Annotated in this window: 53 protein-coding genes (1 of these 53 running past the window's edge); 9 read left to right on the forward strand and 44 right to left on the reverse strand. The window is 71.1% G+C overall.

The features are described 5' to 3' along the window. The first annotated feature begins 10 nt into the window (after nt 1-10). Nucleotides 11-139, forward strand: a complete 129-nt coding sequence (locus MBA17_RS35210; RefSeq protein ID WP_238501995.1) for a cellulose binding domain-containing protein — start codon at nt 11-13, stop codon at nt 137-139. Between the two features lie 92 nt (nt 140-231). Further along, nucleotides 232-885 carry a deoxyribonuclease V gene (nfi, locus tag MBA17_RS35215; protein WP_455432920.1) on the forward strand — a complete coding sequence of 218 codons (654 nt, stop codon included), beginning with the start codon at nt 232-234 and terminating at the stop codon, nt 883-885. Nucleotides 886-969: 84 nt separating this feature from the next. Here nfi and MBA17_RS35220 read toward each other — a convergent pair whose 3' ends face one another. Together MBA17_RS35220 and murQ are read right to left on the reverse strand one after the other, a co-directional pair. After that, complete coding sequence (locus MBA17_RS35220) at nt 970-2,046, reverse strand: serine hydrolase domain-containing protein (RefSeq protein ID WP_238501754.1); 1,077 nt, start codon at nt 2,044-2,046, stop codon at nt 970-972. A 178-nt stretch (nt 2,047-2,224) separates the two neighbouring features. Further along, complete coding sequence (murQ, locus tag MBA17_RS35225) at nt 2,225-3,154, reverse strand: N-acetylmuramic acid 6-phosphate etherase (protein WP_238501755.1); 930 nt, start codon at nt 3,152-3,154, stop codon at nt 2,225-2,227. Nucleotides 3,155-3,222: 68 nt separating this feature from the next. Here murQ and MBA17_RS35230 point away from each other — a divergent pair, with 68 nt between their 5' ends. After that, entirely contained in the window at nt 3,223-4,338 is a 1,116-nt protein-coding gene (locus MBA17_RS35230; protein WP_238501756.1) for an exo-beta-N-acetylmuramidase NamZ family protein, read from the forward strand. Between the two features lie 2 nt (nt 4,339-4,340). On the opposite strand, the gene MBA17_RS35235 is transcribed toward MBA17_RS35230, so the two are convergent. From MBA17_RS35235 to MBA17_RS35260, 6 genes are read right to left on the reverse strand one after another with little or no spacing between them, the layout of a single operon-like run. After that, nucleotides 4,341-5,207, reverse strand: coding sequence for a GNAT family N-acetyltransferase (locus tag MBA17_RS35235; protein ID WP_238501757.1), 867 nt, complete (start codon nt 5,205-5,207; stop codon nt 4,341-4,343). Nucleotides 5,208-5,212: 5 nt separating this feature from the next. Continuing rightward, nucleotides 5,213-6,220: an ABC transporter ATP-binding protein gene (locus MBA17_RS35240; protein WP_238501758.1), complete on the reverse strand. Its 1,008-nt coding sequence runs from the start codon at nt 6,218-6,220 to the stop codon at nt 5,213-5,215. Beyond that, on the reverse strand, nt 6,217-7,230 hold the full coding sequence (locus tag MBA17_RS35245; protein WP_238501759.1) for an ABC transporter ATP-binding protein: 1,014 nt from the start codon (nt 7,228-7,230) through the stop codon (nt 6,217-6,219). The genes MBA17_RS35240 and MBA17_RS35245 overlap by 4 nt, the downstream gene beginning before the upstream one ends. Before the next feature lie 3 nt (nt 7,231-7,233). Further along, on the reverse strand, nt 7,234-8,139 hold the full coding sequence (locus MBA17_RS35250) for an ABC transporter permease (protein ID WP_238501760.1): 906 nt from the start codon (nt 8,137-8,139) through the stop codon (nt 7,234-7,236). Next, nucleotides 8,136-9,143, reverse strand: coding sequence for an ABC transporter permease (locus MBA17_RS35255; protein ID WP_238501761.1), 1,008 nt, complete (start codon nt 9,141-9,143; stop codon nt 8,136-8,138). The genes MBA17_RS35250 and MBA17_RS35255 overlap by 4 nt, the downstream gene beginning before the upstream one ends. Nucleotides 9,144-9,146: 3 nt before the next feature. After that, on the reverse strand, nt 9,147-10,958 hold the full coding sequence (locus MBA17_RS35260) for an ABC transporter substrate-binding protein (RefSeq protein WP_238501762.1): 1,812 nt from the start codon (nt 10,956-10,958) through the stop codon (nt 9,147-9,149). A 305-nt stretch (nt 10,959-11,263) separates the two neighbouring features. On the opposite strand from MBA17_RS35260, the gene MBA17_RS35265 reads away from it, so the two are divergent. Next, a complete protein-coding gene (locus MBA17_RS35265) occupies nt 11,264-12,319 on the forward strand; it encodes a nitrilase-related carbon-nitrogen hydrolase (RefSeq protein WP_238501763.1) in 1,056 nt (351 codons plus the stop codon). Nucleotides 12,320-12,355: 36 nt separating this feature from the next. Beyond that, on the forward strand, nt 12,356-12,811 hold the full coding sequence (locus MBA17_RS35270) for a DUF3598 family protein (protein ID WP_238501764.1): 456 nt from the start codon (nt 12,356-12,358) through the stop codon (nt 12,809-12,811). A gap of 12 nt (nt 12,812-12,823) precedes the next feature. On the opposite strand, the gene arfA is transcribed toward MBA17_RS35270, so the two are convergent. From arfA to MBA17_RS35295, 5 genes are read right to left on the reverse strand one after another with little or no spacing between them, the layout of a single operon-like run. Continuing rightward, nucleotides 12,824-14,317 carry an arabinosylfuranosidase ArfA gene (gene arfA, locus MBA17_RS35275; protein ID WP_238501765.1) on the reverse strand — a complete coding sequence of 498 codons (1,494 nt, stop codon included), beginning with the start codon at nt 14,315-14,317 and terminating at the stop codon, nt 12,824-12,826. An 11-nt stretch (nt 14,318-14,328) separates the two neighbouring features. Next, complete coding sequence (locus MBA17_RS35280; RefSeq protein WP_238501766.1) at nt 14,329-16,518, reverse strand: glycoside hydrolase family 43 protein; 2,190 nt, start codon at nt 16,516-16,518, stop codon at nt 14,329-14,331. 4 nt (nt 16,519-16,522) lie between these two features. Beyond that, nucleotides 16,523-17,350 carry a carbohydrate ABC transporter permease gene (locus MBA17_RS35285; protein ID WP_238501767.1) on the reverse strand — a complete coding sequence of 276 codons (828 nt, stop codon included), beginning with the start codon at nt 17,348-17,350 and terminating at the stop codon, nt 16,523-16,525. Beyond that, entirely contained in the window at nt 17,347-18,282 is a 936-nt protein-coding gene (locus MBA17_RS35290) for a carbohydrate ABC transporter permease (protein ID WP_238501997.1), read from the reverse strand. The genes MBA17_RS35285 and MBA17_RS35290 overlap by 4 nt, the downstream gene beginning before the upstream one ends. Next, nucleotides 18,282-19,616: an ABC transporter substrate-binding protein gene (locus MBA17_RS35295; RefSeq protein WP_238501768.1), complete on the reverse strand. Its 1,335-nt coding sequence runs from the start codon at nt 19,614-19,616 to the stop codon at nt 18,282-18,284. Before MBA17_RS35295 ends, MBA17_RS35290 begins: the two co-directional genes overlap by 1 nt. A gap of 154 nt (nt 19,617-19,770) precedes the next feature. On the opposite strand from MBA17_RS35295, the gene MBA17_RS35300 reads away from it, so the two are divergent. Next, complete coding sequence (locus MBA17_RS35300) at nt 19,771-20,775, forward strand: LacI family DNA-binding transcriptional regulator (protein WP_238501770.1); 1,005 nt, start codon at nt 19,771-19,773, stop codon at nt 20,773-20,775. A 121-nt stretch (nt 20,776-20,896) separates the two neighbouring features. Here MBA17_RS35300 and MBA17_RS35305 read toward each other — a convergent pair whose 3' ends face one another. Next, nucleotides 20,897-22,246 carry a cation:dicarboxylate symporter family transporter gene (locus MBA17_RS35305; protein WP_238501772.1) on the reverse strand — a complete coding sequence of 450 codons (1,350 nt, stop codon included), beginning with the start codon at nt 22,244-22,246 and terminating at the stop codon, nt 20,897-20,899. A gap of 105 nt (nt 22,247-22,351) precedes the next feature. Between MBA17_RS35305 and MBA17_RS35310 the strand changes: the two genes are divergently transcribed. Both MBA17_RS35310 and MBA17_RS35315 read left to right on the forward strand, forming a co-directional pair. Further along, nucleotides 22,352-24,013, forward strand: a complete 1,662-nt coding sequence (locus MBA17_RS35310) for a sensor histidine kinase (RefSeq protein WP_238501774.1) — start codon at nt 22,352-22,354, stop codon at nt 24,011-24,013. Beyond that, a complete protein-coding gene (locus tag MBA17_RS35315; RefSeq protein ID WP_238501776.1) occupies nt 24,010-24,690 on the forward strand; it encodes a response regulator in 681 nt (226 codons plus the stop codon). The genes MBA17_RS35310 and MBA17_RS35315 overlap by 4 nt, the downstream gene beginning before the upstream one ends. Nucleotides 24,691-24,969: 279 nt before the next feature. On the opposite strand, the gene MBA17_RS35320 is transcribed toward MBA17_RS35315, so the two are convergent. From MBA17_RS35320 to MBA17_RS35425, 22 genes are all read right to left on the reverse strand, one after another. Next, nucleotides 24,970-26,523 carry a glycoside hydrolase family 13 protein gene (locus MBA17_RS35320; RefSeq protein ID WP_238501778.1) on the reverse strand — a complete coding sequence of 518 codons (1,554 nt, stop codon included), beginning with the start codon at nt 26,521-26,523 and terminating at the stop codon, nt 24,970-24,972. 47 nt (nt 26,524-26,570) lie between these two features. After that, nucleotides 26,571-27,551 (reverse strand): carbohydrate ABC transporter permease, encoded by a 981-nt coding sequence (locus MBA17_RS35325; protein ID WP_238501780.1) that lies wholly within the window; start codon nt 27,549-27,551, stop codon nt 26,571-26,573. Then, on the reverse strand, nt 27,551-28,456 hold the full coding sequence (locus MBA17_RS35330) for a carbohydrate ABC transporter permease (protein ID WP_238501781.1): 906 nt from the start codon (nt 28,454-28,456) through the stop codon (nt 27,551-27,553). The genes MBA17_RS35325 and MBA17_RS35330 overlap by 1 nt, the downstream gene beginning before the upstream one ends. 78 nt (nt 28,457-28,534) lie before the next feature. Then, nucleotides 28,535-29,911 carry an ABC transporter substrate-binding protein gene (locus MBA17_RS35335; protein ID WP_238501782.1) on the reverse strand — a complete coding sequence of 459 codons (1,377 nt, stop codon included), beginning with the start codon at nt 29,909-29,911 and terminating at the stop codon, nt 28,535-28,537. 204 nt (nt 29,912-30,115) lie between these two features. Further along, entirely contained in the window at nt 30,116-31,141 is a 1,026-nt protein-coding gene (locus tag MBA17_RS35340; RefSeq protein WP_238501783.1) for a LacI family DNA-binding transcriptional regulator, read from the reverse strand. Nucleotides 31,142-31,390: 249 nt separating this feature from the next. Further along, complete coding sequence (locus MBA17_RS35345) at nt 31,391-32,539, reverse strand: MraY family glycosyltransferase (protein WP_238501784.1); 1,149 nt, start codon at nt 32,537-32,539, stop codon at nt 31,391-31,393. Between the two features lie 288 nt (nt 32,540-32,827). Continuing rightward, a complete protein-coding gene (locus MBA17_RS35350) occupies nt 32,828-33,178 on the reverse strand; it encodes an isoamylase early set domain-containing protein (protein ID WP_238501785.1) in 351 nt (116 codons plus the stop codon). A gap of 188 nt (nt 33,179-33,366) precedes the next feature. Then, nucleotides 33,367-34,320 (reverse strand): ABC transporter ATP-binding protein, encoded by a 954-nt coding sequence (locus MBA17_RS35355; protein ID WP_238501786.1) that lies wholly within the window; start codon nt 34,318-34,320, stop codon nt 33,367-33,369. Then, nucleotides 34,317-35,294, reverse strand: coding sequence for an ABC transporter ATP-binding protein (locus MBA17_RS35360; RefSeq protein ID WP_238501787.1), 978 nt, complete (start codon nt 35,292-35,294; stop codon nt 34,317-34,319). The genes MBA17_RS35355 and MBA17_RS35360 overlap by 4 nt, the downstream gene beginning before the upstream one ends. After that, nucleotides 35,291-36,175 (reverse strand): ABC transporter permease, encoded by an 885-nt coding sequence (locus MBA17_RS35365; protein ID WP_238501788.1) that lies wholly within the window; start codon nt 36,173-36,175, stop codon nt 35,291-35,293. The genes MBA17_RS35360 and MBA17_RS35365 overlap by 4 nt, the downstream gene beginning before the upstream one ends. Then, nucleotides 36,172-37,230: an ABC transporter permease gene (locus tag MBA17_RS35370; RefSeq protein WP_238501789.1), complete on the reverse strand. Its 1,059-nt coding sequence runs from the start codon at nt 37,228-37,230 to the stop codon at nt 36,172-36,174. Before MBA17_RS35370 ends, MBA17_RS35365 begins: the two co-directional genes overlap by 4 nt. A gap of 64 nt (nt 37,231-37,294) precedes the next feature. Continuing rightward, nucleotides 37,295-39,112 (reverse strand): ABC transporter substrate-binding protein, encoded by a 1,818-nt coding sequence (locus tag MBA17_RS35375; RefSeq protein ID WP_238501790.1) that lies wholly within the window; start codon nt 39,110-39,112, stop codon nt 37,295-37,297. A gap of 220 nt (nt 39,113-39,332) precedes the next feature. Further along, nucleotides 39,333-39,494, reverse strand: a complete 162-nt coding sequence (locus MBA17_RS35380; protein WP_238501791.1) for a hypothetical protein — start codon at nt 39,492-39,494, stop codon at nt 39,333-39,335. 81 nt (nt 39,495-39,575) lie between these two features. Beyond that, nucleotides 39,576-40,196, reverse strand: coding sequence for a copper resistance CopC family protein (locus MBA17_RS35385; protein ID WP_238501793.1), 621 nt, complete (start codon nt 40,194-40,196; stop codon nt 39,576-39,578). 253 nt (nt 40,197-40,449) lie between these two features. Beyond that, on the reverse strand, nt 40,450-41,814 hold the full coding sequence (locus tag MBA17_RS35390) for an NADH-quinone oxidoreductase subunit N (protein WP_238501795.1): 1,365 nt from the start codon (nt 41,812-41,814) through the stop codon (nt 40,450-40,452). A gap of 61 nt (nt 41,815-41,875) precedes the next feature. Beyond that, entirely contained in the window at nt 41,876-43,354 is a 1,479-nt protein-coding gene (locus tag MBA17_RS35395) for a complex I subunit 4 family protein (protein ID WP_238501797.1), read from the reverse strand. A gap of 2 nt (nt 43,355-43,356) precedes the next feature. Beyond that, entirely contained in the window at nt 43,357-45,333 is a 1,977-nt protein-coding gene (locus MBA17_RS35400; RefSeq protein WP_238501798.1) for a proton-conducting transporter transmembrane domain-containing protein, read from the reverse strand. After that, nucleotides 45,330-45,635, reverse strand: a complete 306-nt coding sequence (nuoK, locus tag MBA17_RS35405) for an NADH-quinone oxidoreductase subunit NuoK (protein WP_238501799.1) — start codon at nt 45,633-45,635, stop codon at nt 45,330-45,332. The genes MBA17_RS35400 and nuoK overlap by 4 nt, the downstream gene beginning before the upstream one ends. Then, nucleotides 45,632-46,162 carry an NADH-quinone oxidoreductase subunit J gene (locus MBA17_RS35410; protein WP_238501800.1) on the reverse strand — a complete coding sequence of 177 codons (531 nt, stop codon included), beginning with the start codon at nt 46,160-46,162 and terminating at the stop codon, nt 45,632-45,634. Before MBA17_RS35410 ends, nuoK begins: the two co-directional genes overlap by 4 nt. Then, nucleotides 46,159-47,067 carry a complex I subunit 1 family protein gene (locus MBA17_RS35415; protein ID WP_238501801.1) on the reverse strand — a complete coding sequence of 303 codons (909 nt, stop codon included), beginning with the start codon at nt 47,065-47,067 and terminating at the stop codon, nt 46,159-46,161. The genes MBA17_RS35410 and MBA17_RS35415 overlap by 4 nt, the downstream gene beginning before the upstream one ends. After that, complete coding sequence (locus MBA17_RS35420; protein WP_238501802.1) at nt 47,060-48,574, reverse strand: hypothetical protein; 1,515 nt, start codon at nt 48,572-48,574, stop codon at nt 47,060-47,062. The genes MBA17_RS35415 and MBA17_RS35420 overlap by 8 nt, the downstream gene beginning before the upstream one ends. Continuing rightward, entirely contained in the window at nt 48,565-48,912 is a 348-nt protein-coding gene (locus MBA17_RS35425; protein WP_238501803.1) for an NADH-quinone oxidoreductase subunit A, read from the reverse strand. The genes MBA17_RS35420 and MBA17_RS35425 overlap by 10 nt, the downstream gene beginning before the upstream one ends. A 107-nt stretch (nt 48,913-49,019) precedes the next feature. On the opposite strand from MBA17_RS35425, the gene MBA17_RS35430 reads away from it, so the two are divergent. Then, nucleotides 49,020-49,970 (forward strand): endonuclease/exonuclease/phosphatase family protein, encoded by a 951-nt coding sequence (locus MBA17_RS35430; RefSeq protein WP_238501804.1) that lies wholly within the window; start codon nt 49,020-49,022, stop codon nt 49,968-49,970. On the opposite strand, the gene MBA17_RS35435 is transcribed toward MBA17_RS35430, so the two are convergent. The 8 genes from MBA17_RS35435 to MBA17_RS35470 form a co-directional block, all read right to left on the reverse strand. Further along, a complete protein-coding gene (locus tag MBA17_RS35435; protein WP_238501805.1) occupies nt 49,971-50,585 on the reverse strand; it encodes a TetR/AcrR family transcriptional regulator in 615 nt (204 codons plus the stop codon). It abuts the gene before it with no gap. 8 nt (nt 50,586-50,593) lie between these two features. Next, nucleotides 50,594-51,307, reverse strand: coding sequence for a sulfotransferase family protein (locus MBA17_RS35440; protein WP_238501806.1), 714 nt, complete (start codon nt 51,305-51,307; stop codon nt 50,594-50,596). Between the two features lie 116 nt (nt 51,308-51,423). Next, the gene (locus MBA17_RS35445) at nt 51,424-51,960 is read right to left on the reverse strand and encodes a GNAT family N-acetyltransferase (protein ID WP_238501807.1); all 537 of its coding nucleotides are present in this window, start codon (nt 51,958-51,960) and stop codon (nt 51,424-51,426) included. A gap of 11 nt (nt 51,961-51,971) precedes the next feature. Then, entirely contained in the window at nt 51,972-53,921 is a 1,950-nt protein-coding gene (locus MBA17_RS35450) for an ATP-binding cassette domain-containing protein (RefSeq protein ID WP_238501809.1), read from the reverse strand. Continuing rightward, entirely contained in the window at nt 53,918-54,718 is an 801-nt protein-coding gene (locus MBA17_RS35455; RefSeq protein ID WP_238501810.1) for an ABC transporter permease subunit, read from the reverse strand. The genes MBA17_RS35450 and MBA17_RS35455 overlap by 4 nt, the downstream gene beginning before the upstream one ends. Before the next feature lie 8 nt (nt 54,719-54,726). Beyond that, nucleotides 54,727-55,671 carry an ABC transporter permease gene (locus tag MBA17_RS35460; protein WP_238501811.1) on the reverse strand — a complete coding sequence of 315 codons (945 nt, stop codon included), beginning with the start codon at nt 55,669-55,671 and terminating at the stop codon, nt 54,727-54,729. Between the two features lie 2 nt (nt 55,672-55,673). Beyond that, on the reverse strand, nt 55,674-57,215 hold the full coding sequence (locus MBA17_RS35465; protein WP_238501812.1) for an ABC transporter substrate-binding protein: 1,542 nt from the start codon (nt 57,213-57,215) through the stop codon (nt 55,674-55,676). A gap of 246 nt (nt 57,216-57,461) precedes the next feature. Further along, on the reverse strand, nt 57,462-57,671 hold the 3' portion of the coding sequence (locus MBA17_RS35470) for a TetR family transcriptional regulator (protein ID WP_238501813.1). Its footprint extends 369 nt past the window's final position; the window shows 210 of its 579 coding nt (coding positions 370-579); its start codon lies off the right edge, out of view — the gene reads right to left on this strand; the stop codon is at nt 57,462-57,464.

Consider the following 57,671-nt stretch of genomic DNA (forward strand, 5'->3'; position numbering starts at 1 on the left):
CGGCCAGACCGTGACCGCCCGCGGCCTCCCCTACAACTCCACCCTCGCCCCCGGCGCCACCACCGCCTTCGGCTACCAGGCCACCCGCCCCAGCGGCAACACCCAGACCCCCACCACCTACACCTGCACGACCAGCTGACACACGCCCTGGGGGTACGGCGACCGCCGTACCCCCTGGTGGGCGGGACCGCGCTCGGACGGGGCCGACGCCGGCTGCCGTAGGCTCCACTGGTGATCGCGTTTCCCGGCCCGCCCGCCACCGTCGCCGAAGCCGAGGCCGTCCAGGAGCGGTTGCGGCCACTGGCCGACCTGGACGACCCCGGGCCGGACGACGTGGAGTTCGTCGCCGGGCTCGACGTGGCCTACCGGAGCGACGACGAGCTGACGGCCGCCGTCGTGGTCCTCGACGCCCGCACCCTGGAGATCGCCGACCAGGCCGTCGTCACCGGGCACGCCATGTTCCCCTACGTGCCCGGCCTGTTCGCCTTCCGTGAGCTGCCGCCCCTCCTCGACGCCCTGGACAAGCTGACGGTCCGTCCCGAACTGCTCGTCTGCGACGGGTACGGCGTGGCGCACCCGCGCCGGTTCGGCCTCGCCTGCCACCTCGGCGTGCTGACCGACCTGCCCTGCGTCGGCGTCGGCAAGACCTCCTTCATCGGCCGCAACGACCCGCCCGCGCCCGCGAGGGGAGCGTGGGCGCCGATCCTCGACGGCGATGAGGTGATCGGCCGTGCCCTGCGCACCCGCGACGACGTCAAGCCGGTCTACGTGTCGCAGGGCCACCGCATGAGCCTGGACAACGCCTGCCGCCACATTCTGGATCTCACCCCGTCGTTCCGGCTGCCCGAGCCCATCAGACAGGCCGACCGGCTCTCCCGCCGCTGACCGGATGGTCAAGCGGCCGGTCCCCCACGAGACGGGCGACGTACCCCGGCGAGCCGATCCGGCGGCGCGGCGTGCGGGCCGGCGTCATCGGCCGGTGGCGAGTCCGAGGGCCTCCGCGGCGACGGCGTGGCGGAGATCGCGGATGCCGGGGCGGCCGCGCAGAGGATGGACGCTGCTGGTGAGGAGGACGACGGTGAGGCGGCCCGCGGGGTCGATCACCAGCGACGTCCCGGTGAATCCCGAGTGGCCGAAGGCGTCCGTCAGCGGCCCGGTGATGCCGGGGTCGCCGATCCGCACGCCGAGGCCGTGCCGGAAGACGGATCCCTTGACCTGGTGGTCGCGGGTCATCTCGGCGACGGTCTCCGGGCGCAGGATGGGGGCGCCGCCGGTGCGCAGCATCTCACCGAAGCGGGTCACGTCGCCGGCGGTGGCGAAGATCCCGGCGTGGCCGGCGACACCGCCCAGAGCGTACGCCGTCTCGTCGTGGACCTCGCCGCGGACACAGCCGGTCTCCGGGCGCTCGGGCTTGTCCTCGGTGGCGGCGATGCGGGGGCGCAGCTCGGCGGCGGGACGGTAGCCGGTGTCCGCCAGGCCGAGAGGGACGGTGATCCTCGCCCGGACCAGGGCGTCGAGCGGTGCGCCGCCCGCGATCTCCGCGACGCGGCCCACCGTCACCATGCCGACGTCGGAGTAGAGGTAGCGGTCGCCGACGGGATGCGCCGGCGGGGTGGAGAGGACCGTGTCCATCCTGGCCGCGTGCACGTCCGGACCGTCGCCGGGGATCTCGAGGTCGGGCCGGCGGCTGGGCGGCAGGCCGGCGGTGTGGGTGAGCAGGTGCCGCAGAGTGACCTCGGGGGCGCCGCCGTACGAGGGCGGGAGGCGGGCGGCGACCGGCTCGTCCAGGTCGAGACGGCCCTCCTCGACGAGGGAGAGGACGACGACGGTGGTGAAGAGCTTGGTGATCGACGCGAGATCGAAGATCGAATCATGCCGGGCGGGGGGACGCTCGGGCAGGAGTTCCGCCGCCTGGCCGGAGTAACGCTCCAGTTCTCCCGCCGCCACGGTGGCCACGGTGGTCCCTTCGACCGCGACCACGGCCACCGCCGCGGAGCACACGGCGGGCACCGCCGCCTCCAGGATCACCTTCAGCCGATCGGACATCCGAACCCTCCAACGTCAACCGCCAGGCCGGCGACCACCACCGCCACACCGCACAGCACAACACGGCCGGCACCGAACAGCGGAGCACCGTGTGGCCCCACGACCCCAGCGCGCTCGTACAACCGCCGCGCGCCGGGCCATCACTTCACACGCTCAAAACCCCGCCCGGGCGGTCGGGTCAGGCGCCGCGTGCTTCCTCTATCCCGGGCCCGGCTGCGAGGGCGTCGTCCAGGCGGTCGCCGTGGAGCGCCAGGAGGGCGCGGGCGGCGTCGGCGTCGAGGCCCTGCTCGACCATCAGGATGGCGGCCTTGACGTCCCAGCCGGCGGCTTCGACGGCGGGGCGGGCGACGGCGAGGTCGGCGCCGGTGATGTCGCTGACCATGCGGGCCGCGCGGTGGGCCAGCTTGCTGTTCATGGCGGACAGCTCGATCATCTGGTTGCCGTAGGTCCTCCCCAGCTTGATCATCGAGATGGTGGAGATCATGTTGAGGACGAGCTTCTGCGCGGTGCCCGCCTTGAGGCGGGTGGAGCCGGTGACCACCTCGGGGCCGACGATCACCTCGATGGGGTGCCGCGCCGCCGCGGACAGCGGGGAGTCCGCGTTGCACGAGATCGAGGCCGTGAGGGCACCTCGGCGCTCGGCTTCGGCGAGGGCGCCCAGCACGTACGCGGCACGGCCGCTGGCGGAGACGCCGACCACCGAGTCGAGCGGCCCCACCTCGCGCCCCGCCATCGCGGCGGCGCCCGCGGCGTCGTCGTCCTCGGCGCCCTCGACGGAGCGGGTGAGGGCGGGCACTCCGCCCGCGATGACGCCCTGCACGAGTTCGGGGTCGGTGCCGAAGGTCGGCGGGCACTCCGAGGCGTCGAGCACGGCGAGCCGTCCCGACGTCCCGGCGCCCACGTACAGGAGGCGCCCGCCCCGTTTCATCCGGTCGGCGATGGCGTCGATCGCCGCGGTGATGGCGGGGACCGCCACCGCCACGGCTTCCGGCACGGTGGCGTCGGCCGCGTTCATCAGCCGGGCGACCTCCTCGGTAGGAAGCCGATCGATCGCGCTGTAACGCGGATCGCTCTGCTCCGTTGACAGGCCGGCGAGTGGATCAGTCATGTCGTCCCATGTCGCTAACTTTCATCCAAGGGTTCCGTCATGCAAATTATCTTCTCATAATGGACCGTATGTCACGCACTGGAGTAAAGCTGCTTGCCGCCGATTCGCGTCTGGTCCCCGGCGAACGGCTCGGACTGATCACGAATCCCACCGGCGTACTGCCCGATCTGAGCCCGTCCGCGCCCGCCCTGCTGGCCGCCGGCGTGCCGCTGACCGCGTTGTTCGCCCCCGAACACGGTGTGCGCGGGGCCGTGCAGGCGGGGGTGAGCGGGCAGGACGAGACCGACCCCGCGACCGGGCTGCCCGTTTTCGACACCTACCAGAAGCGTGACGCCGAACTGGACGAACAGGTTGCCGCCGCCAAGGTCGACACACTGCTCTTCGACATCTGCGACGCCGGCACGCGCTTCTACACCTACATCTGGACCATGTACGACCTGATGGCCTCGGCCCGGCGGCTCGGCGTGCGCTTCGCCGTACTGGACCGGCCCAACCCGCTCGGCGGCGTGATCTCCGAGGGGCCGCCGCTCGACCCCGCGTTCGCCAGCTTCGTGGGCCGGGTCTCCGTCCCGCTGCGCCACGGGCTGACGGCCGGGGAGCTGGCCCTGCACGTCAACCGGGAGCTCGGCGTCGAGCTCCAGGTGGTGGCGATGGAGGGGTGGCGCAGGGACATGTCCTACGCCGCGACGGGGCTGCCCTGGGTGATGCCGTCGGTCAACATGCCGACCGTGGACACCGCGCTCGTCTACCCGGGGACCGGGTTGTTCGAGGGCACCACCGCGAGCGAGGGCCGGGGCACCACACGGCCGTTCGAGCTGGTCGGCGCGCCGTACGTGGACGAGCGGTTCGCGGCGGAGCTGAACGGGCTGGGGCTGCCGGGGGTGCGGTTCAGGGACACCTGGTTCACCCCGACCTTCCACAAGCACGCGGGGGTGGCCGTGCGGGGCGTGCAACTCCACGTCCACGACGCGGCGGAGTTCCGGCCGGTGCTCACCGGGGTGTCGATGCTGCACCTGCTGCGCACGCTGTACCCGGACGACTTCGCCACCACCGAGTTCCTCGACAAGCTGTGGGGGTCCGACGCGCTGCGCCTGCGGCTGGAGGCGGGCGAGGACCCTCGCGACCTGTGCCCCGAGCCGGTTCACCCGGGTTCCTGGACGGCCGGGGAACTGATGTACTCCTGACATCAGGCGAGGTCGCGGCGATAGAGCCAGAAGACCCTCTCGGCACGCGCCCCGGCTGCCCGGGAGTAGAAGCGGAGCGGGCCGACCCAGCTGATCTGCGCGCTGGTGAGGCCCGTGGCCCGCTGGTCGGCGAGGCAGCGGCGGAGCAGGACCCGCCCCACCCCCAGCCCGCGAGCCGCGGGAGCCGTCCCCATCGGGCCGAACCACGCGGGCCTGGCGCCCCAGGCGGCGAAGCCGAGGATCTCGCCGTCGCGTTCCGCGTAGTGGCAGCCGGTCGCCTGGGCGACCTCCCAGGCCCAGTTGTCGTTCCAGTGCTCCCTGACGAACCCGGCCACCCCGTCCCGGTCGCCCGGCGCGGCCTCCCGCACGGTGACGCCCTCGGCGGCCAGCCGTACGAGGTCGTCCCGCACGGACAGGTCACCCGTCAGGTCGGCGGTCATGTTCCACGCGACGCTGTCGCGCCGGTAACCGAGGCTCTCCGCGAGGCAGGCGGCGGGGGTGGCGCGCACGTCGATGCCCGGCCACGCGTAGCACGGCGGGTTCCCGGCGAACCGGGCCTGCGTCGCGCCCTCCCCGCGCAGCCACTCCTGCGCCGCCTCGACCAGCGCCCTGCCCCTGCCCTCGCCCCGCGCGCCGGGGTGTACGGCGAGCAGATCGAGATGCCCGGCCGACGGGTCGCGTACCGACATCGAGGCGAACACCGCGCCCGACAGGTCGTCGGTGACCAGGGTGGTCCAGCGGCGGTCCGCGGGCGGCGAGGCGAGCCTGGCCACCAGGGCCGGGGCCTCGGCGGCGTCCAGGGTGAGGGCGGCGGCGGCGAGATCGGCGAGGTCGTCGCCGGGGCCGGCCGTGCGGATCGGGACGCCCACGGCCGTCACCGTCCCGCCGGCTGGGCGACGACGGCGCGCCGCTCGGGATGGAAGCAGGCGTGCTCCTGCGGTATCCCCTCGCCCAGGCCGAGCACCGGCACCTCCGACTCGCACTTCCCGGTCCGGAACGGGCAGCGCCGGGCGAACAGGCAGCCCTCGTCGTGGTGACTCTCGTCGAGCGCCTCGGTCGGCACCACCGGCTGCGCCCCCGGCTCCTCCAGGCCGTGCAGGACCGGGATGGCCGACAGCAGCGACTGGGTGTAGGGATGCACGGGGCCGGAGATGATCGTGTCGACCGGGCCGCGTTCGACGACCTGCCCGCGATAGATCACGTAGAGCTCGCCGTCGTCGCCGATGTAGCGGGCGGTCGCCACGTCGTGGGTGATGAACAGCACGCTCACGCCGAGCCGCTCGCGCAGGTCCTTCAGCAGCGCCAGGATGCCCAGCCGGAGCGACACGTCGATCATCGAGACGGCTTCGTCGGCGACGAGCATCTCGGGGTCCACGGTCAGCGCGCGGGCGATCACGACGCGCTGCCGCATGCCGCCGGAGAGCTGGTGCGGATAACGCCCGAGCACGCTCCCCGCGTCGAGCCCGACCAGCGACAGCACCTCCTGCGCGCGCTCGTCCATCCAGCCGCGCGAGCGCCCGGTCTGCTTGGCCCGCAGCGCGAGCGGCGCGTTCAGGGTCTGGTGGATCGTGCGGGTGGGGTTCAGCGCCGAGTAGGGGTCCTGGTGGATGAGCTGGATCCTGCGGAAGTACGGCTGACGGTCGCGGGGGCGCAGCGACGACATCGCGGTGCCGTCGATGGTGATCTCGCCGGTGTCGTGGCTCTCCAGCCCGGCGATGATCCGCCCGAGGGTGGTCTTGCCGCAGCCGGACTCCCCGATGAAGGACGCCGCTCCGCCCTTGGGGATGACGAAGTCGACGCCGCGCAGCGCCCGGACCTCCCTGCTGTCGAGGACGTTGCCCCGCTGCTTGAAGGTCTTGGTGATGGCCTGCCCGGTGATCACGCGACTTCCTCCTGGAGTTGGGCGGGTTCGGACGTGCCGACGGCGTGGCAGGCGACGATCCGGTCCCCGTGCGCGAGCGCGGGCGGGTCGTCGCTGTCGCAGACGTCCATCCGCTCCGCGCAGCGTTCCCTGAACACGCATCCGGTGGTGGGGACGGTGGCCAGGGTGGGCGGGCGGCCGGGCAGTGCCCTGGCCTCGTCCAGGCTGCCGACGAGGCGCGGGATCGCCTTGATCAGGCCCTTGGTGTAGGGGTGGCTGGGCGCGCCGAGCACCGCGCCGGTGGGGCCCTGCTCGACGATCCGCCCGCCGTACATCACCGCGAGCCGGTCGGCGACCTCGGCGACCACGCCGATGTCGTGCGTGATGACCAGCGTGGTGAGGCCGCGCTCCTCGTGCACCTCGCGGATGATCCGCAGGATGGTGGCCTGGGTGATCATGTCGAGCGCGGTGGTGGGCTCGTCGAGCACGACGAGGTGGGCGTTGAGCACCAGGGCCAGCATGATGCCGACCCGCTGGCGCATGCCGCCCGACAGCTCGTGCTGGTGGGAGTCGAGCACGCGGGCGCCGTCCAGGCCCATCCGGCCGAGCAGTTCCTTGGCCTCCCGGACCAGGCCCCGCAGGTCGTCCACGCCGTGCGAACGGCCGAGGTCGAGGAGTTGCTTGCCGACGGTCTTGAGCGGGTTCAGGGAGTTCTGCGCGGCCTGGAAGACGTAGCCGATGTGGCGGCCCCTGGCCTTGCGCAGGCTCTCGCCGCGCAGGCCGACGACGTCGCCGAGCCCGTCGATCTCCACCGAGCCCCCGCTGATCCTGCCGGGCGACTGGACGGCGTTGAGCAGCGAGAGCGCCAGCGTCGACTTGCCGGAGCCGGACTCGCCGACCACTCCCGTGATACTCCCCGGCGCCAGCTCGAGGCTGACCCCGGAGACTGCGGGCAACTCCCCCGCCTGGGTCTTGTAGACGACCGTGAGGTCGCCGATGCGCACACCGGGCGCAGTGGATGCGTTGGTCACCGGTTACTCCTCGCGCAGGCGGGGGTTGAAGATCTCGTCCATGGCGTCGACGACGAGCACGATGCCGAGCGTGAGCAGCAGGATCGCCAGCAACGGCGCCATGAGGTACGGCAGGGCCGCGGTCGTGGTCAGCGCGCCGCCGCCGAAGACGGCCGTGTTGAGCATCACACCCCAGTTGCTGGCCTCGAACGGCAGCACGCCCAGGAAGAACAGCCCGACCTGGGCGTAGACGGCGCCGGTCACCGCGATCAGCGCGTTCATCGCGATGTAGGGCGCCATGCTGGGCAGCAGTTCGCGCCCGACGATGTGCGTGGTGGACAGGCCCAGCCCGCGCGCGGCCTCGATGAACCCGCGCTCACGCAGCGACAGCGTCTGCGCCCGTACGGCCCGCGCCACGCCGCCCCAGCCGAGCAGGCCGAGCACCAGTCCCATCTCGAACGCGGCGCTGAACTTCCACACCGTGGAGAGCACCAGCAGCAGCGGCAGGCCGGGGATCGTCAGCTTCATGTCCGTGACCCGCATCAGCACGGTGTCCCACCGGCCGCGCTTGAACCCGGAGAACAGCCCGATCCCGGTGCCGAGGACGACCGTGATGACCGCGGTGATCACGGCGGTCAGCAGGACGTACTGCGAACCGGTGACGACCAGCGCGACCACGTCGGTGCCCTCGAAGTCGGTGCCGAAGGGATGCTGCCAGCTCGGCGGGGCGTAGAGCGCGTCGGTGTCGCGGGGCAGCTGGGCGGGATAGAGCAGCGGGCCGGCGATGCCCATGAAGGCGAACCCGGCCATGATGACCACGCCCACCAGCCGGCTGGGCTTGCGCTTCATCACCCGCCAGACGCCGCGCCAGAAGTTGCGGCGCAGGGTCGCGTGCGCGCCGCCCGCCTCCGGCATGATCGTCACACTCATGAGCTCTCCGCCCCGTCGCGCACCCGTGGGTCGATCACGGTGTAGAGCAGGTCGGCGGCGATGTTCGCGATGATGATCGCCACCGTGATGAGCAGGAAGGCCCCGCCCATCAGCGCGTAGTCGCGCCCGGAGATGCTGTCGATGAGCAGCAGGCCGAGCCCCGGATAGTTGAAGATCTTCTCGATGAAGATCGCGCCGCCGAACAACAGCCCGATCGACAGGGCGAGGATCGTGAACAGCGGGAGGATCGCGTTGCGCGCCACGTATCTGAAGATGAACGAACGCTTGAGGCCCCGCAACTCCGCGGCGAGGATGAAGTCGTCGCCCAGCACGGTGACCACGCTCGACTTCATCGCCAGGATCCACCCGCCGTAGCTGGCCAGCGCGTAGGTGACCACCGGCAGCGTGGCGTGCTCGATCAGCGAGCCGATGTACGGCGCGTTGAAGCCCGGCTCGATCATGATGTCGGCGGTGCCGCCGGCCGGCAGGATCGGGATCAGCGTCGTGAAGATCGCGGCGAGCAGCATGGCGAGCACGTACTGCGGCACGCCGTGCAGCAGCGACCCCGAGACGGCCAGCGCGTCGCCCAGCTTGCCCGAGCGCTTGATCGCCGCGTAGACGCCCATGGTGACGCCGAGCAGGAAGCTCAGCAGCGTCCCGGCGAGCACCGGTAGAACGGTCCACTGCGCCGCCCCGAGGAGCACGGTGGACACGCCGGTGCCCGGCACGGTCAGCGACTGCCCCAGGTCGAGGCGGGCCAGGCCCGTCATGTAGTCGACGTACTGGTCCCACATGCCGCCGCTCGGCAGGAATCCGTAGAGCACCGCGACGGCGCGGTCGGCCTGCTCGGGCGACATGCCCTGTTCCATCAGCTTCTGGGCCTTGGCCGCCATCGGGTCACCGGGAATGCTCCTGATGATCAGGAAGCTGATCGTGGTGACCACCAGGATCATGGCGAGACCGCGGGCCAGGTGGCCCGCGAGTCGCCGTGCGATCTGTTTCATAGGCTACTGCTTCTTCTTGATCATTCCGAGCTGCAGCCAGACGCCGGAGGTGAGCCGCAGCGAGTCGTGCTCATCCTTCGGGAAGCCGGTGAAGCGCGAGGTGTTGATGAACTGGGTGTTGACGTAGTCCCAGAGCTGGATGACTGGAAGGTCCTGGTTGGCGGCCTTGGCCAGCTGGCCGATGATCGCCTTCTGCTCGGCCTCGGGGGCGGAGTTGAGCTTGACCGCCAGCTCACCCGGGTTGACCTTGCCGAGTCCTTCGACGTCGATGGTCTCCGGGCTGCCCATCCAGTTGCCGTTCTTGCCGGGCGCGTGGTGCTTGAGCTTGCCCGCCAGCAGTTCCCAGCCGTTGGCCGGGCCGTACAGGCGCTGGTAGATGTTGTACGGCGCGGGGCCGAGCGCGGTCAGCCAGAAACCCAGGTCGTACTTCCCGGCGGCGAGCTCCTCCAGATAGAGCGGGTAGTCGGCGACGGTCACCACCTCGGCGTCCACCCCGGCCTCGTTGAGCTGGCTGGTGACGGCCTTCGCGCCGGACACCCAGTCGGAGAACGGCGCCGGGGCGTTGATCGTGACCTTCCACGGCTTCCCGTCGGGCAGCGCCCACTTGCCGTCCGCCTTCTTCATACCCGCGGCCTTGAACTCCTCCTCGGCCTTGGCGGCGTCGACCTTGTACGGCTCGAGGGAACCGGCCTCCGCGCCCAGCCACGCCTCGGTGGCCCGCTGGTGCATGCCCGAGGTGGTGGCGGCCGCGACGCCGCCCTCCGGCGAGGCGATCTTCGTGACCTCCTCGCGGTTGATCAGATGCGCCAGCCCGCGGCGGACGTGGACGTCGTCGTACGGCTTCTTCGACTGGTTGAAGGCCATCGAGACGGCCACCGGCGAGAAGCCCCTGGCGACGCCGTTGCCGGGCGTCTGGGTGATGCGCTTCATCACGTCGGCGGGCACGGCGGTGAACGGCGCGTTGTCGAGCTTGCCGGCGACCAGGTAGTTCCAGATCTGCTCGTTGCCCGTGTAGTTGAGGAACTTGACCTGGTCGGGGGCGACGTTGGCGGCGTTGTAGAAGTTCTTGTTCTTGACCAGCAGCGCCTCGCCGGGGTTCACCCGCTGCAGCACGAACGGGCCGGCGGAGACGTCCTTGGGCGGCGCGAAGGTGAGGACCTTCTCGGCCAGCCCGGTGATCTCGGCCCCCGCGGCCTCGGCCTCGGGGCCGTCGCCGCGCGCGGTCTTCAGCTTGTCCCAGAAGTCTGCGGGCAGCACCCCGGTCCAGACGTGCGCGGGAACGATGAAGGTCTCCATGACACCGCGGACGAAGGTGACGCTCGGGTTCTCCGCCGACTGGGTGACCTTGATCGTCTTGTCGTCGATGACCTCGATGTCGGAGGCCACGCCCGACGCGCTGGGGTCGATCGAGTAGGCCGTGCTGCCCTGGGTGTACGCCAGGCCGATGGAGAACCGCACGTCCTCGGCGGTGACGGGCTTGCCGTCGGACCACTTGTTGTTCGGCTGCAGGTGCAACGTGATCGAGGAGTTGTCGGGAGCGATGTCCCAGCTCGCGGCGATTCCCGGGTAGAACTGGTTCGGGTCCGTCAGATGGTTCTTGCTCCACCCCAGCCACATGGAGTTGTAGCCCCTGAAGGCGTTGGCCTTCGGATGGTACGGGTTGAACGGCCCGTTGACGTCGAGACCCGGCTTGAAGCCGTCGATCGTCGTGTACACACCACCGCCTGCCGCGGAATTGTTCGTTCCGGTGCTGCCGCTGCACGCTGTGGCAGCAGCAAGACTCAGCAGCGCCATGACGGCTGCCACTCGCTTCATGAACCGCTCCATGGGCTCGGGACCAGGGGGAATGCCCGGACACTATGCGGCGCTCCAGCCGGTCGTCAATTATCTCCACACGTTGTGAGTCTCTTGTAACTTTCCTTCACCTTCGGCACTCGGGCGTCCGAATCCCCTCCCGTCCCGGACGACACACGCCGCCGCACCGGCGAGCACCAAGGCCGTGCGCCGAAACGCACCGGCCGATCAACTCAGAAGATCCGTATAAGAGGGTGCTCACCCTGGATGATGGGGTCACTGATGGATCGTGCACCAGCACGCCCCTTATGCAACCGGAGACGGCTTTGAGCCCGAGTATCAGCGAGGTCCAGCCGTACCGCGCGGTCGCGCTCCAGGTGGCCACGCACGCCGTCAACGGGCTGTCCGTCACGGAGGCGCGCGCCGCGATCGGCGCGGCCATCGACCGGATCGGCGGGCAGGCCAGGGCCGCGGCCGGCTGGCACGGGCCGGACACCCGGCTCGTGGTGCTTCCCGAGTACGCCCTGACCGGCTTCCCGATGGGCGATCCGATCGAGGCGTGGGCCGCCAAGGCGGCGATCGCGCCCGGCGGTCCCGAGTACGACAGGCTCGGCGCCCTCGCCCAGCGGATCGGGGCCTACCTGGCCGTCAACGCCTACGAGACCGACGAGCACTTCCCCGGCCTCTACTTCCAGGCCTCGACGCTGCTCGCGCCGAACGGCGACTGCGTCCTGCGGTACCGGCGGCTGCACTCCCTCTTCTCGCCCTCGCCGTACGACGTGTGGGACCGCTACCTCGACGTCTACGGAGCCGACGCGGTGCTGCCCGTCGCGCGTACGGAGATCGGCGACGTCGCGGCCGTGGCGAGCGAGGAGATCCTCTACCCCGAGCTGGTCAGGGCCCTCGCACTGCGCGGGGCCGAGGTCTTCGTGCACTCCACCTCGGAGATCGCCAGTCCGGAGCCGACCCCGAAGGCCATCGCCCGCCGCGCCCGCGCCTGCGAGAACCTGGCCTACGTGGTGAGCGCCAACTCGGGCGGGCTGCTCGGCACCCCGATCGGCGCCGACTCCACGAACGGCGGTTCGGAGATCATCGACCCCGGCGGCCGGGCGCTGGCGACGGCGGGGGCCGGCGAGAGCGTCGTGGCGATGGCCGAGATCGACCCGGCGAGGGTCCGGCGTGAGCGGGCCCGGCCGGGCATGGGGAACCTGCTCGCCCGGGTCAAGACGGGGCTGTGGGCGCAGGAGTACGCGCGCCACGACGTGGAGCGGCCCAACGGCCTGGACTCCGCCCCGCCCGAACGCGCCTACTTCGCCCAGCGGCACGCCGAGACCATCGCCAGGCTCCGCACCGCGCTCGGCCAGTCCCCGCCCGGCGAGTGAGACCGCAGGCGATCACCCCCTATCGACAGGAGACCCATGGGCATCCGCGAAGGCATGCCGCTGCTCGCCCGGCACGAGGGCGAGTGGACCGGCGCCTACGTCCACGTCGACCCCGGCGGAAAGGAGATCGACCGGCACGCCTCCCACCTCACCTGCCGGTTCCCCGCAGACGGCTCGCACGACTATCTGCAGACCAACCGGTACACCTGGGACGACGGGCGCGAGGAGGTGCACACCTTCCCCGGCGTCTACGACGGGGACGGGCGCATGATCTTCGACACCGAGCGGATCAGGGGCGTCACCTGGTGCCTCGACGAGAACACGATCTACCTCACCTGGCGGTTCAAGTCGGCCGATCCCTCAGTCGACCAGCGCCTCTTCGAACTGATCGTGCTCAGCGACGACGGCCGGCACCGCAGCCGCACCTGGCAGTGGCTGGAGCACGGGGTGTGCGTTCGCAGGACTTTGATCACCGAGCGTCGCGCTGGATGACCTTCGCCCGCATCAGGTCGTGAGGCGGATGAGCGTCCAGGAGATCGCGGGGAGACGAGCCTGCAGGGTGCCGCCGTCGATCTTGGCGTCGGCGAGCGGGCGGGGGACGACCGTGGACTCGGCGTCCTTGGTGTTGATCCGGGTGGGGTCGTCATCCGACAGGCAGACGGCGGAGACGATCTGGGCGTCGCCGAACGCGCGCAGGTCCGCGACGAGGTCCAGCGGTTCGGTGGCGCTCCGGTTGACGGCCAGCAGGGTGATGCCCTCCTCGTCCCTGGTGGCGACCGCCGAGAGTTGCTCGGCCTCGCCGTGCCTGGCGGTGTCGATCAGCGGGCCGGTGGCCTCGACCCGCAGGACCTCGCCGCGCGCGTGCCTGGCGGTGAGCGCGAAGGGGTGGAAGATGGTCTGCCGCCACGCGGGGCCGCCCGCCTCGGTGCGGATCGGGGCGATGATGTTGGCGAGCTGCGCCTGGCAGGCGATGCTCACCCGGTCGGCGTGCCGGAGCAGGGTGATCAGGAAGTCGCCCACCACGACGGCGTCCGCCGCGGTGAAGTCGTCCTCGATGAGCGGCGGCGCCTCCTGGTAGTCGCCGTCGGTGCGACCGGTGTACGCCGACTGGTTCCAGACGTTCCACTCGTCGAAGGACAGGTTGATCCGCTTGCGGCTGCGGCGCTTGGCGGCCACGTGGTCGGCCGTCGCCACCACCGCGTCGATGAACCTGTCCATGTCGACCGCGCTGGCGAGGAACCCCTGGAGGTCGCCCTTCTCCTCGTAGTAGGCGTGCAGCGAGATGTAGTCGACCGCGTCATAGGCGTGTTCGAGGACGGTCGCCTCCCACGCGCCGAAGGTCGGCATCGAACTGTTGGAACTGCCGCACAGCACCAGCTCCACCCGTGGGTCCACCAGGCGCATGGCCTTGGCCGTCTCGACCGCCAGCCTGCCGTACTCGTCGGCGGTCTTGTGCCCGATCTGCCACGGCCCGTCCATCTCGTTGCCCAGGCACCACAGCCCGATCCCGTACGGCTCGGCCGCGCCGTGCTTGATCCGCAGGTCCGACAACCGGGTGCCGCCGGGATGGTTGGCGTACTCCAGCAGGTCGCACGCTTCCTGGATGCCCCTGGTGCCGAGGTTGACGGCCATCATCGGCTCGACGCCCGCCTCCTTCGTCCAGGTCATGAACTCGTCGAGCCCGAACTGGTTGGACTCGATCTGCTGCCAGGCCAGGTCGAGCCGGGTGGGCCGGTCGGCCACCGGGCCCACGCCGTCCTCCCACCGGTAGCCGGAGACGAAGTTGCCGCCCGGGTAGCGGACCACCTCGACGCCCATCTCCCTGGTCATTTCCAGCACGTCGGTGCGGAAGCCGTGCTCGTCGGCGCCGGGATGGCCGGGCTCGTAGATTCCGGTGTAGACGCAGCGGCCCATGTGCTCGACGAACGAGCCGAACAGCCGGCGGTTCACCGGGGCGATGCGGAACGCTGGGTCCAGCGTGAGGCGAGCGGTCGCCACGGATGTTCTCCCTATCGGTCGGCGCGGTGGATGCGCAGGTAGTCGAATAGCGCGGGTACGGCGGGCTGGGCCCCGCCGTGGGCGATCAGGCCGATCCTGGGCGCGGTGTCCTTGCCGAAGGTCCACACCCCGCCCCAGGTCCACGCCTTGCCGTCGCGGCTGGAGGCCGCGCGGAACTCGTGCTCCCCGGTGGCGCGATCGACCCGGTGGGCCAGCCGCAACCAGGTGGTGGCGGCGGGCGCGCCGATGATCGTGCCACCGTAGGAGAGCTTCCCGGCGAAGCTCAGCTCGCGGCCGTACTCCACCTGCCGGGTGTTCCAGATCGAGACGGTGCTGAGCCTGGCGAAGTCGTCGTCGCCGGCGTAGGCGACGAGTCCCGCCTGCTGGTAGTTGCGGATGGCGTCCTCGCCCAGGTCGAGGGTCACCTTGGTCTCGACCACGTAGTCGCCCTCGGGAGCGTCGCGCAACAGCACGCTCGCCCGGTTGGCGGCGCCGACGAGGTCGGTGCCCTCGACGGGCCAGCTCAGCGCGCCGTCGGTCACCTTCGCCGCCTGGTTCTCGCGCACCCAGTCCCAGTCTGCCGCGAGCGGCCCGCCGAACTCCTCGGCGAAGATCTTCCTGCCGGGCTCGGGGGTGGGCGTGGCGCGGGTGACGGGCCGGTGCAGGCGGGCGGCGCTGACGTTGTCGGCCTCCACGGGTCCGCCGTCGGCGACCACGCCGATCTGGCCGCGCGCCGGCCGGGCGGTCTCCAGCCGTACGGCGGCGAGTTGCTCGCCGAGCCTGGCCTCGCTGACCTCGGCGGTGAGCGTGCGCCCGCGTAGCTCGACGGCCAGGTTGTGCCACGTCCCGCTGTCGAAGCCGGCGGGCAGCGCGGCCTCGGCCCGCTTGCCGTACGCCTCGGCGACGAGCTTGTCCTCCGCCATGCGTACCGTGACGCCGTCGGCCACGCGCAGACCGGGGCTGCCCTTCTCGGCGCGCAGGTCGGCCTCGACCCGGCGGTCGGCGGGCACGCTCTTCTTGGCGGTCAGCTCGCCCTGGCCGCGCAGCCGCCCGTCCGCGACGCTCCAGCCTTCGGTGCCACGCCAGTTCCGCGCGAGGTCGCCGGCCGTGAAGCCGTCCTGTACGGCCGCTCGGACGACCGGTCCCGCCTCGGACCGCTCGGACGCGCCCGCGCCCGCCCGTACGGTGGGCCAGCCGTCGATCCAGTCGAGCCGGTCGATCAGCATCGGGCGCTCGTTGACCCCGTAGGGCTCGTCGAGGAAGGGGTCGGCGCGGTCGATCGCGTGGTAGACCAGCCAATCCTGCCCGGACAGGTCGGTGAGCAGGCCGTTGTGCCCCGTGCCGATCCACTTGTTGCCGTTCGGGGCGATGACCGGGGTGCCGCCCGCCCTGGAGACGTCCAGGCGCAGCCCGTCGGCGTCGGTGAAGGGACCGCGCGGGCTCGTGGACCGCCCGGCGAAGACCGCGTAACCGGTGGTCGGGCCCGCGCAGCAGTTGGCCGAGGAGGCGAACAGGTAGTAGTAGCCGTCGCGACGGATCACGTGGCTGCCCTCGAACTTGTTGTCGATCGCCACCCGGGTCGGCTCGCCGGTGGCCCGCAGGCCGTCAGCGGAGAGTTCGGTCACCCAGAGGCCCCCGAAATATCCGCCGAAGTAGAGATATTTCTTGCCGTCCACGTCGGTGAGCTGGGCGGGGTCGATCGTGTTCCAGAAGGAGTCACCCGCCGCCCTGGGCTCCACCACGAGCCGGTCGCTGGGCGTCCAGGGTCCGGCGGGGGTGGGCGCGGTGGCCGCGCCGATGCCGTAGTCCCCCTTCTTCGCCGAGGTGGTGGTGTCGGTGACGGTGAAGTACATGACGTACTCGCCGTCGAGGTAGCGGACGTCGGGAGCCCAGAACATGCTGCCCTGCGCGGCGTAGGAGGGCAGGGCGTCCGGGGTGAGCGCGTCGCCGACGTAGGTCCAGTCGGCCAGGTCGGCCGACTTCGCGATCGGAATGCGGTGGAACTCCCCGGTGCCCTCACGCAGCGGGTCGGAGGTCCCGTAGGCGTACCAGAGACCGTCCTGTCCGCGGAGGATCACCGGATCGGCGAAGGTGTCGGCGAAGCCCTTGGAGATGGGATTGGTGTAGCCGTCGTCCGCCGCGTACGCGCCGGTGGCGGTGAGCAGGCACAGCACGATGGCCGCGATAATGACACGTTTCACCAGGTCAGCCCTTCAATCCGGTACGGGAGACGCCCTCGATGACGTAGCGCTGGGTGGCCGCGAACAGCAGGAGCACGGGGATCGAGGCCACCACGGCTCCGGCCATGATGACCGGGTACTTGGTCGTGTAGGCGCCCTGCAGGATCGACAGGCCGGGCGGCAGTGTGAAGTACTCCGGGCTGAAGATCACATAGATGGGCCAGATGAAGTCGTTCCAGTTGGCCAGGAAGCTGATCACGGCGAGTGTGGCGAGGGCCGGCCGCGAGAGCGGCAGCACGATCCTGGTGAAGATGTGGAAGTGGTTCGCGCCGTCGAGCACCGCGGCCTCGTCGAGTTCGCGGGGCAGGCCGATGAAGAACTGCCGCAGGAAGAAGACCCCGAAGGCGCTGGCCGCGCCGGGCACGATCAGCGCCCAGAGGCTGTCCAGCCAGCCGATGCCGTCCACGATGAGGAAGTTCGGGATCAGCAGCGTGAAACCGGGCACCAGCAGCGTGCCCACGATCACCGCGAACAGCGTGCGCTTGCCGCGGAACTCCAGCCTGGCCAGGGCGTAGGCCGCCGAGGACGCCACCACGAGTACCAGCGCGCTGTGCGCGGTTGCGGTGATCATGCTGTTCAGGAACCAGCGCAGCACCGGGGTCTGCGAGCCGCCGCCGAAGATGGTGGCGTACGCCTCGGTGGTGAACTCCCCTGGCAGGAACGTGGGCGGGTAGGCGGTCGCCTCCGACTGGGTCTTGAAGGAGGTCAGCAACATCCACAGCAGTGGGATGAGGAAGATCAGGGTCAGGCCGATCAGCAGGGTGTACCACCCGGCCCGGCGCACGCCTCTCATGACCGCTCCTTCGTGCGGAACAGGCGGAAGTTCAGCAAGCTGATGAGGATCAGCACGAACGTGAAGACGTAGCTCATCGCCGCGGAGCTGCCCATCCGGTAGTCCTTCAGCCCTTCGTTGGCGATGTACATGATCGCGGTACGGGTCTCGAAGCCCGGTGCGCCGTTGGTCAGCAGGAACGACTGGCCGAACATGTTCGCCGAGGCCAGCAGGGTGCTGGTCACCACGAACAGCAGCACGGGACGAATCCCGGGCAGCGTCACGTGCCGGAGCTGCGCCCACCTCCCGGCGCCGTCCGCCCTGGCCGCCTCGTACAGCTCCTTCGGAATGTCCTGCAGCCCGGCCAGATAGATCACCGCGTTGAAGCCGAGCGTCCACCACAGCGTGATGCCGACCAGGGAGATCCACACCCACGGCAGGTTGGTCACCCACGGGATGGGACTGCCCAGCAGGTAGTTCACCGGGCCGTTGTTCGGGTCGAGCAGGATCCGCCAGAGCACGCACACCACCGCGACGCCCAGAACGTAGGGGGCGAAGTAGACGGCGCGGAAGAACGTGCGGCCGGGGAACTTCCGGTTGAGCACCAGTGCGATGCCGAACGGCACCACCACCAGCAGCGGCACGCTGAACAGGGTGAAGATCCCGGTGGCCTGCATCGAGGACCAGAAGGACTCGAAGACCAGCGAGGCGCTGTCGAACAGGTTGGTGTAGTTGGCCAGGCCCACGAACGGCTTGCCCGGCAGCAAGTAGTCCCAGTCGTGCAGGCTGATCCACAGCCCGAACACCGCGGGCGCGCCGACGAAGGCGGCGAACAGCAGGAGGTACGGGGCGAGGAAGAGGTACGGCGTGAACCGTCCCGCCCGCCGTACCTTCGACCCGCCCGGCGGCGTCGTCTTCGCCACAGCCGGGGTACGCAGGGCCTGGCCGACCATCACGCGCCGTACTTCTTGCGGTTCTGCTCCAGGATCTTGTCCGCCTTGGCGGCCGCCTCGGCGAGGGCTTCCTTGGGAGCCTTCCGCAGCAGGATCGCCTGGTTCACCGCGGCGTCGAGGATCGGACCGGGGTCCTGGATACCGGGCACGGAGGGCGCGAAGAACAGGTCGTCGATCTGGGAGCCGATCGCCGCCTGCTCCTTGAGCGCCTTGAACTCGGCGCCGTCACGGATCACCTTCCGGGCCGGCACCTGGCCGCCCTTCGCCCACTCGAGCGACTGCTGGCTGATCCAGTTGATGAACACCTTGGCGGCGGCGAGCTTGTTCGGGTCGTCGGTCCGCTGCTTGAACACCACGAACTGGTGCGAGCCGGCCCACGCAGCCCGTTTGGCGCCGATCTGGGGCAGCGGGGCGACCCCCCACTCCAGTTCGTCGATCTCGTTGAGTGTGTTGATGCACCAGATGCCGTTCCAGTTGAATGCCGCGCGGCCGTTCTGCAGGGCGATGAAGTCGGCGTCCTGGGCGACGTTCTTCGGGCTGTAGCCCTGCTTGACCAGGTCCACCAGCCAGGTCAGCGCCTGTACGCCGGGCTCCTCGGCGAACTTCACCGCCATGGCGTCGTCGGTGAACATCTGGCCGCCGAACTGGTACATCAGCGACTGGAACTGGAAGGTGCCGGTGAACGCGAACGGCGTGGCCCAGTGGCCCTCGATCCCGGCCTTCTTCAGCGCCGCCAGGGCCGACATGTACTCCTCGGCGGTCTGGGGCGGCTTCTCCGGGTCGAGGTCCGCCTTCTTCATGACGGTCTTGTTGTAGAACATGCCGAGCGGGTGGACGTCCAGCGGGATCGCGTACCGGCTCTCCTTGAAGACGCCCGCCTGCCAGACCGGCGGGGAGAAGTCCGCCTCGGTGAGGCTGAGCGACTTGGCCAGGTCGTCGAGTGGCAGCACCACGCCGCGCGCCGCGTTGGTCGCCACGCTGTCCACGTGCATGATGCCCAGGTCGGGGCCCTGGCCCGCGGAGACGGCCGCGGGCACCTTCTTGTAGTAGTCCTCCCACTTGTAGACGTTCATCGCGACCTTGATGTTGGGGTGCTCGCCTATGAACCTGTCGATCAGCTTCTTCATCACCGGGCCGTCGCCGCCGGTGAAGCCGTTCCAGAACGAGAGGGAGACGTCGGGGCCGGTGTAGGAGGTCGGCGCCGCGGTGGCGGGGGCGGTGGCCCCGGCCTTCGGGCCTCCGCCGCCTCCGCCGCACGCGCTGAGAACGAGCGCGCCGCCGGCGCCCAGGCCGAGGCCGAGGAGACGCCGTCTATTGATCAGGGGGTCGGACATCGTCGTTCACTCCTTGGGGAGCCCGTCGGAATGCCGCATTTCTACATCGTTGGTACCAACGTTGTAAATGGGACAGCCGAAACTCATTACATCGTTGTAAACTGATGCTCGGAACGGGATAGAGTTCCGTCGACACCATCGACGAGGGGACACCATGCGGCCGCGCCTCAAAGACGTCGCAGAGCACGCGGGCGTGTCCATCAAGACCGTGTCCAACGTGGTCAACGGCTATCCGCACGTCAGTGAGGAGACCCGCACCCGGGTTGAGGCGGCCATCGAGGCGCTGCGCTACCTGCCCAACCTGTCGGCCAGGAGCCTGCGGCAGGGTCGCTCAGGGGTGATCGCGCTGGCCGTGCCAGATCTGGCCATCCCTTACTTCGCCGAATTGGCCACCCGGGTGCTCACGGCGGCGGACCGGCGTGGCTGGACGGTGCTCATCGACCAGACCCAGGGCGAGCGTGACAAGGAGCAGGTCGTCGTCTCCGGCATCCGGGCCCAGCTCATCGACGGGCTGCTCTTCAGCCCTCTCGCCCTCACCCCCGCCGACCTGGTCGGCCGGTCCGACGACACGCCCATGGTGCTCCTCGGCGAACGCACCGGGCGCCGCCGCACGCCGTACGACCACGTCACGATCGACAACGTGGCCGCCGCGCGGGAGGCCACCCAGCACCTGATCACTCTGGGGCGGCAGCGGATCGCCGCGATCGGCGCGCAGCGCTCCGCCGCCGGGGTCACCGCCCGGCTCCGCCTGCGCGGCTACCGGCAGGCCCTCGCCGCGGCGGGGCTGCCGGAGTACGCCGTGGCGCACGTGAACGCCTTCCACCGCTCCGACGGGGCGGCGGCCATGACCACCCTGCTCGACCTCCCCGAACCCCCCGACGCGGTGTTCTGCTTCAACGACACGCTGGCCCTGGGCGCGATGCGCGCTCTGCTCTCGCGTGGCTTCCGGGTGCCGCACGACGTGGCCCTGATCGGCTTCGACGACATCGAGGACGGCCGGTTCTCCACCCCCACCCTGTCCACCGTCTCCCCCGACAAGCCGGGAATCGCCGACGTCGCCATCGCACTCCTCGCCGCCCGCCTCACCGGCCCCCCGGCCGACCCCAGCGAACTCTGCGCCGGCCACCGCCTCGTCCCCCGCGAGAGCACCCTCGGCTAGAGCGACACCGGCCACAAGACGCCACCGCCCGACGCGTCACCCCTCGGAACACCAGGCGGACGGCCATCCTCCCATCGGAGGACGGCCGTCCAGGTGTGCCGACGTGTGCGGGCTGACCGGATCAGGTGACCGCGTCGCGTTCGAGCTCTCTGGGCTCGGCCGGGGCGTGGTCGTCGACGAGGGTGGACTCGTCGAACGGGATCCGGCCGGCCAGCACCTCGCCGGCGCGTTCGGCGTCGAACTCCTTGGTCCAGGTGCCGATGAGCACCGTGGCGACGGCGTTGCCGGCGAAGTTGGTGAGCGCGCGGGCCTCGGACATGAACCTGTCGATGCCGACGATCAGGCCGACGCCGTCCACCAGGTCGGGCCGGTGCGACTGCAGGCCCCCCGCCAGCGTGGCCAGGCCGGCCCCGGTGACCCCCGCCGCCCCCTTCGAAGCGATGATCATAAAGACCAGCAGGGAGATCTGCTCGCCGAGCGCGAGCGGCGAGCCGGTGGCGCTGGCGATGAACAACGTGGCCATGGTCAGGTAGATCGCCGTGCCGTCGAGGTTGAAGGAGTAGCCGGTCGGCACGGTGATGCCGACGACGGGACGGCTCACGCCGAGGTGTTCCATCTTGGCGATCAGCCGGGGCAGCGCCGACTCCGACGACGACGTGGACAGGATGAGCAGGAACTCCCGGCCGAGATAACGGAACAGGGAGAGCAGGCCGATCCTGGCCACCAGCCACAGCAGCGGCCCGAGGACGCCCGCGACGAACAGGACGCAGGTGGCGTAGAAGCCGAACATGATGACGGCCAGGCTCCTGAGCGCGTCGATCCCGGTCGCGCCCACCACCGCCGCCATCGCGCCGAACGCGCCCACCGGGGCGGCCCACATGATCATGGCGAGGATCCGGAACACGAGCCGCTGGATGTGCCCGATCCCGGTCAGGATCGGCGTCGCCTTGTCCCCCATCGCCTGCAACGCGAACCCCGCCAGCAGCGCCACCAGGAGGGTCTGCAGCACCTGGCCCTCGGTGAAGGCCGAGACGAGCGTCGTCGGGATGATGCCGAGCAGGAAGGCCACGGTGTCGCTCTCGCCGCCCTTGGCCGCCTCGGCCTCGGCCGCCTGGCGCAGCTCGTCGGTCAGCGCCAGCCCTTGGCCGGGGTCCAGCAGGTTGCCCACCACCAGGCCGATGGCGAGCGCTACAGTCGACATGAGGACGAAGTAGCCGACCGCCAGGCCGCCGACCCTGCCGACCTTGGCCGCCTGGGTCACCGACCCGACCCCCAGCACGATCGTGCAGAAGATGATCGGACTGATCATCATCTTGATCAGCCCGACGAAGGCCGTGCCGACCGGTTTCAGTGCGACGCCGAGGTCCGGCGCCAGCAGGCCCACGGCGATGCCGGCGATCGCGGCCACGATGACCGCGAGATACAGATAATGAGTCTTGTCCCTGCGTACGGGGTGTGCGGGTGAGGCCATGGGGGGTCTCCGTGATCATCGCTCGAAGAAGGTTCGGTTCGAGCGACTATCCGCAGGGACTATGACCTATGTCACCATTGCGTTCATTTCGTTCACCATCGAAGCGTGAAAGTGAGAGAGCAGATGGCGCGCACCCACCGCCGCGCGGGCCACGTGAGCCACGTCAGTCACTGGAGCGTGGCCCGGCAGGTGCTGCTGCTCCAGATCGTCGTCGTCGGCGTGACCGTCGTGGGGGCCACCCTGCTCGCCCTCGTGCACACCCGTGATCTCCTCACCGCCGAGGCCACCCGGACGGCGCGCGCGGTCGCGATCAGCGTGGCCGACTCGCCCTCCGTGCTGGCGGCGCTCGGCGACGCGAACCCCTCCACCACGCTCCAGCCGTACGCCGAGCGCATCCGCCGGGACGCCGAGGTCGACTTCATCACCATCATGAGCACGGCGGGCCGGCGATACACCCACCCGAACCCGGCCATGATCGGCGGCCACTTCCTCGGCAACACCGGTCCCGCGCTGCGCGGCGCCACCTTCACCGAGACCTACACGGGCACGCTCGGACAGTCGGTCAGGGCGGTCGCCCCCGTCCTGTCCCGAGACGGCACCGTACGCGCGCTGGTGAGCGTGGGGATCACGATCGAGAAGATCAGCGCCAGGCTCCAGGAGCAGATCGGCGTCGCCGGGGTAACCGGACTGCTCGGCCTGACAACCGGCGGCGCGGGCGCCTACCTGGTGGCCTTCCGGCTGCGGCGCCAGACCCACGGGCTCGCGGCCACCGAGCTGAGCCGGATCTACGAGCACCACGACGCGATCCTGCACGCCGTACGCGAGGGACTGCTGCTCGTGGACGGCGAGCACCGCCTGACGTTGTGCAACGACGGCGCGCGCGACCTGCTCGGGCTGCCCGCGGACGCGGAGGGCCGTGACGTGGCCGGGCTGGGGCTGCCGGCCTCGCTGGCCGAGTCGCTGGCGAGCGGGGAGGACCGCTCCGACGAGATCCACCTGACCGCCGACCGCGTGCTCGTCGTCAACACGGCGGCGGTGCGGTCGGGCTCACGCACCCTCGGCACCGTGGTGACCCTGCGCGACCACACCGAGCTGCGCGAGCTGACCGGCGAACTCGACGCGGCCCGCGGCTTCACCGAGTCGCTCCGCTCGGCCGCGCACGAGTCGGCCAACCGCCTGCACACCGTGATCACGCTCGTCGAGCTGGGCCGGACCGGCGAGGCGGTGCAGTTCGCGACCTCGGAACTCCAGGCGGCCCAGCAGCTCACGGACCGGGTGGTGGGCGCGGTGCGCGAACCCGCCCTCGCGGCGCTGCTGCTCGGCAAGACCGCCGAGGCGGCCGAACGCGGCGTGGAGCTGTCGATCACACCGGACAGCGAGCTCGGCGACATCGGGCTCGGCGTCCGCGACCTCGTCACGATCCTGGGCAACCTGATCGACAACGCGACCGACGCGGCCGTGTCCAGCGGCCCTCCCGCCCGGGTCCGCGTCCACCTGCGCGCCGAGCGCGGCACCGTACTCGTCCGCGTCTCCGACAGCGGCCCCGGCCTCGCTCCGGCCGCGGCCGAAGACGCCTTCCGCCGCGGCTGGACCACCAAGGGCGACGGCCGCGGCCTCGGCCTGGCCCTCGTCGGCCAGGCCGTACGCCGCCTCGGCGGCACGGTCGAGGTCGACCGCGGCGAGCCCGGGTCGCACGGGGGCGCGGTCTTCACCGTCACGCTTCCCCCGGCGGGCGCGCCGGCCGGTCCCGGGGAGGCGGCTTCATGATCTCGGTGCTCATCGTGGAGGACGAGGAGATCACGGCGGAGGCGAACCGCGTCTACGTGGAGCGGATGGCCGGGTTCCGGGTGGCGGGCGTGGTCAGGTCGGGAGGCGAGGCGCTGCGGTTCCTCCGCAGTCACCCCGCGGACCTGGTCCTGCTCGACCTGTACCTGCCGGACATGCACGGCCTGGACCTCTGCCGGGCGCTGCGCGCGGCCGGCGTCCCGATCGACGTCATCGCGGTGACCTCGGCCCGCGACCTGTCCGTGGTGCGGTCAGCGGTGTCCGTCGGCGTGGTGCAGTACCTGCTCAAGCCCTTCGCGTTCGCCGCGCTGAGCGAGAAGCTGGAGCGTTATGCGTGGTTCCGTTCGAGGGTCGGCGGCCAGGGCGAGGTCAGCGGGCAGGGCGAGGTGGATCGGGCGCTCGCCACGCTCCGCGGGGCCACCGCCCTGCCGAAGGGCATGACGCAGGACACCATGGCGGCCGTGGCCGGCGAGCTCAGGAAGGCGGCGGAGGGCCTGTCCGCCCACGCCGCGGGGACGGCCATCGGCGTGTCCCGGGTCACCGCCCGCCGCTACCTGGAACACCTGGTCGAGACCGGAATCGCCAGGCGCATCCCGCGCTACGGCGGGGTCGGCCGCCCCGAACTGCTCTACCAGCTCACCCGTGACCCGGCGAGCTGAGAGCTGACCGATCCTGGACGGCACAGCGACCGCTGACGCCGACGTCGGCATCCCGCAGACCATCCGGCGTCACCTCCAGCCCTGAGCGAACGGAACGGCTGGAGCGTGACCCGGCAGGTGCTGCGCGGAACGACATCCCCCAGACCCGCCGGCATCGCCCTCCCGCCTGACCGAACCGAACGGCATCCCGGCGTCGCCCTCCCGGGCCTGGGCGGACGGGACCCGCGGGGAAGGCGGGTGGCGCCTCCCCCGCGGGGGTGTGCTTCTCCGATCGGGCCGTCAGCGGAGCCAGGCCGCGGTGTCCGCGGGGAGGCCGTCCACGTCGACGGGGCCGCTGGTGAGCAGCACCTCCCGGTCCGGCGGGAGCGCCACCGGCGCGGGACCGAGGTTGACCACACAGGTCAGCCCGGACTCGCGGGTGAAGGCGAGCACCCCGTCTCCCAGGTCGAGCCACGTCAGGCTGCCGTCGCCCAGGCACTCCGCGCGGATGCGCAGCCCGGCGCGGTACAGCGCGAGCATGGAACCGGGATCGGTCTCCTGGGCCTCGGTGGTGAGCTCCTTCCAGGCCGCGGGCTGCGGCAGCCAGGGCTCACCCGTGCTGAAGCCGTACGGCGGGGCGGAACCCGACCACGGCAGCGGCACCCGGCAGCCGTCGCGGCCCGGGACGGTGTGCCCCGACCTGTTCCACATCGGGTCCTGGCGCAGTTCGTCTGGGATGTCGTCGACCTCGGGCAGGCCGAGTTCCTCACCCTGGTAGACGTAGACGCTGCCGGGCAGCGCCATGGCGAGCAGCGCCGCCGCTCTGGCCCGGCGGCGGCCGAGTTCGAGGTCGGTCGCCGTGCCGTCCCTGCGGTCGTCGTTGCTCCAGGAGGTGTCGGCCCTGCCGTACCTCGTGACCGGGCGGGCGACGTCGTGGTTGGACAGCACCCAGGTGGCCGGGGCGCCGAGTGGCACGTGGGTGGCCAGGGTCCGCTCGATCGACGCGCGCAACTCGGCGGGGCTCCACGGGCTGCCGAGGAAGTCGAAGTTGAACGCGGTGTGCATCTCGTCGGCGCGCAGGTAGCGGGCGAAGCGCTCCTGGTCGGGCAGCCACACCTCGCCGATCAGGATCCGCTCGTCGTACTCGTCGGCGACCCGCCGCCAGTCCCGGTAGATCTCGTGCACGCCGTCGCGGTCGGTATAGGGGTCCTGGCCGTCGGGCTCGGCGTCCGGGTCCTTGATCAGCAGCGCGGCCGAGTCGATCCTGATGCCGTCCACCCCCCGGTCGAACCAGAACCGCAGCACGTCGTGGAAGTCCTCGATGACGTCGGCGTTGTTCCAGTTGAAGTCGGGCTGCTCGGGCGCGAACAGGTGGAGGTACCACTCGCCGTCGGGCACCTGGGTCCACGCCGGCCCGCCGAAGATCGACTGCCAGTCGTTCGGCGGCTTCTCCCCCCTGCCCGGCCGGAACCAGAACCGTTCCCTGGCCGGCGAACCGGGCCCGGCGGCCAGCGCCTCGACGAACCACGCCATCTGGTCGGAGCCGTGGTTGGGCACCACGTCGATGATCACGCGGATGTCCAGGCCGTGCGCCTCCTCGATGAACTTCTCCGCCTCGGCGAGGGTGCCGAACACGGGCTCGATGTCACGGTAGTCGGCCACGTCGTAGCCGCCGTCCGCCATCGGCGAGGGATACCACGGGTTCAGCCAGACCGCGTTCGCACCGAGCTCCGCGAGGTACGGCAGGCGGGCCCGCGCACCGGCCAGGTCTCCGAACCCGTCGCCGTTCCCGTCGGCGAAGCTGCGCAGGTAGACCTGGTAGATCGCGGCTCCCCGCCACCACGTCTTGGGCATGCTGAACTCTCCTGTTCTGTAGGTGTCCGGCGTACGGCTCGCGCCGGTCAGCCCTTGAGACTCCCGGCCGTGAGTCCGGCCATGATGCTGCGCTGGAAGATGAAGAACACGACGATCGTCGGGATGCTCGCGATCACCAGGGCCGCCAGAAGCACGTTCTGCGGCAGCTGGGCCGACAGCGAGGCGATTCCCACGCTGATCGACATCTTCTCCTGGTCCGGCAGGACGAGCAGCGGCCAGATGAAGTCCTTCCAGACGTTGATCACCGAGAGGATCGACACCACACCGAGGATCGGCCGGGAGACCGGCAGCACGATCGACCACAGGATGCGGAACGGGGACGCGCCGTCGATCTGGGCGGCCTCGATCAGCTCGCGCGGGATGGAGTCGAAGAACCTCTTGAGCAGGAAGACGAAGAATCCGTTGGCGACGGCCGGCAGCCAGATGGCCCACGGCGTGTTCAGCAGGTCCCACCCGAGGATCGGCAGCTCCTTGGCCGTGAGATAGGCGGGGAGCAGGATGACCATCGGCGGGATCATCAGGGTGGCCAGCATCAGGCCCAGGACGAGCTTGCCCAGCACCGGCCGCAGCTTCGACAACGCGTAGGCGGCCGAGACGTCGAAGGCCAGCGTGAGCAGCCAGGCCCCGCCCGCGTAGAGGACCGTGTTGCGGAGGAACAACCCCAGGTCGAGCAGTTCCCACGCCTCGGCGTAGACGCCGAAGTCGAAGGCGGTGGGGAAGAAGGTCGGCGGGATCTGCGCCAGTTCCTCCGGTGACTTAAGCGCCCCGGTGATCATCCAGTAGAGGGGGAAGACGAAGGCGGCGGTGAAACTCGTCACGACCAGGATCAGGACGGTCCAGTAGAGCACCCGCCCGCGCCTGGTGGTCAGGGTGTGCGGGGAGACCACGCCGCGGAACTCCCGCGTCGTCGTCCGGCCGCTCCTCCGTTTGCGCGCCCGCGAGGGCGATTCGAGCCCACGCGCGGCACGGGTGGCCGGGGGGCTCGGCTCGACGGTGACGTTCGGCATCAGTTCTGCTCCTCCCGCGACAACCTCAGGTAGAAGACGGAGAACACCATGAGAACGAGCATCAGCATCAGCCCGAGCGCGCCGCCCGCGCCGAAGTTCCCGAAGTTGAACGCGTACTGGTACATCAGGTAGGCGACGGTGACGGTCCCGTTCTCCGGGCCGCCGCCGGTCAGCAGGTAGGGCTCGATGAACACCTGCATGGTCGCCACGATCTGAAGCATCAGCATCACCATCAGGATCAGCCGGGTCTGCGGGATCGTGACGTGCCAGACCCGCTTGAACAGCCCGGCTCCGTCCAGCTCCGCCGCCTCGTACAGGTCGCTCGGGATGCTCTGCAGCGCGGCGAGGTAGATCAGCGTCCCGGTGCCCAGGTTCATCCAGGTGGAGACGATGACCAGGGAGATGAGCGCGGTGTCGGTGGAGTCCAGCCAGCTCAGCCCGGGGATGCCGACCACGCCCAGCGCCTGGTTGAACAACCCGGACCCCGGGTCGTAGAACCACTTGAACAGCAGCACCACCACCGCGGGCGGCAGCATCACCGGCAGGTACACGACGAACCTGAGGTAAGCCTGCGCGTGCCGAAGCTCGTTGAGCACGATCGCCGCCACGAACGGCACGATGAACCCGACCAGCAGGGCCAGCCCGGTGAACGTCACGGTGTTGAGCCAGGCCCCGGCGAACGCCGAGTCCTCGATCACCGTGAGGAAGTTGTCCCAGCCGACCCAGGTGGGCTCGTCGACGAAGTTCGTCTTCTGGAAGCTGAGCAGCACCTCCCGCACCATCGGGTACCAGGAGAAGAACGCGAAGCAGATCAGCGCTCCGCACAGGAACCCGTAGGCCGTGAGGTTCCGGCGCAGGCCGCGCCGCACCGCCCCGGGAGAGTCCCGTCGCCGTGATCTTCTCACGGTGGATGTGGTCATTGGTTTTGAGTTCCCATCTCGGCTGGGGCGCCGGCCGGTCGGCCGGCGCCCCCGGTTCTCAGCTCAGCTGGACTTGGCGAGCACCTTGTTCGCCTTGGCCTCCGCGTCGGCCAGCAGCTCGTCGATGTTCGCGTCCTGCCTGGTCAGCACCGCCGACATGGGAGTGTCGAGGATCGCGTAGAGCTCCTGGGCCTTCGGCGGCTCCAGCTTGTTCTGGATGGTGCCCGACGCCTCGACGTAGGAGGTGAAGTTCTCCACGGGCACGGTCGCGAACTGCTTGCGGAGTTCGAGGACCTTCTCGCCCGGCTCGGCCGTGCCGTACAGGTCGGGGTAGGGGAGGCCGACCGGCCGCCCGATCTCCTTGGCCCGCTCGTAGTTGAACTGGCCCTCACCCGGGGTGAGGTTCTTGAACTCCAGCCAGAGCAGCCCGGCCTTGATCTTCTCCGGCGTGGCCTTCGGGTGGAACATGTAGCCGTCGCCGCCGCTCAGCGAGTGGGTGCTCTCCGGCAGGGGGGCCACCCCGTAGTCCTCGAACTTGCCCTTGAAGTCGTTGTTGACGGCCTGGACGACGTCGGGGGCGCCGATCATCATGCCGAGCTTGCCGCCGCCCATCATCCGCATCAGGTCCTCCCACTGGAGAAGCTGCTTGGCCCCCATGCTGTTGTCGGTCCAGCGCATCTGCTTGAGGTTGTCCAGTACGGCCTTGCCCTGCGGGCTGTTGAAGGCGGCCGTCTTGCCGTCGGCGGAGACCATGTCACCGCCGCGGCCGTAGAGGGAGGCGGCGAAGTGCCAGCCGCCGGTGTTGCCGGCGCTGTACTCGCCGAATCCGACGTGGCCTGCTCCCAGCCCGGCGATCTTCTTGGCGGCCTCGCGCACCTCGGCCCAGGTCTTGGGCGGCGCGTTCGGGTCCAGCCCCGCCTGGGTGAACAGCTTGCGGTTGAAGACCAGGCCCGTGGAGTAGTTGTTCCTGGGCAGGCCGTAGACCTTCTCGCCCTGCTTGAAGACGCTCACCACATCCGGCCTGAAGTCCTTGTACGGCTTCACGGTGTCGATATAGGGGGTGATGTCGGCGGCCTGACCGGCCGCGACGATCTTCTGGACGTCGGTGAAGTAGACGTAGAAGACATCTTCCATCGTGCCGCCGGCGAGCTTGGCCTGGAAGGTGTCGGGGTTGATGCAGGGGAAGGCGTCCTTGCCTTCGATCGTGATGTTCGGGTGCGACTTCTGGAAAGCGGCGACGTCCTCGTCCCACTCCTTGCGCTCGATCGGATTGGTCTTCGGCGGCTGGCAGCCGACCGTGATCGACACCTTGGCGTCGGCCGCGGGCGTGGAGCCGGCCTTGTCACCGGTCTCGCCCGAGGTTCCGCACGCCGCGGCGGACAGCCCGAAACCGGTCACGAGCAGCAGGCCGAGATTCCTGCGATAGCCGGATCTCCTCATCGGTCAGACCTTCTTCCTGGCGAGTTAAGCCGGGTCACCCACGTCTGGTCCGGACGACGGTGCACCCCTCCTGTGGCCCTCACCCTAAGCATCCCCAACATATTTCTGCAATGTTTCGACATTGAATTGCAAGATAACGACTCGATCTCGCCCGGAAACGGCAGCGGGGCGGGATCGACTGATCCCGCCCCGCAATGTTCCCGATCAGCTGCTCGCGAACGACCTCGCCCTGGCCGGCGCGGTCGACGCGCGCACCACGAGCTCGGGCTCGAACAGCAGCTCGTCGCCGGGCACCGCGGCCTTGCCGATCTGGGCGACCAGGAGATCGACCGCGGCCCTGCCCATCGCGTCGATCGGCTGCCTGACCGTGGTCAGCGGCGGATCGGTGCAGTTCATCAGGGCGGAGTCGTCGTAGCCGATCACCGAGACGTCCTCGGGCACCGACAGGCCCGCCCGCCTCGCCGCTCTTATCACCCCGAGCGCGAGCACGTCGCTCGCGCACATCACGCCCGTCACACCCCGCCGCATCAGCCGGGTGGCCGCGGCGTGACCCCCCTCGATGGAGAACATCGTGTGCTCGACGAACTCCGGCTCGACCCGCAGGCCCGCCTCCGCCGCCCGGGTGGTGAAGGTCTCCAGCTTGCGCCGGGAGGGCACGTGGTCGGGCGGGCCGAGCACCAGGCCGATGCGCTCGTGACCGAGCGCCGCGAGGTGGCCCAGCGCCATCTCGGCCGCCACCACGTCGTCACAGGAGACCTGGGGGAAGCCGAGGTGCTCCACCGACGCGTTCACCAGCACGGTGGGCAGGCGGCGCTCCACGAGGCGCTCGTAGTGGTAGTGGCTGGCGTCGGCCTGCGCGTACAGCCCGCCGGCGAAGACCACGCCGGAGACCTGCTGCTGGAGCAGCAGCTCGACGTAGTCGGCCTCGGAGACGCCGCCGACGGTCCTGGTGCACAGCACGGAGGTGAAGCCCTGCTGGGCGAGCGCGCCTCCGACGACCTCGGCGAAGGCGGGGAAGATCGGGTTCTGCAACTCGGGGAGCACCAGCCCCACCAGCCGGGCGCGGTCACCCCTGAGCTGGGTGGGCCGCTCGTAGCCGAGGACGTCGAGGGCCGTCAGGACGGCCTCCCTGGTGGCCTCGGAGACCCCGGGTTTCCCGTTGAGGACGCGACTCACCGTCGCCTCGCTCACTCCCACCTTCTTGGCCACATCTGCAAGCCGTCGCGTCATGCTGCAAACTATACGGCAAATTTCGCAAGTAGTTGCGGGTCCTTACGCGCAGAGCGTGCGGGTTTCTTGCAGCCGCTTCCGGCCACGGCGATGGACATCTCCGCCCAAGGATCGTTCCTTCCGGGGATGAGCTGGCCTGGATGGCGATTCTGACTAGAATCGATTTCTTGCGTCAACAAGTTGAGATATTGCGAACGCCGTACCTCTTCACCGGGCAGACCGCCGTACGGCCGAGCACCGGGAAGAGCCTCATTTGGACGAGCCGTTGACCGTGAGGACCGAGTCGGGGGCCACGATGGCGGGGAAGGTCCCCGTGTCGACGATGCCGTGCTCGTTGTAGGCGGCCTCGATCAGCGCGTGCGCCCGGGGTTCCAGCTTCCACAGTGCGCGGTACTCCCGGGCGGTGATCAGCGAGATCCCCGTCTCGTGCGCGATGTCGGCGGCTCTGGGCACGAACCTGCGCTCGATCTGCTGGTCCCAGTACTCCCGGGCGGCGCGCATCAGCGCCGCCCGCTGCATGGCGTCCACGGTCTGGGTAGGCGTCTCGACCATCTCGAACTCCTCCTCGTCGTCGTGCGGGACGCCGGGCGGCAGGATGAGCGCGGCACGCCCCTCCGGCCGCTCGGCGGCCCACGGGACGGGCGGGCTGAGGTCGATCAGCGCGGAGGTGTTGTAGAGGGCCCCGATCTGGGCCAGCAGGGCCTCCTGACGGGCGGTGTCGACCGCCAGCCCGCTGTGCTCCACCGCGCGGTCCATCGCCTGGTCCAGCTTGGTCAGGGCGACCCGCATCTTCCTGTCGGACGCGCCGGCCTCCCGCAGCGAGCGGGCCTTCTTGGCGGCCAGGGCGACCCTGGTCAGCCTCCGGTGCGCGTCGACCTCGCTCGCGGTGCGGTCGCTCGCCTCGGCCAGCCCGATCCTGACCATCATCCGCTCGGGCGTGAGCCGCCAGTTGATCCGCGAGCGCCCGGTGATGCGGTGCCGCTCGATCGCCATGCCGCGCTCCCACAGCCACGCGGCCACCAACGGCGCGGCGAGCCGGAAGACGGCCTCGGCGAGGCTGCGCGCATCCATGCTGGACAGCACCGCGGTCAGGCAGGTGAGCGCCCACACCGCGATGCCGTCGATGCCCGCGGAGAAGTTCTCCCGCATGTTGCGCCTGGCCCGGACGGCGCTGGTGATCACAGCGACCTCGATGAACGCGAAGAGCAGCAGCCGCAGCGGCCCGTCGAAGCCGAGCACGTCTCCGGAGAAGCGCCACATGCCCTGCGCGGAGACGCCCGTGGCGATGCTGGCGGCGACGATGGTGAGGATGTCCTCCACCGGGCGCGGCGCGACATATCTCTGGAAGATCCGGTTCCCCGCGCGAACGACGGCCCGAAGGGCGAAGAAGGCAAACACCAGGAGGATAAGGGCAAATAGGCAGATAATGACCGTTACGACCGGATTATCCGACGTGAAGGCGGTTAATTCAGCGAGAGAAGGCATCCGTCACTGTCCGTCATTCTCGATGTCCGTCTGTAGATCCTTGAGATCCTTCCAGAAGGTCGGCATCTTGTTCGCGAAACGCATGTTCCGCACGCGGCAACAGTGAACTGTCAGGTTTGTCCGGCGGTCGGTACGGCCGGACGAGGGTGCCGCCGTCCTGCACGGCGCGCAGCACGGCAGAACGGCGGCGGCCTAACGCTCCTACTTGGCCATGATCTTCGGCTCCCCGGCCCCCTTGGCCCGGGCCGCCTTGGGCGCCGCAGCGGGCTGGGGAACGTGGACGATCGCCCCACGGTGGTCACGCTCACGTACCTCGGGATCGTCGAACCAGCGCCCACCTTCCGCCAGATAACGGAAGCAGATCGTGCTCCCCTCGGGAACCCAGACGACCGCCGTACGGCTGCCGTCCTCCTCCCTCGTCATCGGATGGGCGTACGGGTTCCAGTCGTTGAAGTCGCCCACCACCGAAACCGCCCCCGCGACGGCCCCGGGCGGCAGGGTGAAAACGAGCTCTACCATGCCGTCGTCGGCCTGCTCAGCGTGCTTGATCACAAGGTGCCCCCTCGCAACAGATTGTGTGCCTTCTGCACGCCATATGCGCACATCAGGAACATCGCCGTCACCCCCGACGCGGCGCTCCTACCGAGAACAGACGCGAAACTTACCTACCGCCTCGGGCCGGTACCGGACCGCCCCGCGACCGGGTCCGGGCCCGCGTGCGACGGGCCCGGACCGGGGTCTCAGCGAGCCGCGTAGTGGCACGCCGTGTGCGCCTCGGGAGAGGCCGGCAGCACGGTCAGCGCCTGTGACCGGCACGCCGAGTCGACCCCCGCCTCCGCCGCCGCGCCGCCGGCCAGCACCTGGCAACGGGGATGGAACCGGCAGCCGCCGGGAACCCGGGTCGCGTCCGGCGGCTCACCGGCCAGGATCACCGGCGCGGGCGACTCGGGGAGCACCGACAGCAACGCCTGCGTGTAGGGGTGGGAGGGCGCGGTGAGCACCTGCTCGACCGGCCCGGTCTCGACGATCCGGCCCAGATACATCACCGCGACACGGTCGGCGATGTTCCAGGCGAGCCCGAGATCGTGCGTGACCACCAGCGCCGACAGGCCGAGATCCGCGCGCAGGCGCAGCAGCAGCGCCAGGATCTCGCCGCGCACCGAGGCGTCCAGCGAGGCCACCGGCTCGTCGGCGATGAGCAGCCGGGGGTTGAGGGCCAGCGCTCCCGCGATGACGACCCGCTGCCGCTGGCCGCCGGAGAGCTGGTGCGGAAAGCTGTCCAGGAACCGCTCGGGAGGCCGGAGTCCCGCCCGTGACAGCGCCTCCGCCACCAGTTCGCGCTCGCCGGTCAGGCGATGGATCCGCGGCCCCTCGGCCACCGCCTCGTAGACGGTGTGCCTGGGGTTGAGCGACCCCATGGGGTCCTGCAGCACGAGTTGCACCTCGCGGCGGTACGCCTTCAGCGCGCGCGAGGAGTACGCGAGCGGGGCTCCGCCGTACAGGACCGAGCCTGACGTGGGCCGCTCCAGGCCGAGCAGGGTGCGCGCCAGGGTGGTCTTGCCGCAGCCCGACTCGCCCACCAGCGCGACGATCTCTCCTTCGCCGACGGCGAGGTTGACGCCGTCCACGGCGCGGGCGCGCCGCCCGTGCGAGGCGAATCCGACGTGCAGGTCGCGGGCCTCAAGGAGGGTCATGGGGCCACCTCCGATCGGACGTTGACGCAGGCCGCGGTGTGCGAGCCCGAGGGATTCGCGGGCCACAGCTCGACCTCGGCCGAGGCGCAGTCCGGGCCCGCGACGGGGCAGCGGGGGTGGAAGGAGCAGCCCGTCGGCAGGTGCAGGGGATCGGGCGGATCGCCGCCCAGGCCCTGCGGCGCGAGGCGGGAGGCGGGGTCTCCGACGGTGGGGAAGGCCGCGGCGAGCGCGCGGCTGTAGGGATGGCTCGCCCCGGCGAAGACCTCGTGCGCCGGCCCCGACTCGACGATGCGGCCCGCGTACATGATCGCGAGCCGGTCGCACATCGACGCCAGCACCGACAGGTCGTGCGAGATCATGATCAGGCTGACCTCGTGCTCGGCGATCAGCGACCGCATGAGCTGGAGGACCTGGGCCTGGATCATCACGTCGAGGGCCGTGGTCGGCTCGTCGGCGATGATCAGGCGTGGCGAGCAGGCCAGGGCCATCGCGATCATGACCCGCTGCCGCTGCCCGCCGGACAGCTCGTGGGAGTAGCCCCTGGCCCGCCAGGCGGGCAGGCCCACCTGCTCCAGCAGTTCAGCCACCCTGCGCTTGGCCTCCGCGGGGGTCGCCAGGCCGTGCACCAGCATCGGCTCGGCGATCTGGTCCTCGATCCTGCGCACCGGGTTGAGCGCGTGCTGCGCCCCCTGGAAGACCATCGAGGCCGACGCCCATCTGACCGCGCGCAGCCGGCCCCACTTCATGGCCAGCACGTCCTCGCCGTCGAGCAGGATCTCGCCGGTCACCTCGGCGTCCCGCGGCAGCAGCCGCAACAGGGCCATCGCCAGCGTCGACTTCCCCGAACCCGACTCACCGGCGAGCCCCAGCGCCTCCCCCGGGGCCAGCGACAGGGACACCCCGCGTACGGCGGGCACCTCCCCGGCCGGGATCCGGTAGGACACCGCGACGTCGCGGAGTTCGAGCAGGCTCATCGCGGCACTCCCCGCAGACGTGGGTTGAGCACGGCCTCCAGCGCCCGGCCGCAGAGCGTGAACGCCATGACGACCGCGACGATGCACAGTCCCGGCGCCAGGATGTACCACCACGCGCCCGAGGTCGCCGCGCCCCAGTCGTAGGAGCCGCGCAGCAGGCCGCCCCAGGAGACCTCCCCGGAGCCCGCGCCGAGAAAGGCCAGGGTGGACTCCGCCACGATGGCGCTGGCCACGGACAGAGTCGTGTTGGCCAGCACGAGCGGCGCGACGTTGGGCAGCACGTGCCTGGTCATGATGTGCCAGTGGCCCGCGCCGAGCGCCTTCGACCGCTCGATGTACGGCCTGGCCTCGACGGCGAGGGTCTGGGCCCTGATCAGCCTGGCCGTGGTGGCCCAGGAGGTCACGCCGATCGCCAGGATGATCGTGGACACGCCGCCGCCGAGGATGGCCCCGAGCACCAGGGCCAGAACGAGTTGCGGCAGCACCAGGAACCAGTCGGTGATCCGCATCAGCACGGCCCCGAACCAGCCGCGGAAGTGCCCGGCGGCGATCCCGGTCATGGTGCCGATGACCATGCTGAGCAGCGCCGACATGAACCCGATGAGCAGCGACACGCGCGAGCCCCAGAGCACCATCAGCAGCACCGAGCGGCCCGACTCGTCGGTGCCCAGCGGGAACTCCAGGCTGGGCCCCGCCATCTTGGCCCCGGTGGCCCTGGTGACGTCGAGCCCGGCCGGATCGGTGATCAGCGGGGTGAGTACGGCCAGCAGGACGGCGACCACGAGGATCACCCCGCCCGTCACCCCGGCCCGGTTCCGCCGGTACTCCCTCCAGAACCGCGCGAGAGCCGTACGGCGGCGCGCCCCGGCTGTGGCACTCATGTCGACCTGACCCGGGGATCGAGGACGTGGTAGAGCACGTCCGCCAGTGTGTTCATGACGATCACCGCGGCGCACAGCACCATGAAGGTGCCCTGCATGACGGCGAAGTCCGGGCCCTGGATCGCCTCGTAGAACAGCAGGCCCAGGCCCGGCCAGGAGTAGACGGTCTCCACCGAGACCGCGCCGCCGACCACGAAGCCGACGTGCATGAAGACGAGGGTCACGGTCGGCAGGAGGGCGTTGGGCACCGCGTGGCGGCGCCGTACCTCGTCGTCGCGCAGGCCCTTGGCCCGGGCGGTGGTCACGTAGTCCTGGCCGATCTCGTCGAGCAGGGAGGACCGCATGACCAGGAGGTACTGCGCGTAGACCACGGCGACGAGGGTGAGGCAGGGCAGCACCAGGTGGTGCCCGACGTGCAGGATGTAGGCGAACCCGTCGGGCGCGTCGACGCCCTCCATGCCACGGGTCGGGAAGATCCCGGGGATGGGGCCGACCCCGGCGGCGAAGACCATGAGCAGCAGCAGGCCCAGCCAGAACGTCGGGACGGACCACAGGACGAGCGAGATCCCGGTGGAGAAGCGGTCGAGCCTGCCACCGTGGTTCCAGGCCGCCCTGGTGCCCTGCCACAGGCCCAGGCTGACCGCGATGACCAGCCCGACGCCCGCGAGCAGCAGGGTCGGGCCGACACGCTCGCCGATGAGGTCGAGGACCGGCCGCTTGTACTCGTAGGAGGTGCCGAGGTCGAACCGCAGGGTGCGCAGCACGAAGTCGAGGAACTGTTCGAGCAGCGGCTTGTCCAGCCCCATCTGCTTGCGGAGCAGGTCGAGCTGCTCGGGGCTGAGCGGCACGTCCCTGGTGTAGGCGATCGCGGGGTCGCCGGGGATGAGGCGGAACATGAAGAAGGTCGCGACGATGACCATGGCGATGCTCAGCACCGCCCCGCCGAGCTTCTTCAGCGCGTAGCGGGCCATGCCGCCCGATCGGCCCCCCGATCGTGCGTCGCCTGGGCCCGCCGCCTGGTCGGCGGCGGGCTCGACGTCGAGCGGAATGGTCACCCGACCCCCTTCCGCGCCCGGGTGACCGGGGCGCCGGACCGGCCGGCGCCCTGGCTGCGGCGGGTCATTCCCGCTCGTCCGCGTTGCTCTTGCGCCGCCGGGCGATGAGGACGCCCGCCGCGCCGACCACCACGATGGCCACCACCGCGCCGATGACCCCCGGGACGATCGAGCCGCCCGCGGCCGCGGCACCGGCGGCGGGCGCCGCCACCGCGTCCACCGTGTAGACCGGCCAGTAGCCGCTGCCGCCGTAGAGGATGCCCTTGTTCTCGGGGATCGGGGTGATGGAGGTGATCCGGTCCTTGCGGTAGAGCTCCAGGTTGTTCGGGTAGTAGAGGGCGATGACCGGCGCGTCGGTGTAGAGCCTGCGCTGCATCTGCTTGATGATCTCGGCGCGCTCGCCCCGGTCGAGCTCGGCGAGCTGCTCCTGGTAGAGCTTCTCGAACTCGTCGTCGCAGTAGAACGACTCGGTGCCGCCGCCCTCACCGGCGGCCGTGGGCCGCCGGCTGCACAGGTGCGTGGACAGCACCTCCTCCGGGTCGGGGTTGACCGACCAGCCGCTGATCGCGATGTCGAACAGGCCCGTGAAGCCGGTCTCCTCGGTGAACTTGCTGGAGTCGAGCTTGCGGGTGGTCAGCGTGATGCCGATGTCCTTGAACCAGCCGGTGAGGAACTGGGCGAGCTTGTCCTCGACGGGCTCCTCGGTGTGGATGCTGAAGCGCAGTTCCAGCTTGCGCTTGCCGTCGGGCATCGTGCGGACCCCGTCGGCGCCCTTCTTGTAGCCCGCGTCGTCGAGGATCTCGTTCGCCTTGGCCGGGTCGAAGGCGACGAGGTCCTCGCCCTCCGCCTGCCAGAAGAAGTCGGAGTACATCGGCGGCACGATCGAGCCGTCCGCGGGCACGGCGAGGCCACTCTGCACCTGGTCGACGAGGGCCTTCTTGTCGATCGCGTGGTGCAGCGCCTGCCGTACCTTCGCGTCCCGCAGTGCGGGGTGGCCGTCGCCGACCGGCTTGTCGTCGATCGTCTCGGCGCCGTGGTTGATCTGCAGGTAGGCGGCGCGCCTGCCGGGGGTGTTCCACTGGACGATGGCGGGGTCGCCCGCCATGGACTCGAACTGGGGGGCCTGGAGGCGGCCGATCCAGTCGATGTCGCCCTTCTTCAGGCCGGCGATGGCGGCCTCGGGGTTCTGGTAGAAGATGACGTGCAGCTCGTCGATCTTCGGCTTGCCCCGCCAGTAGGTGGGGTTGGCCTTGAGCTTCGCGTAGGCGTCCTTCTTGTACTCGATCACGGTGTACGGCCCGCTGCCGACGATCGGCATGACCACGTTCTCGTTCGCGCCGATGTCGCCGGCGGCCTCCCAGACGTGCTTGGGCACGATCGGGATCGGGTTCTCCAGCATCGACGCCTGCGGCTTCTTGGCCTTGATGACCAGGGTCCGCTCGTCGGTCGCCGTGACGCTCTCGAAGTTCTCCACCGCCGGGCCGTTGGCCTGCTTGGCGGCGTCCACCTTCATGACCGTGTTGAAGGTGTACTCGGCGTCCTGGGCGGTCACCGGCTTGCCGTCCGACCACTTGGCGTCACGGATCTTGAACGTCCAGGTGAGCCCGTCGTCGGAGGTCGTCCACGACTCGGCGAGGTCCGCGCTCGGCTGCAAGGTCTTGGAGTCGGGGACCGTGAGATAGCCGTAGGTCCATCGGTGGATCGAGCTGGAGACGATCCGTACCGCCAGGAACGGGTTCATGGAGTCGACGGCCTGGGTCACGCCCATCCGGACGATCTTCTTGCCCGCCGCGGGCTCCTGAACCGCCAGCGCGGGAGCCGCGATGCCCGCCATCAACAGTGCCAGGCTCAACGCCGCCAGGCGTACGCAGCCTCTAATCATCGTGTGACTCACTTTCCTGGTGGAGTATGCCCGCCACCCCTGATGTAGAGAAGTCACACCACAAGCACGCAGCGTGTCAACGGAATCCGGAAAATTGTTTCACTGCCGTTGCATTCACTGGTTTTAATTTTCACCCGTTAAGGTAGCGCCATTCTCCCGTCCGCTCACCCTGAGTGATGACATTCGGGGATATCCGGGCGCCGCGCGGCAGCTCTCTCCCTCAGGCCGGATGCGCGTCGTCGAGCACGGCCGGCAGCGTGTCCGCGAGTATCCGCAACAGCGTTTCCTCGAGACGAACATGGACCTGGCTTCTGGTGAGCCGGCCGAATCTCAGCCATTCCCGCGAGGTGGCCTCAGCCATGTCGCTGAAGCCGCGCAGCACGGCCCGCGACGCGGCGCCGTAGATGCTTCGAACACCCCGCGGGCCTCGTCGCCTTCCGCGCGGCTGAAACCCGGAGTCCGGTCAGAGACCGCTCTCCTCGCCGTCCCTCCGCCGCCGCGCCATGACGAGCGCCATGATCCCGAACCAGACCGTGGCCACCACCACGATCACCATCGGCACCACCGTCATCCCGCCCACTCCGGCCGCCTCCGCCCGCTCCCTCTCCCCGCCCTGTCCGTCCCCGGCCCGTGCCCCGCCGTCCCGTTCCTCCCCGGCCCGTCCCCCGCTGTCGCGCTCCCCGGCGTCCCGTTCCCCGACGGCGGGCGACGGGCTCGCCAGCGCGAAGCCGATCTCCCCGCTGATCGGATCGCCGCCGGCGGAGACCACCCGGTACGCGACCGTGTACCGGCCCGCCCGGCGCAGCGCCCTGAGCGGCTGCCTGACCCTGCCCCCGCTGATCATCACCTTCCCCTGCTCGCACCGTTCCCGCCGGGGCCCGCGCACGACCACCGTCGCCGTCTCGGGGAGCACCCCGTCGCCGAAGCTCAGCAGCACCGACGCCGGGGCCCGGGACAGGGTCGTCCCATCCCGCGGGTCGCTCGCCTCCAGGCCGTTCCGCGCCTCGGCCGCCCCCGCGTTCCCGCAGACGAGCAGCACCCCCAACCCCACCACCACGGCACGAGCCGCCAGAAACCGCACCATGAACCACTCCTCTTTCCTCCGCCCGGAGGTACGGCCCGCCCGCACCCGGAGTTCACGTCGCCACCCGCGGCCACCGTGGGAGCCCCCGAACGCGTACGGCGGGCCCGGCGCTCCTCGTCGAGCCGTGGCGAACCGGCGGCGACACCGCCCGCGACCGGCTCACCGAACCTCCGACGGCGACCACCTGGGCCGCAAAGCCGGCGAGCCGGTGAGCCGGTACCGCCGGGCGGACCTCACGTGTCCCGCCCGCGCGTCACCCCCGGGTGAGCATGAGGGCGGCGGCGACGCCCAGGAGCAGTGACGCCGTGGCGGCGAGGCAGGCGACGCGGGTGGCGACGGGAGCCGGGGCGGGCGGCTCGCCGGGGCGGAAGGCGGGGACGATCCAGCGCAGGTAGTAGAAGACGCTGGCCACGGTGTTGAGCACGGCGACCACGGCGAGCCAGGCGTAGCCACCGTCCACGGCGGCGGCGAAGACGAGGAGCTTGCCGGCGAAGACGGCGGTGGGCGGCGTGCCGACGAGGCCGAGCAGGCACACCACGAGGGCGAGGGCCAGGCCGGGCGCGCGGCGGGCGAGTCCCGCGTAGCCGGCGAGCGAGTCCCGGCCCACGGCGACCACGACGGCGAACGCGCCGAGGTTGGTAACGGCATAGGCGGCCAGATAGAACAGCAGCGCCGGGCGGGCCAGGCCGGTCTGGCCGGTGACGGCGACCGGGATCAGCAGATAGCCGGCCTGGCTGATGGTGGAGTAGGCCAGCAGGCGGCGCACGTTGTCCTGGTGGAACGCGGCGAGGTTGCCCAGCGTCATGGTGGCCACGGCGATCAGCGCGACGAGCGGGCGCCAGCCGGCGTCGGCGCCGTCGAACATCTCGGTGGCCAGCCGGAGCAGACCGGCGAGGGCGCCGATCTTGGGCACGGTGGTGACGAACGCGGCGACGACGGGCGGCGCGCCCTCGGTCACGTCGGGCACCCAGAAGTGGCCGGGCACCGCGCCCGCCTTGAACAGCACACCGGCGAGCAGGAGGAGGATCCCGCACCCGGCGGCGGCTCCGGGCGCTCCCGCCAGGGACATGTACGAGGTGGTCCCCTTCAGGCCGTAGAGGAGGGTGACCCCGGCGAGCATGATCACCCCGAGGAACGCGCCCATCAGGTAGTACTTCAGCGCGGCCTCGGTCCCACGGCCGTCCTCGGCGAAGCCGGCCAGGGCGTAGGCGGGGATGCTCGCCACCAGGTAGGCGGCGGCGAAGACGAGCAGGTCACCGGCTCCGGCCAGGACGACCGCGCCGAGGGCGGCCAGCAGGAGCAGGACGTAGACCTCGGCCTCCCGGCGGTTCCCCCGGGCCCACCCGGCGGCGAGCACGACGACGAGCAGCGTCGCGACGGCGACGGTGACGCGGGTGACGTTGGTCAGCGGGTCCACGGCGTACGCCTCGAAGGCCATGGTGTCCGGCCGGACCGCCGCGAACGCGGTCGCCACCGCCGCCCCGGTCAGCGCCGTACCGCAGATCCAGGCCACCGCCCGCTGCCGGTCACGCCGGGTGAACGCGCCGGTGAGCAGCCCGATGACCGCGCCACCGAGCATCAGGAGCTCCGGGAGGAGAGCCGACGGGTCCTCGTTCACACGATCGCCTCGCCGGGTGGGTCGAGGACCGCGTCCGCGAAGGCGCGTGGCGTGACCGCCGTCATCGCGACACCAGGGCTACCAGGGCGGCGGCGACCGGGTCGATGAGGTCCAGCAGCCAGCGGGGCGCGATGCCGATGATCAGCGACAGGGCGAGCAGGGGCGCGACCGCCGCCAGTTCCGCCGGCCGTACCTCCGTGACCCGGCCGGTCAGCTCGCCGGGGCCGCCGAGGAACACCTTCCGCAACACCCGCAGGAACAGCGCCGCGGTGATCAGGATGCCCAGTACGGCCAGCGCCCCCGCCACCACCGCGCCCGCCCCGATCACCCCGGCGAGGATCTGGAACTCGGCGATGAACCCGGAGAACCCCGGCAGGCCGAGCGAGGCGAACGCGGCGACGGCGGTCAGCGCGGTGAGGATGGGGGCGTTCGCGGCGATCCCCCCGAACCGGTTCAGTTCGTAGGCTCGCGCGCGGTCCCAGAACACCCCCGTCAGCAGGAACAGCGCCCCCGTGACGAGCCCGTGGCCGACCATCTGGGTCACCGCCCCGGTCACCGCCAGTTCCCTGGCCCGCACGTCGCCCGCGACCAGGCCCGCCGCGCCGAGGGCGAGCACGATGTAACCCATGTGGTTGACCGAGGTGTAGGCGATCAACCGTTTCAGGTTCTCCTGCGCGAGGGCGACGAGCGCGCCGTACAGCAGGCTGACCACGCCGATGGCGATGATCACCCAGGCGTACCGCTGCCAGGCGACGGGAAGCGTCGGCAGCGCGATCCTGGCGAGGCCGTACGTGCCCATCTTGAGCAGGACCCCCGCCAGGACGGCCGACCCGGCGGCGGGCGCGTCCGTGTGCGCGGGCGGGAGCCAGGTGTGCAGGGGCACCACGGGCGTCTTGACGGCGAACCCGACGAAGATCGCGATCAGGACCGGGGCGGCGCTGCCGGGCGAGCCGGAGAACGGCGGGTTCGCGGCGAGGTCGGTCAGGTCGAACGTGTGCGGCTCGGCGCCGAGGAACAACCCGATGAAGCCGAGCAGCAGCACCAGCGAGCCGAGGAAGGTGTAGAGGAAGAACGTCAGCGCCGAGCGCGCCCGGTCCCCGTGCCCCCAGCCGACGATCACGAAGTACATCCCGACGATCGACAGGTCGAAGAAGACGAAGAACAACAGCAGGTCCAGGGCGGCGAACACGCCGATCGAGACGGTCTGCAGGAACAGGAAGAGCGCCGCGTACGACCGTGGGCGTTCGGTCCCGCGCAGCGAGTAGACCGCGCAGAGCAGGAAGAGCAGCGCCGTCATCGCGATCAGCGGCAGCGACATCCCGTCCACGCCCACGTGGTAGCCGGCGCCCGCCGACGGGATCCAGCGCAGCCTGGTCTCGTGGCCGATCCCGCCCCGGTAGCCCAGCCACATCGCCGCGACCAGGATGAGATCGACGGCGGTCGCGGCGATCCAGACCCAGATCGCCCGCCGCCCGCCGAGCCCGCGCAGGGCCAGCAGCGTGGCGGCGGCCAGTGGCAGGAAGATCACAATGGTCAGCACGGTCACCTCACCAGCGCGATCACGACGGCCAGCAGCGCCAGCCCGATCGCCGCCTGGGCGAGGTAGAGGTGCGCCTGGCCGGTCTGCGGACGTCTGGCGAGCGTTCCGAGCCGACCGGCCCCCGCCGCGACCGCCCGGACCACCCCGTCGATCCCCGTCTCCACCGGCGTCCTGGCGATGCCGGCCGCCCGGGTGACGGCGCGCGCCGCCCCGTGCACGGCCCCGTCGATCACCCGGTCGTCGAACCGTGCCAGCGCGCCGGCCAGCGCCATGACCGGCCGCGCCACCGCCGTTCGCGCCACCCGTTCCAGGCCGAACCAGCGCGCCGGCCCCCACCACAGGTCCACCCCGAGCGGTCGGACACCGCGACGCCGTACGGCGAGCACGAGCCCGGCGACCACGACCGCCAGGCCGCCGGAGACGGCCAGTTCGGCGGCTCCCGGGCCGCGCTCCGCCGGAACCCCGAGCAGCCCGGCCCACCCGTCGAAGACCACGGGGACGCCGACGACGCCGAACCCCGCGGCCGCCAGCGCCAGCGCGGCGAGAGGCGCCCAGCCGAGCGGACCTTCGCCGGGCCGCTTCCCCGGCTGCGGCGGGGCGGGGGCGCCCGGTCGCCAGACGACGATCAGCGCCTTGGTGGCGTAGGCGGCGGCGAGGAGGGTGGCGGCGAAGGCGACCACGCGCAGGGCGGGCGGGTGCACCGAGGCGAGGACGGCGTCCTTGGTGACCCACAGCGACAACGGCGGCAGCCCGGCCAGGGCCGCCGCGCCGATCCCGAAGGTGACCCCGGTCACCGGGTGACGCCGGGCCGCGCCGCGCAGCCTGACCAGGTCCTCGGTGCCCAGGGTGGTCAGCCAGACGCCGGCGCAGAGGAAGAGCAGGCTCTTGACGGCGGCGTGCGCGACGAGATGCGCGACGCCGCCCGCCACGGCCGCGACCCCGGCGGCCAGCACCATGAAGCCGACCTGCGCGCAGGTGGAGGCGGCCAGGAGTTGCTTGAGGTCGCGCTGGGCCAGGGCGACCGCGCCGAGCAGCAGCGCGGTCAGCGCGCCCGCCCAGGCGACCAGCGTGGCGGCCCATCCGGTGGCGGCGAGCAGGGGTTCGACCCGGAGCAGCAGGTACGCCCCGGCGGCGACCATGGTGGCCGAGTGCAGCAACGCGGAGACCGCGCTCGGCCCGGCCATCGCGCGCGACAGCCAGAACGAGAAGGGCAACTGGGCCGACTTGCCGAGGGCGGCCACCACGATCCCGGCGGCGATCAGGTGCGCCCAGGGCGAACCGGCGGCGGGCAGGGCGGCCAGGCTCAGCGAGCCGGTACCCGCGAGGGCGCAACCGGCGGCGAGATAGAGGCCGAGGTCGCCCGCCCGGGTGGTGACGAAGGCGAGGTCGGCCGAACGCGCGTGCTCCGCGTCGTGCCACCGGTAGCCGATCAGCGCGTACGACATCGCGCCCATGACCTCCCACGCCATCAGCAGCAGCGCGAGGTCGGCGGCCGTCACGGTGACCAGCATCGCGGCGGTGAACAGCAGCATCAGGCCGAAGAACCGCGCGTCACGCGCCTCGCCCGCCGCGAAGGCCAGCACGGCGAGCGCGACGGCGGCCACGGTGACGACCATCACCGCCGACAGCCCGTCCACCGCCAGCCCCGACCGCAGCCCGTCGAAGAGCACCGTGTCGGCCCGGGGCCGGTCCACCGCGACGAGCACCGCGACCAGCAGAGTCACCACCGCGACCAGCACGGCGACCGGACCCGCGAGCCCTTCCCGCGCACCGCGGAGCAGGCCGCCCGGTCGTCTGCCGGCAGCGGGCTCACCATGCGCCCCGCCCTTCCCGGAGGCCCATCCGCTCCGTCCCCGAGCCGGCTCCCCGTACGGCTCCGCCCCGCCGTCGTGCCTCCGGGACGGGACGAGGTGGGCGATCAGGAGCAGGGCGCCCGACACGGCCGGCAACCCGGGGAGAACCCACAGCAGGCCGTTCACCCTTTCAGCTCTCCCGCGTCGTCGGTCAGGTCGACCTCGCGGGCCCGGAAGAGCGCGGTGACCACGGCGAAGCCCATCGCCATCTCCAGCGCCATGACCGTCACCACGACCAGCACCAGCACCTGCCCGTCCGCGGCGCCGGGCGCGAGGAAGTACCAGAAGCCGCCACCCGCGACGATCAGGCCGTTGATCATGAGTTCCAGCCCCATCATCAGCATCACGATCGACTGCTGGGACAGCGCGCCGTACAGACCCACGGCGAACAGGGCCGCGGCCAGCAGCAGGAAGCCCTCCAGGGTCATCGCTCCCCCTCGCCAGTACGCCGGTCCGGCGGCGGGTCGTAACGTCCCCGGGCGGTCGCGAGGACCACGGTCGAGATCATGGTCGCCAGGATCGCCACCCCGATGACCATCATCACCAGCATCTTCGGCCCCATGATCGACAGGCCGAGCGCATGAGTGGGGTCGGCGGGCGGGCGTCCCCGCCGCCGGGGCCATGGCGTCAGGAGCGCGCCCGCGGCGAGCAGGACGAAGACGCCGCCCGCGACGAGTCCGGCGATCCGGGTGTTGTGCACCATCCTCATCGGCGTCAGCCCGGCCGGGTTCATCATGAACATGATCATGAATACCGCCATGATCAGCATCTCCATGACCATCATCAGGATGATCAGCACCCCGAGGTAGTGCAGGTCGATCAGCAGGAAGGCCACCCCGACCGCCAGCAACGACGTCAGCAGGGCGAACGTGGCCCGGGCCATCGAGTCGACCACGAACACCGCGACCGCGCTCGCCGCGGACACCACGGCCAGGCCCCAGAACGCCGCCGTCACAACACCACGACCGCGACGACGAGCAGTTGCAGCAGCGAGGCCGGGATCAGCACCAGCCACGACACCTGCGTGAACCGATCCATCCGCACGGCGGGCAGCCGGTGCGCCGCCCAGATCAGCCCCGCCAGCACGGCGGCGGTCTTGATCGCCGTCCACGCCCAGGCGGGCAGCACGGGCCCCGCCCCGCCGCCAAGGAAGAACGGCACCGCGGCCGCCGCGGCGACCACCAGGAGCGCGTACCTCCCCACCTGGAAGACCAGCCGGTCCGGCCCGGACAGCTCGCCCCGTACCCCGCCCGCGATGTCCGATCCCACCGGCCGGTCCATCGGCCCCCAGAACGCCATCGCCGCCGCCGACACCAGATAGACCGCGAACGCCACCGGCATCCACACCACGAACCACAGCCCGCTCTGCGCCGCGACCACCTCGCCGACCCGCAGCGAGCCCGCCCCCAGCCCGACCGTGATCAGCGCGAACATGTGCGGCAGCTCGTAGGCGAGCCCCTGCGCCACGAACCGGTAGCCCCCCACCAGCGGATAGCAGGAGTTGGTCCCCCACCCGGTGAGCCAGATCGCCCCCCAGACGCACACCTCCATCGCGTTGAACCACACGACGCCGACGGGCGGATCGGCCACCGGCCGCTCCCCCAGCGGCAGCACGACCCCCGCGAGCACCGCCGCCACGAGCAGCCCGCACACCCCGGCGCGCAGCAGCAGCGTGTCCGGCAGGAGGGTACGGCGCCGCTGCTGCACGAGCAGCCGGGCCGCCTCCCGCAGCGGCCCCCCGGCCGCCCGCCACGACCACCCCGCCCCCACCACCGAGTCGAACACGGCCGCCACCACCGTGAACCCCGCCAGAGCCACCGGAAAAGCGACCACGATCCCGTACGGCACGGCTTCAGACATGGCGCAGGGCTCCGAGCTGCTCCGTGTCAGGGTCCAAACTGGCGACGATCAGCCGCGCCGCCCCCAACTCGACCCCTTCGAGCACCCCTGGCAGTACGGCGAGCAGCGCCCGCGACGGCTGAGCGCCCACCGGCCCTCGCGGCCCCCGGTCGTCCTGGAGGATCGAGGGGTCGTCCAGCGCGCCCAACGCCACCCCGGTCGCGACGAGCCAGCGATCCAGCCGCGCCGCCACGTCACCCGAGAACCGCCCGCCTCCCACCCCACCGCGTCCGGACAGCCCGGCACCTCCCCCGGCCCCCGGCGATCCAGCACCACCGCCCACGCCCACGCCCACGCCCACGCCAGAGGCGACACTCGATCCGGCACCGGCACCACCCCCGACACCCGGCCTTCCACCACCGTCTCCCACCCCACCTCCTCCTGACAGCCAGGCACCACCCCCGGTCCCCGGCGCTCCAGCGCCGCCGCCCACGCCACCGGTGTCCGGCGGCTCGTCGCCGATCACACCGAGGTCGCGAAGCATCCACCGGAGGAGGCGCGAGCGGCCTACCCGCCGGGCGAACCAGCCGAACTCCGGCATCAGGTCCTCGCGGGAAGCCCCCGCCAGCGCGCGGTCCCGCAGCGCCCTCGCCGTGGCCGCCGCGGCCGGCCAGCCCGCCACCGCGAGCAGCCGGCCCAGGCTGTCGAGATGCGCCGCGGCCCTGCGCCGCTCCGCCTCGCCCCGCGTCACCCGATGCCCCCGGCTCGCGAGCAGCCACGGCTCATCCCAGAACGGCGCCTCCCCGCCGCCACGCGCATCGCCCTCGTGCTCACCTGCCGTGTCCGCCGAGTCCCGGTGCCCATCCGCCGCGTTAGCCGAGCCCTCACGGCCGCCGCCGGACTCCGGGCCTGGACCGTTCCAAAACCCGGGAGTCAGGCGGATCGACGCCCGCTGGATCACGTCTCCCTGCAACGTCGCCTCGACCACGAGCCCGCTCGGCCAGTCGGCCAGGATCGGCCCCAGCGGCACATGCAAACGATCAAGCGCCAGACCGTCCCGATCCGGCCCCCGACCGGCCATCGGCACTCCACCCGGGCTTCCGCCGTGCTCACCGTGCTCGTCGTGCCCGTCGTGCCCGTCGTGCTCTCGGCCGGCGGGCATGGGCGCGGACGGCCGGGAACGGGCCAGGTGCGCGGCCGCGTCGCGGCGTTGGGCCGGCGCGTCGGCCAGCCGTACGACGGCTTGGTCGAGTGCCTGGGCGGGGTCGGTCCCGTGGGGCAGTTCCACCAGGGCGCGGGGAGCGGACATGTCCATCCAGACGGTGCGGATCGCCTTGTCGAGGGCGTCGCCGGGGATGCCGCACACCACCAGGAGACTCGCCCCGGCCGGGCCGTCGGCGATGGGCCAGCCACGGCGGGCGAGTTCCCGTTCCACCCGCAGCCGGGTGCGCGTGCCGTACGGGGCGGTGACCACGAGGGGGCGCGGGCGGCGGGCGGCCTGGCGGGTGAGCCAGTCGCTCAGGCCCACAGGAACGCGCCCTCGCGCCAGGCGTAGACGACCCCGGCCATCAGGAGGCCGAGGAAGAGGAACATCTCCACCACCGTGGCGACCCCCACCTCGGCGACGACCAGCGCCCACGGGTACATGAAGACCATCTCCATGTCGAAGGCCAGGAAGACGAGGGTCACGGCGTACCAGCGGGCGTGGTATCGGGACAGGGCGTGCTCCTGCGGGCGCGCGCCGGAGAGGAAGGGCCCGACCCCGAGCGGGCCGGGCGGCGCGAGCAGGAGCGAGACGGCGTACACCCCGGCGACGGCCGCGCCGAGCAGGCACAACAGGCTGAGAACGGCTGCCCAGGATTGCATCGGATCTTCTCCCAGAAGGGCTACTGAGATCACTCGTCCCCGCCCGCGCGGACCCTAACCGTGGATCTTCGATCAACCTGCCCGTGCACCCGTTACGCTGCCACCTCATGATCAGATCACGGTTCGTGAGCGTCCTGCTGTGGACGATGCTCTTACCCTTCGCCCTGTGGGCCGTCATCAGACTCGCCGGGTGGATCCCCGTGTGGCAGTGGGTCCCCCTGGTGGCGTTCACGCCCTACGTCGCGGCGGCCTCGGTCGTGCCACTGCTCCTGGCGGCGGGGACGCGCCGCCGGGCTGCGGGCGCGGTGGCCCTCGTCACGTGCGTGGTGCTCGCCGCGGCCGTACTGCCACGGCAGTTCACCGACGGCAATCCCGAGTCGGGAGACCAGCGGCTGCGAGTGCTCGCCGCGAACCTCGCGGTCGGCGCGGGTGACACGGCGAGCCTCGTCGGGCTGGTGCGGGAGCTGAGGCCGGACGTGCTCGCGCTGCAGGAACTCACCCCGCCGGCCAGGGAGCGGCTGAAGGCGGCGGGGCTGCTGAAGATCATGCCGCACGTCGTCGACCGGTCCAAGGAGGGGGTCTGGGGGTCGGCCGTCTACTCGCGGCATCCCGTCGAGGAGCTGCCGCTGATCGAGCTGGGCAGGTTCCGGCAGGCGCGGGCCCTGGTGACGCGTCCGGACGGGGAGAAGATCGAGGTCGTCTCGGTGCACCCGTGCGCGCCTCGGTACGACTACAAGGTGACGTGCTGGTCGACGGGCCTGGAGGCGCTGCCGAGGGCGGGCGGCGGGCTGCGGGTGCTCGCCGGGGACTTCAACGCCACCCTCGACCACCGGCCCGTGCGCGACCTGCTGTCCAGTGGCTACCGCGACGCCGGCGACGTCACCGGGCAGGGGTTCACCGCGACGTGGCCGCAACAGGGCTGGGAGCCGACGCCGGGCGTGACGATCGACCACATACTCGCCGACGAACGGATGTCGATCCGCTCGTTCGGCGTGCACGCCCTGCCCGGCACGGACCACCGTCCCGTCTTCGCCGAGCTCGGCCTGCCCGCCCGCTGATCACTTCGGCGGGTCGAGCAGCGCACGGATGAGCGGCACGGCCAGCCGGAGCACGTCGTCGACGTCGGCCTCGGCCAGGTCGGGCATTCGCAGCAGGTGACGGTGGCTGGTGATGCCGAACATCACCGCGCCCACCAGGGCCGCCCGGAGCCGCACGTCGGGGCCGTCGAGCGTGGGCACGATCTGGTCGATCGCCTCCGAGGTCACGTGCCTGCGCAGCAGATCGGCGGCTTCCTCGCTGGTCATGCTGGCGCGCAGGAGCACCGCCATCGGGTTGTCGGGCTCGGCGGCCCATCTTTCGAGCATGGCACGCAGATAGTTCTCGGCGGTGCGGGCCGGGTCGTCCGTGGTTTGGGCGTCGATGTCGATGCGGTAGTCGACGGCTTCGCCGAACAGCCGTTGCTTGGTGCCGAAGTACTGGATGACCGACGACTTGTCGACGCCCGCCTCGGCAGCGATGGCGCGGATGGTGGCCCGCTCGTAACCGAGGTTGCCGAAGGTGCGGCGAGCGGCCTGGAGGATACGCCGCCGAGTGCGTTGTCCCTTGCTCTCGGCACGAGCGGGCCCGGCTTCCGCCTCCGGGGCCCGCTCCGTGTGGACGTCGCCGCTCGCCATCGATCGCCTCAGTTCTGCGGACTCGCGCCGAACGGTGAGGCGATGCTGCCGTCGGTCATCAGCTGGGACAGGGTGCGCTGCATCGACTCGGCGTCGTTGAGGTGCGGGAACGGCTCGCCGACCGGAACCTCGACATCGAGGAACCGGCACAACGGCTCCCAGCCCTCCCGGACGTCGAACACCAGGAGCCGATCCGCGGGCAGGCTCTCCTTGACGGTGTCAACGTGGCGGTGGAACGCCTCCACGGCGACCTCCTCGTCGGGCATGCCGTCACCGAAGTCGCCGTTCCCGCCGAAGGTGGACCGCTGGATCAGGTCGAGCACCGGGCTGAGCCTCTTCATCGACTCGAAGACCACGGCCGCCCCTTCGGGCAGATTCTCCGGCATCGCCCGGCCGGGACCGTTGGCGAGCAGCATCTTCATGCTGGCATACCAGCGGTGCGGGTCGCGCACGGTCAGGACGACCTTCGCGTCCGGGTACGCCTCTGCCTGCTGACGCCAGAAGAAGCTGGCCGGCCAGTCTTGGGAGGATCCGAAGCCCTCGAACACCTGGTCCCAGTCCACCGGCGCGCCGGAGGCGAGGGGCAGCCACCGGTCGACCTGGCGGCCATCCGACAGGATGTTGAACATGTGATAGCAGGGGCCGAACCCCAGTCGTTCCAGGGCGGCCTTCATGGAACTGGTTCCGGTACGCGGGAACCCTGCGCCGATCACTCGCAACACGTCGTGCTCCTCATCCGTCTGCCGACGAAACGGCTCACATCGTTCAGTTCGTGTGGTGCGGATCGAGCCTACGGCGATCGTCGTATTTTCTCAACAGTTGTACATAAATCGCGTGATCAGCACCTCGCCCGCAGGAGGATCTCGAAGTGAACCGTCTGGAACCTCGTGAGATCCCCGTCGCGGGAGTCGTGGACCGGCTCGGCCAGCGAGCGCCAGAACGCCTCCGCCCCCTCGACCCGGGTGTCGGAGTGCAGGTAGACGATCTTGTATCCGCCGTGCGCCGCGACGAAGTCACAGGCCAGCCGTACCATCCGGCGGGCCAGGCCGTGCCGCCGGTGCGCGGGGTCGACGTACACCCGGAAGAGTTGGGCCGTCGAGTCGTCCGGGTAACGGTCGGCGAGCCGACGGGGGTGCGGCGGACTCTTGGGCCCACCGGCGCGGACCGCCGTCGTGCCGACCACCTCCCCCTCGTGCACGGCGACGACCAGGGTGTGCCCGCCGGGACGGAGGTAGGTCCCGGCCAGGTCCACGACGTCCCAGTGCCATTCCGGGCGGTAGCCGTAACCGAACTCGCGGTAGAAGGTGTCGAGCATGACGCGGCGGGCGCCGTCGAGATGCCCGGGTTCGGCATGTGTGACGTGGTAGGAGGGCATGAGGGGCTCCTTCAGCGGGGTGCGGCGACGAGCGCCTTGGTCAGTGGCTGGACGGGACTTCTCAGCACCTGTTCCGCCGTGCCCTCCTCGATGATCCGCCCGCCGTCCACCACCACGACGCGATCCGCCAGCCGGGCGACGACTCCCATGTCATGGCTGACCAGGATCAGGCCGAGTCCTCGCGCACGGCCGAGGTCGCCGATCGGCTCGCCGGACGAATCGCGACCCGGCCCGTCGAGCGGCCCGCCGAACGAACCACGGTCCAGTCCCCCGGGCCCGTCAACGCGCACGTCCCGGCGCCGGCCGTCGGGGACGTCAAGGGCCGCGTCACGGCCCAGGCCACCGGGAACGCCGACGGACGCGTCACGGCGCAACTCGTCGAGCAGGTCGAGGATGCCGGCCTGGACGAGCGTGTCGAGGCCGGAGGTGATCTCGTCGCAGATCAGCACCCTCGGCCCGGCGAGCAGCGCACGGGCCAGTGCGGCACGCTGGAGTTCGCCGCCCGAGAGCGCAGGGGGCCGCCGCTCCGCCGTACGGGCGTCGAGGCCCGTCCGCGCCAGCATGTCCAGCGCCGCGTCGTGCGCGGCGGCGGCCGGGAGACCCCGCAGACGTACGGCGGAGCGGGCGACCTGGGCGGCCACGGTGCGCAGCGGGTCGAAGGAGGCTCTGGCGTCCTGGAAGACGTACTGGACGCCGGCCACGTCGCGGCGGTTCCTCCTCGCCAGGCGGCGGGGCAGGGGGCGGCCGTCCAGGGAGACGGCCCCGCCGGTCGGCGGGTGCAGGCCGGCCACGCATCGGGCCAGGGTGGTCTTGCCGCTGCCCGATCGTCCGACCACAGCCAGGCACTCCCCCGCCTGGACGGCCAGCGTCACGTCATGCAGCACGGTCGACCGACGATGCCCGGCCGTCAACCGGGTGACCTGAACCAGCGCGGCTCCCGGCCGGCCCGCCCATCCTGCTCCCGTCGCCATCGCCTCGGCTCCTCGCGGCCCTGACCGGCGTGGCTCCCCGCCCGGCTGCGCGAAGGCGATGAGCGCGGCTCCGGGCCGGCCTGATTCCGTCGCCGACAGCCCGGTGACCTCGATTTCCGCGGCTTCCGGCGCGTCCGCTCGCCCTGGTCTCATGGCCGGTCGCATGGCCGGTTGCGCGGCGATGAGCCTGCGGGTGTAGTCGTGCGCGGGGCTCTCCAGGATCGTGCCGGCGGGCCCCGACTCGACGGCCCGCCCGGCCCGCATCACCACCACGTGGTCGGCCAGCGCCCGGACCATGTCGAGGTCGTGACTGAGCAGCACCACGGCGACGCCCTGGGCGCGCACACCGCCGAGCTCCGCTGTGACCTCGCGGCGGATGACCGGGTCCTGGCCGGTGGTGGGCTCGTCGGCGACGATCAGCACGGGATCGAGGAGAAGCGCCTGAGCCAGGACGACCCGCTGCTGCTGGCCGCCGGAGAGCTGGTGCGGGTAGCGGCCGAGCAGCGCGGCGGGGAGCCGGGCCCGGCGGGCCGCGTCCAGGACCCGTTCCCACGCGTTCGCCGCGCCGGCGCCACGCCCGGCGAGGGCGAGGCGGGCCGCCCTGCCCGGCGGCCCGGCGGGAACGAGACGGGCCGCACCGTCCGGCGGCCCGGCGGGAGCGGGGCCGGAGGTACCGGCCCTGGCCCGGCTGCGGGCGATCTCCTTGAGCACCGCGCCGACCCGGCGGGCGGGGTTGAGCACGGCGGACGGGTGCTGTGGCACGTAGGCCACCGCGCCCGCCGCACGGCGGATCTCGCCGGACAGCCGCACCCCGGGCGAGTGCTCGCCGAGCAGCGCGAGACCGATGGTGGTCTTGCCGCTGCCCGAGGCCCCGACCAGCGCGAGCACCTCACCGGCGGCCAGCGCGAAGGACACGCCGTCCACCAGCGTGCGCCCACCGGCCTCGGCCGTCAGGCCGGTCACCTCCAGCACGGACCCGGACGGGTTCACGGGTTCCTGCCTTTCCGCGCGCGCAGCGCGCCGTCGAACACCAGGTTGGTCCCCACCGACAAGGCCACGATCAGCAGCGCGGGGACCAGCACGGCCCACGGCTGGAGGAACATGCCGGTGCGGTTGCGGTCCACCATGACCGCCCAGTCGCTCGCGTCGGGCGGCACGCCGACGCCCAGGAAGCTCGCCGACGCGACCAGGTACAACGCGCCGACCAGGCGCGCGCCGAGGTCGGCCAGCAGCGGGCCCAGCATCGACCGCCCCACATAGCCGACCGCCCTGCGCCACCACGTCTCCCCCTGCGACCGCATCGCCTCCAGCACCGGCCGGGCGGCGATCTCCAGCCCCGCCGCCCTGGAGACCCGGGCCACCTCGGGGAGGCCGATCAGCGCGACGATGACGACCAACGCGGCGGAGCCGGGCGCGGCGATGGCGGCCAGCAGGATGAGCAGCAGCAGCGACGGGACCGCCAGGAGCAGGTCCAGCGGGCGCATCAACAGCTCATCGACCCACCGCCGCCCGGCCATCGCGGCGGCCACGCCGAGCGGCACCCCCACGGCGTACGCGAGCAGGGTCGCCAGCAGCGCCACCAGCACCACCGAGCGCCCACCGAGCAGCACCTGCTCCCACACGTCACGGCCGACGAAGTCGGTGCCGAGCGGCGGCCCCGCGGCGAAGGACACGCCGCGCGGCTCGGGAGCGCCCGCGAGCCACGGCCCCAGCAGCGCCAGCCCCAGCGGTACGGCGAGCAACACGGCGCCGAGGCCGGGACGAACCAACCGGCGGACACGTGTCACCGGTGGGCTCATTGGGTGCCCGCCGCGCCCGGGGTCAGGCGGAAGGTGGTGAGGTCGGCGGCGAGGTTGACCAGGATCGTGGTGCCGGCGAACAGCACACAGAGTCCCTGGATGACCGGGATGTCCCTGGCGGCCACCGAGTCGGTCAGCACCGTGCCGAGGCCGGGGATCACGAACACCGCCTCGACCACGATCACGCCGCCGAGCAGCCAGTCGGTGGTCCTGGCGAGTTGCTGCACACCGGGGGCGAGCGCGTTGGGCAGGGCGTGCGCCAGCCGTACGCGGCGGGGCGAGAGGCCCAGGCGCAGCGCGTGCCGTACGTAGCCGGAGCCGAGGGCGTCGATCATGCCCGCGCGGATCAGGCGGCTGAGCGAGCAGATCGGGCGGGCGAGCAGGACCACGACCGGCAGGACCAGCAGGGCGGGCTGGTCCAGCAGGTCGGGGCCGGCGCCGACGGCGGTGGGCGGGAACCAGCCGAGCCCGACGGCGAACACCGCGACCAGCACCACGCCGAGCGCGAACTCGGGGATGGAGTACAGCCCGACGGTGACGGCGGTGAGCGTCCGGTCCAGGAGCCCGCCCTCGCGCGTCGCCGCGACGACTCCGGCGACGACCGAGATCGGGACGAGCGCCAGCAGGGTCGCCGTCGCGAGCAGCAGGCTGGGGAGGAGGCTGCTCGCCAGCAGTTCGGCGACCGGGCGGCCGGAGACCAGGGAGACGCCGAGGTCGCCGCCGAACAGGCCGAGCAGCCAGCCGGCCCAGCGTTCCACCGCCGGGCGGTCGAGTTCGAGGGCGTGCCTGAGCTGGGCGATCCGCTCCTCGTCGGGGATGTCGCCGGCGAGCACCACGGCGGCGTCGCCGGGCAGCGCCTCGGTGAGCGCGAACACCAGCGTGGCCACCGCGACGATCTGCGCCAGGCCGAGGAGGAGCCGCCGCAGGGTGTAGCGGGTCATGCTCAACCGAGCCACACCTTGTCGAACCGGGCCCAGTCGAGCGTGTTGGCGGGCGCGTTGGCCACGCCGTGCAGCCGCTGCGCGGTGCCGAGCAGCCAGTCGGCGAACCCCCAGATCAGAAAGCCGCCCTCGGCGTGCAGGACGCGTTGCATGTCCAGGTAGATCTCCCGGCGTCGTCCTTCGTCGGCGGTGGCCACGGCCTTGTCGTAGAGGGCGTCGAACTCGGGGCGCGCCCACTTGGTGGCGTTGGTGGTGGAGCCGCTGAGCAGGCGCTGGGACAGGTGCGTCTCGATGGGCATGGCTCCCGACCGGTAGCAGCAGATCGTGCCCTCGTTCAGGATGTCGGCCCAGTAGGTGTCCTTGTTGCCCACTTTGGCGGTCACGTCGAGGCCGATCTGCCGTGCCTGGTCGGCGAACACGCCGGCCGCCTCCAGGAAGCCGGCGGCCGCCGCCGAGGTGTCGAGCTGGATCTTCAGCCCCTTCGCGCCCGCCTTCTCCACCAGCCACCTGGCCCGGTCGAGGTCGCGGGCGCGCTGCGGGATCTCCTTCGCGTAGTACTGGTAGTCCTTGCCGAACAGGTCGTTGCCGATCGTCCCCGCCCCCGAGAGCACGCTGTCGATCATCTGCGGGCGGTCGGCGAGCAGGAACATGGCCTCGCGCAGGCCCGGGTCGTCGAACGGCGGGCGGTCCACCTTCATGGCGAGGGCCTGCATGCCGCTGTTGTTCAGCCGGATCACGTTCAGGCGCCCGCCGCCCTCGTAGGTGCGGGCGGTGGCGGGCGTCAGGTCGTGGGCGTACTCCGCCTGGCCGCCGAGCACCGCGTTCACCCGGGCGGACTCCTCGTTCGCCAGGAGGTACTCCAGCTCGTCGAGGTGGGCCGGACCCTCCCAGTAGTCCGGGTGGCGCTTCAGCAGCAGCGACCGGCCGGGAGTGAAGGAGACGAAGGAGAAGGGTCCCGACCCGACGGGACGCGCGAACTCCTCGGTCCCGTCCGGCACGATGTACGCGCCGAAGGCGGCCAGCACGTTGGGGAACTCGGCGAACGGCCGTTTCAGCGCGAACTCCACGGTGCGGTCGCCGACGGCCCGGCTGTTCCTCAGGTCGATCAGGGCCAGGTTGGCCCTGGCGCGGAAGGTCCGCGTGCCGTCGGCGATCCGGGCGTAGCTGTGCAGCACGTCGGCCGCCCGCACCGGCCGCCCGTCGTGGAAGCTCGCCTCGCGCAGCGTGATCCGCCACGTGCTGAGCTTCTTGTCCGGCTCCCAGCCCTGGGCCAGCCGGGGGACGATCGACACGTCGGTGCCGTAGTCCGCGAGCTTGTCGAACATGGCCTTGGCCCGGGACGCCTCGACGAAAAGGTTCGCCAGGTGCGGATCGAGGGTCTCCTGCGCGCCGCCCCCGGCGAACACGGCGCGGAGCCGTCCGCCCTTTCTCGGCGGTACGGCGCCGCGCGGCCGGCCCGGGGCCGGCGTCGTGCCGCATCCGGTGAGTGCGGCGGCGGACAGCATGGCGGCGGCGCCGAGGAAGGATCGGCGGTCATAGTGCATGGGTAGCAATGGTAACGATTTTCATAATCGCCGCAAATCGCCCCTCGGCACGAGCGATGAGCCCGGCCACCGTGATCGGTACGGAAGTGTGTTTCCCCGGCCGTCAGACCGAGGCTCCGCTACCCAGCGGCGGCCCTGCTCAAGATGACGGCTTTCAGTCGAAGAGATTCGGCCAATTGCCGCTGCGAACCCGGACGTCCGCGCGTGGGCTGCTTTCCCTGGGTGACGTGGAGTTCAGGGGCGGGCCTAGAGACCCAGGCCGGACTCCAGGTGCGCGAGTGCCCTGTCGATCTCGGCGGGCCCGTCCATGTCGGGGTCGTGTGCCCATTGCAGCCAGACCATGGCCACGACCCCGAGGACCGCGCCGATGGCGTTCCGGATCCGAGGGTCGCCCGCATCGCATCCGGCCCTGTCCGTCAGGACCTCGGAGATCTCCCGTAGCAAGGGGGGGCTCTT

Origin of the sequence: Dolomitihabitans soli (assembly GCF_022213955.1) — a bacterium.
GTDB lineage: Bacteria > Actinomycetota > Actinomycetes > Streptosporangiales > Streptosporangiaceae > Streptosporangium_A > Streptosporangium_A soli.

Bases quoted from the DNA above. Each gene is read 5' to 3' on its own strand.
- MBA17_RS35365 (WP_238501788.1), bottom strand. From the start codon at position 36,175: ATGAGTGCCACAGCCGGGGCGCGCCGCCGTACGGCTCTCGCGCGGTTC.
- MBA17_RS35340 (WP_238501783.1), bottom strand. From the start codon at position 31,141: ATGACGCGACGGCTTGCAGATGTGGCCAAGAAGGTGGGAGTGAGCGAG.
- MBA17_RS35305 (WP_238501772.1), bottom strand. From the start codon at position 22,246: ATGGCCTCACCCGCACACCCCGTACGCAGGGACAAGACTCATTATCTG.
- MBA17_RS35295 (WP_238501768.1), bottom strand. From the start codon at position 19,616: ATGTCCGACCCCCTGATCAATAGACGGCGTCTCCTCGGCCTCGGCCTG.
- MBA17_RS35325 (WP_238501780.1), bottom strand. From the start codon at position 27,551: ATGCCGAACGTCACCGTCGAGCCGAGCCCCCCGGCCACCCGTGCCGCG.
- MBA17_RS35260 (WP_238501762.1), bottom strand. From the start codon at position 10,958: ATGAAGCGAGTGGCAGCCGTCATGGCGCTGCTGAGTCTTGCTGCTGCC.
- MBA17_RS35220 (WP_238501754.1), bottom strand. From the start codon at position 2,046: ATGTCCGATCGGCTGAAGGTGATCCTGGAGGCGGCGGTGCCCGCCGTG.
- murQ (WP_238501755.1), bottom strand. From the start codon at position 3,154: ATGACTGATCCACTCGCCGGCCTGTCAACGGAGCAGAGCGATCCGCGT.
- MBA17_RS35360 (WP_238501787.1), bottom strand. From the start codon at position 35,294: ATGAGCCTGCTCGAACTCCGCGACGTCGCGGTGTCCTACCGGATCCCG.
- MBA17_RS35460 (WP_238501811.1), bottom strand. From the start codon at position 55,671: ATGACCCGCTACACCCTGCGGCGGCTCCTCCTCGGCCTGGCGCAGATC.
- MBA17_RS35415 (WP_238501801.1), bottom strand. From the start codon at position 47,067: ATGTCTGAAGCCGTGCCGTACGGGATCGTGGTCGCTTTTCCGGTGGCT.
- MBA17_RS35230 (WP_238501756.1), top strand. From the start codon at position 3,223: ATGTCACGCACTGGAGTAAAGCTGCTTGCCGCCGATTCGCGTCTGGTC.
- MBA17_RS35285 (WP_238501767.1), bottom strand. From the start codon at position 17,350: ATGAGAGGCGTGCGCCGGGCCGGGTGGTACACCCTGCTGATCGGCCTG.
- nuoK (WP_238501799.1), bottom strand. From the start codon at position 45,635: ATGACCCTGGAGGGCTTCCTGCTGCTGGCCGCGGCCCTGTTCGCCGTG.
- MBA17_RS35425 (WP_238501803.1), bottom strand. From the start codon at position 48,912: ATGCAATCCTGGGCAGCCGTTCTCAGCCTGTTGTGCCTGCTCGGCGCG.
- MBA17_RS35385 (WP_238501793.1), bottom strand. From the start codon at position 40,196: ATGGTGCGGTTTCTGGCGGCTCGTGCCGTGGTGGTGGGGTTGGGGGTG.
- MBA17_RS35270 (WP_238501764.1), top strand. From the start codon at position 12,356: ATGGGCATCCGCGAAGGCATGCCGCTGCTCGCCCGGCACGAGGGCGAG.
- MBA17_RS35355 (WP_238501786.1), bottom strand. From the start codon at position 34,320: ATGACCCTCCTTGAGGCCCGCGACCTGCACGTCGGATTCGCCTCGCAC.
- MBA17_RS35250 (WP_238501760.1), bottom strand. From the start codon at position 8,139: ATGAGTGTGACGATCATGCCGGAGGCGGGCGGCGCGCACGCGACCCTG.
- MBA17_RS35315 (WP_238501776.1), top strand. From the start codon at position 24,010: ATGATCTCGGTGCTCATCGTGGAGGACGAGGAGATCACGGCGGAGGCG.
- MBA17_RS35335 (WP_238501782.1), bottom strand. From the start codon at position 29,911: ATGAGGAGATCCGGCTATCGCAGGAATCTCGGCCTGCTGCTCGTGACC.
- MBA17_RS35290 (WP_238501997.1), bottom strand. From the start codon at position 18,282: ATGGTCGGCCAGGCCCTGCGTACCCCGGCTGTGGCGAAGACGACGCCG.
- MBA17_RS35255 (WP_238501761.1), bottom strand. From the start codon at position 9,143: ATGAAACAGATCGCACGGCGACTCGCGGGCCACCTGGCCCGCGGTCTC.
- MBA17_RS35430 (WP_238501804.1), top strand. From the start codon at position 49,020: ATGATCAGATCACGGTTCGTGAGCGTCCTGCTGTGGACGATGCTCTTA.
- MBA17_RS35445 (WP_238501807.1), bottom strand. From the start codon at position 51,960: ATGCCCTCCTACCACGTCACACATGCCGAACCCGGGCATCTCGACGGC.
- MBA17_RS35465 (WP_238501812.1), bottom strand. From the start codon at position 57,215: ATGCACTATGACCGCCGATCCTTCCTCGGCGCCGCCGCCATGCTGTCC.
- MBA17_RS35435 (WP_238501805.1), bottom strand. From the start codon at position 50,585: ATGGCGAGCGGCGACGTCCACACGGAGCGGGCCCCGGAGGCGGAAGCC.
- MBA17_RS35375 (WP_238501790.1), bottom strand. From the start codon at position 39,112: ATGATTAGAGGCTGCGTACGCCTGGCGGCGTTGAGCCTGGCACTGTTG.
- MBA17_RS35320 (WP_238501778.1), bottom strand. From the start codon at position 26,523: ATGCCCAAGACGTGGTGGCGGGGAGCCGCGATCTACCAGGTCTACCTG.
- MBA17_RS35300 (WP_238501770.1), top strand. From the start codon at position 19,771: ATGCGGCCGCGCCTCAAAGACGTCGCAGAGCACGCGGGCGTGTCCATC.